Annotated in this window: 46 protein-coding genes and 1 riboswitch (1 of these 47 running past the window's edge); of the genes, 13 read left to right on the top strand and 33 right to left on the bottom strand. The window is 59.3% G+C overall.

Annotation, left to right across the window (positions count from 1 at the left end; genetic code table 11):
- The 10 genes from AAAB35_RS24095 to AAAB35_RS24050 all read right to left on the bottom strand — a co-directional run.
- Positions 1-659, bottom strand: the start of a protein-coding gene (locus AAAB35_RS24095; RefSeq protein WP_340670829.1) for a GMC family oxidoreductase. 865 nt of this gene lie to the left of the window's left edge; only the first 659 of its 1,524 coding nucleotides appear in the window; the start codon lies at positions 657-659; its stop codon lies off the left edge, out of view.
- A gap of 12 nt (positions 660-671) precedes the next feature.
- Positions 672-1,790, bottom strand: coding sequence for a sn-glycerol-3-phosphate ABC transporter ATP-binding protein UgpC (gene ugpC / locus AAAB35_RS24090; RefSeq protein ID WP_340670828.1), 1,119 nt, complete (start codon positions 1,788-1,790; stop codon positions 672-674).
- 4 nt (positions 1,791-1,794) lie between these two features.
- Positions 1,795-2,676, bottom strand: coding sequence for a carbohydrate ABC transporter permease (locus AAAB35_RS24085; protein ID WP_340670827.1), 882 nt, complete (start codon positions 2,674-2,676; stop codon positions 1,795-1,797).
- Positions 2,673-3,551 carry a sugar ABC transporter permease gene (locus AAAB35_RS24080; RefSeq protein WP_340670826.1) on the bottom strand — a complete coding sequence of 293 codons (879 nt, stop codon included), beginning with the start codon at positions 3,549-3,551 and terminating at the stop codon, positions 2,673-2,675. The genes AAAB35_RS24085 and AAAB35_RS24080 overlap by 4 nt, the downstream gene beginning before the upstream one ends.
- Positions 3,552-3,648: 97 nt before the next feature.
- The gene (locus AAAB35_RS24075) at positions 3,649-4,896 is read right to left on the bottom strand and encodes an ABC transporter substrate-binding protein (RefSeq protein ID WP_340670825.1); all 1,248 of its coding nucleotides are present in this window, start codon (positions 4,894-4,896) and stop codon (positions 3,649-3,651) included.
- A 108-nt stretch (positions 4,897-5,004) separates the two neighbouring features.
- The gene (locus AAAB35_RS24070) at positions 5,005-6,510 is read right to left on the bottom strand and encodes an aldehyde dehydrogenase family protein (RefSeq protein WP_340670824.1); all 1,506 of its coding nucleotides are present in this window, start codon (positions 6,508-6,510) and stop codon (positions 5,005-5,007) included.
- Entirely contained in the window at positions 6,510-7,289 is a 780-nt protein-coding gene (locus tag AAAB35_RS24065; protein WP_340670823.1) for an enoyl-CoA hydratase/isomerase family protein, read from the bottom strand. The genes AAAB35_RS24070 and AAAB35_RS24065 overlap by 1 nt, the downstream gene beginning before the upstream one ends.
- Entirely contained in the window at positions 7,282-8,883 is a 1,602-nt protein-coding gene (locus AAAB35_RS24060; protein WP_340670822.1) for an acyl CoA:acetate/3-ketoacid CoA transferase, read from the bottom strand. The genes AAAB35_RS24065 and AAAB35_RS24060 overlap by 8 nt, the downstream gene beginning before the upstream one ends.
- A gap of 16 nt (positions 8,884-8,899) precedes the next feature.
- The gene (locus tag AAAB35_RS24055; RefSeq protein WP_340670821.1) at positions 8,900-9,901 is read right to left on the bottom strand and encodes a Gfo/Idh/MocA family oxidoreductase; all 1,002 of its coding nucleotides are present in this window, start codon (positions 9,899-9,901) and stop codon (positions 8,900-8,902) included.
- Positions 9,898-10,935, bottom strand: coding sequence for a LacI family DNA-binding transcriptional regulator (locus AAAB35_RS24050; RefSeq protein ID WP_340670820.1), 1,038 nt, complete (start codon positions 10,933-10,935; stop codon positions 9,898-9,900). The genes AAAB35_RS24055 and AAAB35_RS24050 overlap by 4 nt, the downstream gene beginning before the upstream one ends.
- A 217-nt stretch (positions 10,936-11,152) precedes the next feature.
- Between AAAB35_RS24050 and AAAB35_RS24045 the strand changes: the two genes are divergently transcribed.
- On the top strand, positions 11,153-12,316 hold the full coding sequence (locus AAAB35_RS24045) for a dihydrodipicolinate synthase family protein (RefSeq protein WP_340670819.1): 1,164 nt from the start codon (positions 11,153-11,155) through the stop codon (positions 12,314-12,316).
- A 51-nt stretch (positions 12,317-12,367) separates the two neighbouring features.
- On the opposite strand, the gene AAAB35_RS24040 is transcribed toward AAAB35_RS24045, so the two are convergent.
- The 9 genes from AAAB35_RS24040 to AAAB35_RS24000 form a co-directional block, all read right to left on the bottom strand.
- Positions 12,368-14,092 carry an ABC transporter substrate-binding protein gene (locus AAAB35_RS24040; protein WP_340670818.1) on the bottom strand — a complete coding sequence of 575 codons (1,725 nt, stop codon included), beginning with the start codon at positions 14,090-14,092 and terminating at the stop codon, positions 12,368-12,370.
- A gap of 61 nt (positions 14,093-14,153) precedes the next feature.
- Entirely contained in the window at positions 14,154-14,561 is a 408-nt protein-coding gene (locus AAAB35_RS24035; RefSeq protein WP_340670817.1) for a DUF2160 domain-containing protein, read from the bottom strand.
- A complete protein-coding gene (locus tag AAAB35_RS24030; RefSeq protein WP_340670848.1) occupies positions 14,561-15,379 on the bottom strand; it encodes a carbohydrate ABC transporter permease in 819 nt (272 codons plus the stop codon). Before AAAB35_RS24030 ends, AAAB35_RS24035 begins: the two co-directional genes overlap by 1 nt.
- 88 nt (positions 15,380-15,467) lie before the next feature.
- A complete protein-coding gene (locus tag AAAB35_RS24025) occupies positions 15,468-16,334 on the bottom strand; it encodes a sugar ABC transporter permease (protein ID WP_340670816.1) in 867 nt (288 codons plus the stop codon).
- A 3-nt stretch (positions 16,335-16,337) separates the two neighbouring features.
- Positions 16,338-17,405 (bottom strand): ABC transporter ATP-binding protein, encoded by a 1,068-nt coding sequence (locus AAAB35_RS24020; RefSeq protein WP_340670815.1) that lies wholly within the window; start codon positions 17,403-17,405, stop codon positions 16,338-16,340.
- Between the two features lie 9 nt (positions 17,406-17,414).
- Positions 17,415-18,497 carry an ABC transporter ATP-binding protein gene (locus AAAB35_RS24015; RefSeq protein ID WP_340670814.1) on the bottom strand — a complete coding sequence of 361 codons (1,083 nt, stop codon included), beginning with the start codon at positions 18,495-18,497 and terminating at the stop codon, positions 17,415-17,417.
- 79 nt (positions 18,498-18,576) lie between these two features.
- Positions 18,577-20,103, bottom strand: a complete 1,527-nt coding sequence (locus AAAB35_RS24010) for a glycerol-3-phosphate dehydrogenase (protein WP_340670813.1) — start codon at positions 20,101-20,103, stop codon at positions 18,577-18,579.
- A 136-nt stretch (positions 20,104-20,239) separates the two neighbouring features.
- Positions 20,240-21,004, bottom strand: a complete 765-nt coding sequence (locus AAAB35_RS24005; RefSeq protein ID WP_340670812.1) for a DeoR/GlpR family DNA-binding transcription regulator — start codon at positions 21,002-21,004, stop codon at positions 20,240-20,242.
- A gap of 94 nt (positions 21,005-21,098) precedes the next feature.
- The gene (locus tag AAAB35_RS24000; protein ID WP_340670811.1) at positions 21,099-22,124 is read right to left on the bottom strand and encodes a LacI family DNA-binding transcriptional regulator; all 1,026 of its coding nucleotides are present in this window, start codon (positions 22,122-22,124) and stop codon (positions 21,099-21,101) included.
- A 151-nt stretch (positions 22,125-22,275) separates the two neighbouring features.
- On the opposite strand from AAAB35_RS24000, the gene denD reads away from it, so the two are divergent.
- The 9 genes from denD (at position 22,276) to AAAB35_RS23955 (ending at position 31,993) form a co-directional block, all read left to right on the top strand.
- Positions 22,276-23,259, top strand: a complete 984-nt coding sequence (gene denD, locus AAAB35_RS23995) for a D-erythronate dehydrogenase (RefSeq protein WP_340670810.1) — start codon at positions 22,276-22,278, stop codon at positions 23,257-23,259.
- 3 nt (positions 23,260-23,262) lie between these two features.
- Positions 23,263-24,039: an SDR family oxidoreductase gene (locus tag AAAB35_RS23990; RefSeq protein WP_340670809.1), complete on the top strand. Its 777-nt coding sequence runs from the start codon at positions 23,263-23,265 to the stop codon at positions 24,037-24,039.
- A gap of 64 nt (positions 24,040-24,103) precedes the next feature.
- Entirely contained in the window at positions 24,104-25,168 is a 1,065-nt protein-coding gene (gene ugpC, locus AAAB35_RS23985; protein WP_340670808.1) for a sn-glycerol-3-phosphate ABC transporter ATP-binding protein UgpC, read from the top strand.
- Positions 25,169-25,282: 114 nt separating this feature from the next.
- Positions 25,283-26,596 (top strand): extracellular solute-binding protein, encoded by a 1,314-nt coding sequence (locus tag AAAB35_RS23980; protein ID WP_340670807.1) that lies wholly within the window; start codon positions 25,283-25,285, stop codon positions 26,594-26,596.
- Between the two features lie 74 nt (positions 26,597-26,670).
- Complete coding sequence (locus AAAB35_RS23975; RefSeq protein ID WP_340670806.1) at positions 26,671-27,603, top strand: sugar ABC transporter permease; 933 nt, start codon at positions 26,671-26,673, stop codon at positions 27,601-27,603.
- 22 nt (positions 27,604-27,625) lie between these two features.
- Positions 27,626-28,525, top strand: coding sequence for a carbohydrate ABC transporter permease (locus tag AAAB35_RS23970; protein ID WP_340670805.1), 900 nt, complete (start codon positions 27,626-27,628; stop codon positions 28,523-28,525).
- A gap of 21 nt (positions 28,526-28,546) precedes the next feature.
- Entirely contained in the window at positions 28,547-30,349 is a 1,803-nt protein-coding gene (locus tag AAAB35_RS23965; RefSeq protein WP_340670804.1) for an IlvD/Edd family dehydratase, read from the top strand.
- Positions 30,350-30,372: 23 nt separating this feature from the next.
- Positions 30,373-31,125, top strand: coding sequence for an SDR family NAD(P)-dependent oxidoreductase (locus AAAB35_RS23960; protein WP_340670803.1), 753 nt, complete (start codon positions 30,373-30,375; stop codon positions 31,123-31,125).
- A gap of 28 nt (positions 31,126-31,153) precedes the next feature.
- Entirely contained in the window at positions 31,154-31,993 is an 840-nt protein-coding gene (locus AAAB35_RS23955) for a fumarylacetoacetate hydrolase family protein (RefSeq protein ID WP_340670802.1), read from the top strand.
- Positions 31,994-32,084: 91 nt separating this feature from the next.
- On the opposite strand, the gene AAAB35_RS23950 is transcribed toward AAAB35_RS23955, so the two are convergent.
- The 3 genes from AAAB35_RS23950 to AAAB35_RS23940 form a co-directional block, all read right to left on the bottom strand.
- Entirely contained in the window at positions 32,085-36,686 is a 4,602-nt protein-coding gene (locus AAAB35_RS23950; RefSeq protein WP_340670801.1) for a translocation/assembly module TamB domain-containing protein, read from the bottom strand.
- Positions 36,683-38,611 carry an autotransporter assembly complex family protein gene (locus AAAB35_RS23945; protein ID WP_340670800.1) on the bottom strand — a complete coding sequence of 643 codons (1,929 nt, stop codon included), beginning with the start codon at positions 38,609-38,611 and terminating at the stop codon, positions 36,683-36,685. Before AAAB35_RS23945 ends, AAAB35_RS23950 begins: the two co-directional genes overlap by 4 nt.
- 281 nt (positions 38,612-38,892) lie before the next feature.
- On the bottom strand, positions 38,893-40,167 hold the full coding sequence (locus tag AAAB35_RS23940; RefSeq protein ID WP_340670799.1) for a D-amino acid dehydrogenase: 1,275 nt from the start codon (positions 40,165-40,167) through the stop codon (positions 38,893-38,895).
- Between the two features lie 208 nt (positions 40,168-40,375).
- Positions 40,376-40,462: riboswitch (glycine riboswitch) on the bottom strand.
- A 104-nt stretch (positions 40,463-40,566) separates the two neighbouring features.
- Between AAAB35_RS23940 and AAAB35_RS23935 the strand changes: the two genes are divergently transcribed.
- Positions 40,567-40,803: an Lrp/AsnC ligand binding domain-containing protein gene (locus tag AAAB35_RS23935; RefSeq protein WP_340670798.1), complete on the top strand. Its 237-nt coding sequence runs from the start codon at positions 40,567-40,569 to the stop codon at positions 40,801-40,803.
- 164 nt (positions 40,804-40,967) lie between these two features.
- On the top strand, positions 40,968-42,821 hold the full coding sequence (gene ilvD / locus AAAB35_RS23930) for a dihydroxy-acid dehydratase (RefSeq protein ID WP_340670797.1): 1,854 nt from the start codon (positions 40,968-40,970) through the stop codon (positions 42,819-42,821).
- A gap of 62 nt (positions 42,822-42,883) precedes the next feature.
- Here ilvD and AAAB35_RS23925 read toward each other — a convergent pair whose 3' ends face one another.
- The 8 genes from AAAB35_RS23925 to AAAB35_RS23890 are packed head-to-tail and all read right to left on the bottom strand — an operon-like array spanning position 42,884 to position 51,277.
- On the bottom strand, positions 42,884-43,870 hold the full coding sequence (locus tag AAAB35_RS23925) for an ABC transporter substrate-binding protein (RefSeq protein ID WP_340670796.1): 987 nt from the start codon (positions 43,868-43,870) through the stop codon (positions 42,884-42,886).
- 22 nt (positions 43,871-43,892) lie between these two features.
- Positions 43,893-44,993: an ABC transporter permease gene (locus AAAB35_RS23920; RefSeq protein ID WP_340670795.1), complete on the bottom strand. Its 1,101-nt coding sequence runs from the start codon at positions 44,991-44,993 to the stop codon at positions 43,893-43,895.
- Complete coding sequence (locus AAAB35_RS23915; protein ID WP_340670793.1) at positions 44,990-45,865, bottom strand: ABC transporter permease; 876 nt, start codon at positions 45,863-45,865, stop codon at positions 44,990-44,992. The genes AAAB35_RS23920 and AAAB35_RS23915 overlap by 4 nt, the downstream gene beginning before the upstream one ends.
- Positions 45,862-46,320, bottom strand: a complete 459-nt coding sequence (locus tag AAAB35_RS23910) for a GNAT family N-acetyltransferase (protein WP_340670792.1) — start codon at positions 46,318-46,320, stop codon at positions 45,862-45,864. Before AAAB35_RS23910 ends, AAAB35_RS23915 begins: the two co-directional genes overlap by 4 nt.
- Before the next feature lie 19 nt (positions 46,321-46,339).
- Positions 46,340-47,179, bottom strand: coding sequence for an ABC transporter ATP-binding protein (locus AAAB35_RS23905; protein ID WP_340670790.1), 840 nt, complete (start codon positions 47,177-47,179; stop codon positions 46,340-46,342).
- Positions 47,179-48,633 carry a dihydropyrimidinase gene (hydA, locus tag AAAB35_RS23900; protein ID WP_340670789.1) on the bottom strand — a complete coding sequence of 485 codons (1,455 nt, stop codon included), beginning with the start codon at positions 48,631-48,633 and terminating at the stop codon, positions 47,179-47,181. The genes AAAB35_RS23905 and hydA overlap by 1 nt, the downstream gene beginning before the upstream one ends.
- A 59-nt stretch (positions 48,634-48,692) precedes the next feature.
- Positions 48,693-49,940, bottom strand: a complete 1,248-nt coding sequence (locus AAAB35_RS23895; protein ID WP_340670787.1) for a Zn-dependent hydrolase — start codon at positions 49,938-49,940, stop codon at positions 48,693-48,695.
- 11 nt (positions 49,941-49,951) lie between these two features.
- Complete coding sequence (locus AAAB35_RS23890; RefSeq protein ID WP_340670786.1) at positions 49,952-51,277, bottom strand: aspartate aminotransferase family protein; 1,326 nt, start codon at positions 51,275-51,277, stop codon at positions 49,952-49,954.
- Between the two features lie 217 nt (positions 51,278-51,494).
- Between AAAB35_RS23890 and rutR the strand changes: the two genes are divergently transcribed.
- On the top strand, positions 51,495-52,148 hold the full coding sequence (gene rutR, locus AAAB35_RS23885; protein ID WP_340670785.1) for an HTH-type transcriptional regulator RutR: 654 nt from the start codon (positions 51,495-51,497) through the stop codon (positions 52,146-52,148).
- Positions 52,149-52,181: 33 nt separating this feature from the next.
- Here rutR and preA read toward each other — a convergent pair whose 3' ends face one another.
- The 3 genes from preA to AAAB35_RS23870 all read right to left on the bottom strand — a co-directional run.
- On the bottom strand, positions 52,182-53,492 hold the full coding sequence (preA, locus tag AAAB35_RS23880; RefSeq protein WP_340670783.1) for an NAD-dependent dihydropyrimidine dehydrogenase subunit PreA: 1,311 nt from the start codon (positions 53,490-53,492) through the stop codon (positions 52,182-52,184).
- Between the two features lie 11 nt (positions 53,493-53,503).
- Positions 53,504-54,958 carry an NAD(P)-dependent oxidoreductase gene (locus AAAB35_RS23875; protein WP_340670782.1) on the bottom strand — a complete coding sequence of 485 codons (1,455 nt, stop codon included), beginning with the start codon at positions 54,956-54,958 and terminating at the stop codon, positions 53,504-53,506.
- A 208-nt stretch (positions 54,959-55,166) separates the two neighbouring features.
- Positions 55,167-57,671, bottom strand: a 2,505-nt coding sequence (locus tag AAAB35_RS23870; protein WP_340670780.1) for an efflux RND transporter permease subunit, incomplete at its 5' end; no start/stop codon positions are given.

Here is a 57,671-nt window from a genome sequence, read left to right as displayed (position 1 = left end):
GCAACAGTGAGGGCCGTCGTCTCTGCGTCCATCTTTCCGTTGAAACTGTTGGGGTGCGCATCCCAAGGTGTCTTCCCGTGCCGTAACCAGGTATCGATATCGACACCCAGCGGCAGGGAAGCCGGATGCACGCCGACCTTTTTCAGACGCGCCCGAAGAGCGGCTATGGGCGCCTCATCAGGAACCGGTGGGAAGCTGTAGGGCGTAGAATGATAGGGCTCGGTAGGATCTTCGCCGAGCGTTCCCCTGACCTGGAACAGTCCCTCCGCCTTGCTATACCAGGGCTCGAGCTCGTCATAGGGAAAGGGCCAGGCTGGCGATATACCTTCGAGGTGCTGCATTTCCTCGAAATCCTCGGCGCGGTAGCGCGTCAGTACGGCCCCATAGAACTTCGAATTGCCCCCGACATTGTAATAATTGCCAGGATTGAACGGTCTTCCGGTCTCATCATACCAGTTTTCGTTCGGCCGAAAGAACCCTTTCTGAAATATCGCGCGCGGATCGCGGTTCTCGGGGCGGTCGGCCAGGTGGTCGCCCGCTTCGAGAATGACGATCCTCGCTCCCGAACCGGCAAGGCCGGCGGCGACCGTAGCGCCGCCGATGCCAGAGCCGATGATAACGATATCCGGCTCCCCATTCGGTTTTGGACTACTGGTCATGGCGTCGATCGATCAGGCTCCGATGCGCAACTGCGATTGCGGATCGAAGAAGACCGCCTTGTCGAGATTGAAGGCGAGCGCCGTTTTCTTTCCCGCGGAGATAGGCGCATCGGCGCGAAGACGCGCGACGACTTCCTTGCCGCCGAGCTTGGTGACCGCAAAAGTGTCGGAGCCTGCAGGTTCGACGACCTCGATGAGGCACTCGCCTTCGACAAGTGACCCGGCATTGCGGTCTGCGCCATCGGGATCGGTCAGGGCTTCCGGGCGGATGCCGAAAATCACATCCTTGCCGGCAAAAGCCACCAGTCCGCTGTTGGTCTTCTTGATAGGCAGGCGCAGCGGCTCCATATCGGGCCGTTCAAGCACGACGTGCAGGTCATTCGCACTACCATCGATCTTGGCCTTGAGCAGGTTCATGGCAGGCGAGCCCATAAAGTCGGCCACGAAGATGTTGGTCGGGTTGTTGTAGATCTCCGCTGGTGTGCCGAACTGTTGAAGCACGCCGTCTTTCAGAACGGCGATCTTTGTCGCGAGCGTCATCGCCTCGATCTGATCGTGCGTGACGTAGACGATCGTCGTCTTCATGCGCTGATGCAGGCGCTTGATCTCGGTACGCATGTCGACGCGCAGCTTGGCATCGAGATTGGAGAGCGGCTCGTCGAACAGGAACACCTGCGGATTGCGCACAAGCGCGCGGCCCATGGCAACGCGTTGACGCTGACCGCCGGAAAGCTGGCTCGGTTTGCGCTCGAGCAGGTGGCCAATCTGCAGCATATCGGCCACCTGCTTGATGGCCTTCTCGCGATCGGCTTTGGGAATGCCACGGATCTCCATGCCGAAGGCGATATTCCCGGCAACGGTCATGTTCGGATAAAGCGCATAGGACTGGAACACCATGGCGATATCACGCTTCGATGGATGAAGCCCGCTGATCGACTTGCCCTTAATCGATATGTCGCCGGAGGAGATCGGCTCAAGCCCGGCAATGGTATTGAGCAGGGTCGACTTGCCGCAACCGGACGGTCCGACGAGGACGAGGAAGCCTCCCTCGTCGATCTCGATGTTTATATCCTTGAGGATCGGCACGTTGCCGTAGGACTTATGCAGGTCTTGGATCTTGAGAAATGACATTGATTTATCCCTTCACGGCGCCGGACATGAGTCCGCGGACGAAATACCGCCCGGAAACGATGTAGACGATGAGAGTTGGCAGGGCGGCGAGAATCGCACCGGCGAAATGTACGTTGTATTCCTTCACGCCCGTCGACGAATTGACGAGGTTGTTAAGCGCAACCGTCATCGGCGTGCTGCTGAAGCCGGAAAAGGACGCACCGAAAAGGAAGTCATTCCAAATATTGGTGAACTGCCAGATCACCGAAACGACGATGATCGGCCCGGACGAAGGCAGGAGAATGCGCCTGAATATCTGGAAGAAGCTCGCGCCATCGATCTGGGCCGCACGGACCAGTTCCGTCGGGAACGCTTCGTAGTAATTGCGAAAGTAAAGCGTCGTGAAGCCAAGGCCATAGACGATATGAACGAGGATCAGGCCCTGGATCGTTCCCGCCATGCCAAGCACGCCGAGCACGCGTGCCATCGGAATGAGCACGATCTGGAACGGGATGAAACAGCCGAGCAACAGCATGCCGAACATGACATTCGAGCCGCGAAAGCGCCATTTGGTCAGGACATAACCATTGAGTGCGCCGACGACGGTGGATATGGCGACGGCCGGAATCACCATCAGGATCGAATTGATGAAATAGGGCCGCAAACCCGTGGGCTGCACGCCGATCTGCGCGGTGGACCACGCCGAGAGCCAGGGTTCGATCGTCCACTCGCGCGGCGGCGAAAGCATGCCGCCCTGGCGGATCTCATCGAGCGTCTTCAGCGAGTTTACCAACATAACGTAGAGTGGCAGCAGGTAGTAGAAAGCGAAAACCAACAGCGCAATGTAGATGAGGATGCGGGTAAACTTGCCGCTTGTGATTACATTATCTGGGCTTGGAGCGCTCATTTGCTGCCTCCCCTGATTTCGGAATAGAGGTAGGGGATGATGATCGCGAAAATCATGATCAGCATGATGATGGCCGACGAGGCGCCGATGCCCATGGAGTTGCGGGTAAACGTGTACGAGTACATGAACGTCGCAGGGAGTTCCGTTGCCTGGCCGGGCCCGCCGCCCGTCAAGGCGATCACAAGGTCGTAGGCCTTGATTGCAAGATGGGCGAGGACGACGAAAGCGGAGAGAAAGACGGGCCGCATGAGCGGAATAATGATGCGGCGATATATCATGCCGGTCGATGCACCGTCGATCTGCGCCGCCTTGATGATCTCATTGTCGACGCCGCGCAGGCCAGCAAGGAACATGGCCATGACGAAACCGGAGGATTGCCAGACCGCGGCGATCACGACCGTGTAGATCGCCATCTTGGAGTCCTTGATCCAGTTGAACTGGAAGCTTTCCCAACCCCACTGATGCATGGTGTTTTCAAGGCCAATGCCGGGATCGAGGAACCATTTCCACGCAACGCCGGTCACAATGAAGGAAAGCGCCATGGGATAAAGATAGATGGGGCGCAGAAAGCCCTCGATGCGAATTTTCTGGTCGAGAAGGATCGCGAGGCCAAGCCCGATCACCGTACAGAAAATGATATAGAGCGAAGCAAAAATTCCAAGGTTGGTGATGGCACGCCACCAATGTGGCAAGGCCCACAGCTTGCGGTAATTTTCAAAGCCCACAAATCCATAGGACGGCAGCATCTTGCTGTCGGTGAACGACAGAATGCCGGTATAGAAGATAAAGCCATAGACGAAGACCAGGACAATCAGGAAGCTCGGTCCGAGTACCAGCTTGGGTATAAGGTCCTGTATGCGGCTGCGGGTATCCATAGCCTCACCTCTTAAATCAATATCGAATTATATCGTTGCCGCGACCGTCGCGGGGAAATCTATCCGGGACAGATCTGCCCCGGATAGAAGGCTAAGCTTATTTCGCAGCGTCGACGGCGGAAACGAGTTCCTTTACTGCGTCTTCGGAGCTCAGATCACCGTTGAATTCACGCGTGACGACGTCATAGATCGCGTTCTTCACGGCAGCCGGAACCGCATAGCCATGGGCCATGGAGCCATAGAGTGTTCCGCCCTTGCTGGCTTCGGCAAGGTCCTTGATGGCCTTCTTGCCGCAAGCGTCGAAGGCTGTGTCCGGAACGTCAGTGCGAGCCGGAGCCGAACCCTTGACGACGTTGAACGCCGACTGGAAGGTCGGGCTTTCGATAGCCGATGCCATGACGAGCTGGTTCTTGTGGTCGGCATCGCTCTTCTTGAAGAAGAGGAACTGGTCGGAGTTGAAGGTTACCGAACCCTGGGTGCCCGGGAAGCGCATGCAGACGAAGTCCACACCGGGCTCCTTCTTGGCCTTCACGAATTCACCCTTGGCCCAGTCGCCCATGAACTGCAAACCGGCCTTGCCTTCGATGACCATCGTGGATGCAAGGTTCCAGTCGCGACCGGAGAAATTGTCGTCCACGTAGCTGCGCAGCTTGGTCATGCGGTCGAAAGCTTCCTTCATCTTGTCGCCGCCCAGAGCCTTGGGATCTAGATCGATGAATGCCGCCTTGTAGAAGTCATTGCCGAGGGAAAGTACAACGGCATCAAAGATCGTCGCATCCTGCCAAGGCTGGCCGCCATGAGCGATCGGCGTAATGCCCTGTTCCTTGAACTTGTCGAGGAGGGCGATCAGCTCGTCCCAGTTGGCAGGTTCTTTACCGCCGGCCTTGTCGAGAGCCGCCTTGTTGATCCAGATCCAGTTGGTCGAGTGAACGTTGACCGGAGCAGCGATCCAATGGCCGTCATATTTGGAGAACTTCTGCAGTGCCTCCGGAATGACGTCGCCCCACTTTTCCTTGTCTGCAACTTCATCGACATTGGAAAGCGCGCCCTGCTTGGCCCAGTCAGTGATGTCGAAACCGAGCGACTGTACCGACGTCGGTGGGTTGCCGGCCGTTACGCGGGCGCGAAGCACCGTCATCGCTTCCGAACCGCCACCACCAGCAACCGGCATGTCGGACCAGGTGATACCCTTGGTCTCGAGATCCTTCTTCAGAACTTCGAGCGCCGTTGCTTCACCGCCGGACGTCCACCAATGCAGGACCTCGACGTTTTCAGCGGCGCGGGCCACCGTTGCAGTGCCGAGCAGCATGGCTGCGGCGGCAACCGTATTCATCCACTTTTTCATTTCAGGCCTCCCGTTTGAAAAAAGAAAATGTCCAAAAAATCCGACTGAGGTTTCCTCAAGTCCGGAGCATTCTTACAATAGGCGGAAGGGGCTTTACAATCGATTTAATCAGCTTGCCCATACGACTTTCCTCCTACCCAAATGCATGTTGAGAGTCTTCGTTTCGGTGTAGTCCTCCACCGCGTGTCTGCCCAATTCGCGGCCGAGACCGGACTGCTTGTAGCCGCCGAATGGCAATTCCGAAGCGCCGTCCATGAAGGTGTTCATCCAGATCGTTCCGGCGCGCACCCTGCGCCCGATCGTGAGGCAGGTATCGAAATCCCGGCTCCAGACACCGGCAGACAAACCATAGTCGATGGAATTTGCGATACGGACCGCATCATCGAGAGTCTCGAAGGTGAGAACCGATAGAACCGGCCCGAATACTTCTTCGCGGGCAACGGCCATTTCCGGCTGCACTGCCGAAAGGATCGTCGGCGCCATGAACTGTCCCATGCCCAGTTCGAGCGGTTGACCGCCATGGCTGATATTTGCGCCGCCGGTCGCTGCATTGCGCACATAGCCGTCGATTTTTGCCAGGTGTTCCGGCGTGATGATCGCGCCGACCTTGGTCTGCGGATCGAGCGGATCGCCAACCTTCACCTTGGCAGATTGAGCCGCAATGCGTGTAACAACCTCATCGGCGATATCGCGGTGCACGATCAGGCGCGAACCGGCATTGCAGCACTCTCCTGCATTGAAATAGGCGCCGAATACCGCCGCATCTATGAAATCGTCGAGTTCGGCATCGGGAAACACGATCTGCGGATTCTTGCCGCCGAGTTCGAGCGATACCTTCTTCAAGGTCTGCGCGGCATTGGCCATGGTTAGCTTGCCGATGAGCGTCGAGCCCGTGAACGAAACCATGTCCACATCGGGATGCGTGGTCATGGGCGCCCCCACCTCGGCGCCTGTGCCAGCCAGGATGTTCACGACGCCCGCAGGTACGCCGGCTTCCATCAGGATTTCGCCGAGGGCGAGGGTCGAGCCAGAGGTAAGTTCCGAAGGTTTGACGACAGCCGTGCAACCCGCAGCCAATGCGAAGGGCAACTTCTGACTGACGATGAGGAAAGGGAAGTTCCAGGGGGTGATGATGGAAACGACGCCGATTGCCTCGCGCAGGACCACGCCAAGCGTGCCCTCGCCAAGGGTATTATAGCTTTCGCCGTGCAGGTCCCGGCCAAGTGCCGCCGCATAGCGCCAGATGTCGACGGCACCACCGATCTCGGCCTTGGCCTGGCTGATCGGCTTGCCGGATTCGATGCAATCGAGATAGGCGAGTTCGTCGGAGCGCGCAGCAATAAGGTCGGCGGCCTTGAGCAGAATGTTCGAACGCTCAGCGCCGGTCATGCGCGCCCAGTGGCCTACGTCAAAAGCGCGGCGTGCCGCGGCAATGGCGCGTTCTGCATCGGCTTTCGTTCCCGCCTGATAACGGGAGACGACGACGCCGTGGCCGGGGCTGCTGCGTTCGATAACGCTGCCATCGGAGCCGTTGACCCACCGGCCATCGATCAGCATCTGAAATTCGCGCGCCTTGAAGTCATCGAGCGCCCGCGGACGCACCAGAATCGTCATTACCATTCTCCCTTGAATGCGGGCTCGCGCTTTTCGGCGAACGCCGAAACACCTTCCTTCAGGTCCGCTGTCTTTGCGACGAGGATCGAGCCAAGCGCTTCCACCGCCGTCCCATTGTCTTCGCCATTGGCCGAAGCGATCATCAGTTTTGCCACCTCCACGGCAGCCGGCCCACGCTTGGCGATGCGTTCCGCATAGGCCGTTGCGGTCGAAACCGCGGTACCCGTTTCCACGACGTGGTCGACGAGGCCTAGTCCGAGACCCTCACCGGCGCTGAAGTTTTCACCGCCGAGCGCCATACGCCGCACGACCTGCGCGCCAAAGCGCCGGACAAGGCGCTGCGTGCCCGACCAGCCAGGCACCATGCCAAGTCCCGTCTCCGGCAGGCCAAGCTTGATCTGGGTTTCAGCGATGCGGATATCGGCAGCCGCGGCAAGCTCCAGCCCGCCACCCAGCGCATGGCCGTTGAGGGCAGCGATGAGCGGCACGCGCAACGTGGCAAGACGCTCGAACACGCGGTGGCCGAAGCGTACCCAGGCATGGCCGAACTCGTTCGGCGTCATGGCCGCCCAAGCCTTGATATCCCCGCCAGCCGAGAACGCCTTGCCGGCGCCGGTCAGGATGGCAACGCGCACTACCGTATTGGCTTCGACCGCATCGCAGGCGGTACCGAGCTCTTTCAACATGTCGAGATCGAATGCATTCAGCTTTTCCGGCCGCGATACAGTGATCGTGGCAACGTGCCCGTCGAAGGTGACGATGATACGAGAGTCAGCCATGGAGCGTCCTCTGCGGTTTGCGTGGCAGTTCCAGGCCGAGCGGCTGCGGCTGGAAGAGGCGTGCATCCATCTGCTTCAAATCGCGCGCAACCACCAACGGAAATTCCGATTGGTCGAGAATATGAGCCTGCAGATCGACGCCCGGCGCAATCTCGGTCAGGACGACACCTTCTGGGCGCAGCGCCATGACGCAACGCTCAGTGACGTAAGTGATGTCCTGTCCCTGCTCGATGGCCCGGCGGCCGGAGAAGGTGACATGCTCGACCTCGTTGACCAGCTTCTTAAGCTTGCCTTCCTTTTCAATGACCAGCCGGCCGCCTTCGACATGCACTTTCGCGCCCGCATTGAACATGCCCGAGAAAACGATCTTGCGGGCACGCGCCGTGATATCGACGAAGCCTCCAGCGCCTGCCGTCACATGCGGACGGAAGCTCAGCTTCGACACGTTAACCGAACCGCTTTTGTCGATTTCGAGGAATGAGAGCAGGGACGCATCGAAGCCGGCGCCCTGGAAGTAGGTGAACTGATGCGGCGATGGTACGAAAGCCTCGGCATTCGAGGCGCAGCCAAACGCAAAGTCGAGGAGTGGAATCCCGCCGACGGGGCCCTGTTCGATGACCCAGGTCACAGCGCCATGCAGGCCTTCCTCAAGCAAGATGCGCGGCACGTTCGCAGAAATGCCGAAGCCGAGATTGACGGCGCTGCCAGCCTCGAGTTCAGCGGCGACGCGGCGGGCGATGACCTTCTGGATGTTGAAATCCGGAAGCTCAAAGTCCTCGAGCGGATGGAATATCTCGCCGGAAATGGCCGGGTCATACAGGGTCTGAGTTGTCTGTTTCTGTTCGGGATCGACCACCACATAGTCGACGAGGATCCCCGGCACGCGCACGTCATGCGGCTTCATCGAGCCGCTCTTCGTAATCCGCTTGACCTGCGCAATGACGATGCCGCCATTGTTGCGCACCGCGAGCGCCTGGTCGAAACCGCCAAGATAAGCCCCCTCGTGTTCATAGGTCAGATTGCCGCGCTCGTCGGCGGTCGTTGCGCGAATGATGGCAACCTGCGGCACGATAGGCTTGAAGAACAACCACTCTTCGCCATCGAATTCGATCTTGCGAACCACCGGTTCCTTGGCCGCCGACGCGTTCATGGCGCAGCCCTGGCGGTCCGGGTCGACGAACGTATCGAGCCCGACCTTGGTCAGGACGCCCGGTCGCTTGGCTGCCGCCTCGCGGTGCATGTCGAAGAGAATGCCGGAAGGGATATTATAGGCGGCAACCTCGTTATTGCCGATCATCTGCCAGATCAATGGCGGTTCAGCGCTGGATGGGCCGGACGGGTAGGACCCGCCGATGATCTTCTTCAGAAGACCCTTCCTGGCAATGTAGTCGACGCCTTTAATGCCGCTCATGTCGCCGGCAGCGATGGGGTGGAGGGTCGTAAGGTTGCGCGGATGACCGGTCGCTTCGAAACGCGCACCGATCGCCTTCAGCATGAGGTCGGGACAGCCGAGACCGCTCGATGACGACACCGAGACGATGGCCTCGTCGGGAATGAGGTTCGCGGCCTCTTCGGGGGTGATGTGCTTGTTCATGCTCTTATTCTAGCTTTCAAAGGCCTGGATTGATGGTCTGGGCGGTTCCGGTGCGCGCGGCTTCGGTTACGGCGATGCCCGCCGCAAGCGACCAGACACCGTCCTCGCCGCTGGCCGCAGGGTTGCCCTTGCCGACGATTGCTGCGTGGAACGTTGCAATGCCTGTCTCGTACAGATTCTTGTGATCGAGCTTGAGTTCGCTCTCGCCGTCGGCATTGCGCAGTATGACCGTGCCGATTGGCTTCTGTGTCATGACGTTGCGCCCAACGAGCGAGCCTTCCGTGCCGTGCACTTCGAAGCCCGTTTCGGAGTATTTCGTGGTGAAGCCGTCATGGAACAGCGCGATCAGCCCTGACTTGAAACGCATGACCCCCATCACACCATCTTCGAGGCCCTCTTTGGCGAGGCCGCTCTTCTGGCCGAAAGCGACCGCCTCAACGGGATCATCGCCAAGCACGTAACGTAGCGTATCGGTGTCGTGGACCGTGATGTCGAGAATGACGCCGCCACCGGCCTCCGGGCGGTCAAGGCGCCAGCCCTGCAGGTGCGGCGGCAGATAGACGGCATGGAAGACCTTGGCGGCGAGCGGCCTGCCGATCTTGCCTGCAGCAATGGCATCGCGCATTGCCGTATGCGATGCGGCGTTGCGCAGGTGATGGTTGGTGGCAAAGATGACATTCGCGGCGCGGCAGGCCTCGACCATGGCCCGCGCATCCTCGAGGCTGGTCGCAAGCGGCTTCTCGCACAGCACGTGCTTGCCGGCCTTGGCGGCGGCAAGAACCTGATCCTTGTGCAATTCGTTGGTCGTCGAAATATAGACCGCATCGATCGGCTGCTCGCTGAACAGTGCGTCGAGACTCGTGACCGAATGAGGAATGCCGTGATCGTCGGCATATTTGCGGCCGCGCTCGGCATTGGTGCTCATGACCGAGACGATCTCGCCGCCACTGGCGCGGATCGCATCGATTACCCACTCGTGCGCAATGGTGCTCGCACCAATCAACCCCCAGCGTATCATGCCAACTCCTCCGGTTGTTTGACAGGCGCGCCGCAACTCTGCCGCACGACAAGACGCACCGACGTTACCAGGGTTTCCTGATCGACCTGTCCAGCATTGATCTGTTTCATCAAGAGTTGCGCCGCCCGCTGGCCCATGCCCTGAGGATCGACCGAGACGGTCGTCAGTGCAGGAACAGCTGTCTTCGCCTCGATGACATCGTCAAAGCCGATGACGGCAAAGCCCTTGCCCGGCTCGATATTGTTGGCGCGAAGGCCATCGCAAACGCCGAAGGCGACGGCATCGTTGAAGCAAAGCGCCGCGGTCGGGCGTTCGGTGAAGGCCGTCATTCGCTCGACAGCGGTGACGCCGCCGGCGCGCGAAGGCGCCGAATGAATGATGAAGTTTTGGTTCAACGGAATACCGGCTTCTGTCAGCGCATCGCGATAGCCCCGAACCCGGTCCGAGGAAACGGCCGTGTCGGCGAAGCCACCCATGAAAGCGATGCGGCGGTGGCCGAGTTTGACGAGATGCCTCACCGCCGATTTCGCGCCGGCATAATTGTCAGAAAGCAGCGTCGAGACTTTGGCGCCCGGCAGATTGCGAACGACGACGACGACAGGAATGCCGCTGTCCGCCAACGGCTTGACGTCGCTTGCTTCCGTTCCGCGCGCCGGTGAAAGGATGAGGCCGGCAATGCCGTTTTCACGCATCGAGGCAATCACCTGGCGCTGCCTGTCGACGCTCTCACCGCTATGGGCAAGGAACTGGACGTAGCCAGCGGACTGGACCACCATGTCCACGCCAACGGCAAGTTCGGCAAAGAAGCTGTTGGTGAGGTCATTGACGACGATGCCGACGATTTTCGATTTCGACTGGCGCAGATTTGCCGCTCCGCGATTATAGACATAGCCGAGATCGTTAATCAGGGCGCTGACCTTCTCGCGGGTCTTTTCGTTAACGAGGGGACTGCCCTGGAGAACAAGTGACACGGTGGATTTCGACACGCCGGCGGCGCGCGCAATGTCCACAATGCTTGTTCGTATCTTGCTCAAGTTACTCTCTCCCAGTCGCCGCACAGTTAATTGGAACGTTCCAAATATGTCAAGCGATTTCTTTTTTGACGACACCCAGGGGTAATTTTGGTCGTATTTCACTTGGAACCGCTGATATTTGGATGATTTCGCTCCGTTTTGTATAATATTTCGGCCTTGCTCTTGCTTTTTGGAACGTTCCAAATTAGAAAGTCAACGTCCGTATGGGAGCGAACGCATGACACTTAGCCTCAATCTGCCGGCCTCAGATGGTTCAAGCGCCGACTATCGCTTGCGTGGCGAACCGCTGGCGAGACCGTCGTCGCCACCTTCGTTCAACCGCATCGCCTATGCCGCCGCGCACGTCGTCTCCGACCCTATGCGCGATGCCAATCCCTGGAATTCGCCAGCGATTGACTGGGATACAACAATGGCGTTTCGCCATCATCTCTGGTCGCTCGGCTTCAAGATTGCCGAGGCCATGGATACGGCCCAGCGCGGCATGGGCGTCGACTGGGCCGTCGCACGCGAACTGATCCGCCGCTCACTTGCCGACGCGCGTACTGTCCAGGGCGCCGACCTCGCCTGCGGTGCGGGAACTGACCAGTTGTCGCCGGATGAAGCGCGGACCCTGCAGGATGTGATCGACGCTTACGAAACCCAGATCGCCTTCGTCGAAGGCGAAGGCGGGCGCTCGGTGATGATGGCAAGCCGCGCGCTCGCCCGTGTTGCCCGTTCGGCAGATGACTACCAGACCGTCTACAATGCCATACTCTCGCAGACGCGCGAAAAAGTCATTCTGCACTGGCTTGGCGACATGTTCGATCCGCAACTCGCCGGCTATTGGGGTGCGTCAGCCTTTGAACCTGCGCTCGAAACAGTGCTTGCCATCATCAACGACAATAAGACAAAGGTCGAAGGCATCAAGATATCGCTCCTAGACGAGGCGAAGGAGGTTGAACTGCGCAAGCGTCTCCCCGAGGGCGTCCTCTGCTTTACCGGCGATGATTTCAACTATGCCGAACTGATCGAGGGCCATGGCGGGCGTTATAGCCATGCCCTTCTGGGCATTTTCGACGCTGTCGCTCCCTCTGCATCCAAGGCTCTCGCCCATCTTGCTGCAGGCGAGACGCAGGCGTTTCGCGAGACGCTCGAACCGACTGTCCCTCTGTCTCGCAAGATATTCGAGGCTCCTACGCAGTATTACAAGGCCGGCGTTGTCTTCCTCGCCTGGCTCAATGGGCACCAGAACCATTTTACCATGCCTGCCGGCATGCAATCGACGCGCGGCATCGTTCACTATGCCGATATATTCCGCCTGGCGGATCAGGCCAATGTGCTGGACATGCCCGAGCTTGCCGTGGAGCGCATGCAGAGCGCGCTACAGGTCTACGGGTTGTAAAGAAAAAGGGACGGCACCGAAGCGCCGTCCCCCACTCCATCTTAATAAAGCTTATTTGCTCCAGCTCTTGACCAGCTCGTCATAGTTGACGGTCTGCGGCTTTTCCTTTTCGTTCTCGACCTTCAGCTGCGGCGCCAGATTGCCGTTCTTGACCGCATCTGCATTCCAGTAGGCAAGATCATGCTCTTCGGCCAGTTTCGGACCGATATCGCCCTGAACGCCGGATTTCTCGAGGCGTCCAAGTACCTTTTCCTGCTCCTCGCAGAGCGAATCCATGGCTTCCTGGGCGGTTTTGGCGCCCGAGGACGCATCACCGATCGCCTGCCACCAGAGCTGAGCCAACTTCGGATAGTCCGGAACGTTGGTACCGGTCGGCGACCACTGCAGGCGGGCCGGAGAACGGTAGAACTCGATCAGGCCGCCGAGCTTCGGCGCGCGGTCGGTGAAGGACTTGTGATCCAACGTCGACTGGCGGATGAAGGTCAGACCGACATGGCTCTTCTTCACGTCCACCGTCTTGGAGGTGACGAACTGCGCGTAGAGCCAGGCGGCCTTGGCGCGATCGTCCGGGGTCGACTTCATCAGCGTCCAGGAACCTGCATCCTGGTAGCCGAGCTTCATGCCATCCTTCCAGTAAACACCATGCGGCGATGGAGCGAAGCGCCACTTCGGCGTGCCGTCCGCGTTGACCACCGGCAGGCCTTCCTTGACGAAGTCGGCAGTGAAGGCCGTGTACGTGAACATCTGCTGGGCGATTTCGCCCTGCGACGGGACCGGTCCGGATTCAGAGAAGGTCATGCCCTGTGCAGCAGCTGGAGCATACGCCTTCATCCAGTCCAGATATTTCTGGATCGAGTAGACTGCCGCCGGTCCGTTGGTGTCGCCTCCACGTGCAACGCATGAGCCGACCGGACGCGAGTTCGCGTCGACCTTGATACCCCATTCGTCCACCGGCTTGCCGTTCGGAATACCCTTGTCGCCGTTGCCGGCCATGGAAAGCCATGCGTCGGTGAAGCGCCAGCCGAGCGAAGGGTCCTTCTTGCCGTAGTCCATATGGCCGTAGACTTTCTTGCCGTCGACGTCACGGCCGGTGAAGAATTCGGCAATATCCTCATATGCCGACCAATTGACCGGCACGCCAAGGTCGTAGCCGTACTTGGCCTTGAAGTCGGCCTTGTTCTTCTCGTCGTTGAACCAGTCGTAGCGGAACCAGTAGAGGTTGGCGAACTGCTGATCGGGCAGCTGGTAAAGCTTGCCGTCCGGCGCAGTCGTGAAAGACTTGCCGATGAAGTCATCGATGTCGAGACTGGGGTTTGTGACATCCTTGCCCTCGTTGGCCATCCAGTCCGTCAGGCTGCGCGCCTGCTGATAACGCCAATGGGTGCCGATCAGGTCCGAATCGTTGATGTAGGCGTCGTAGATGTTTTCCTTCGACTGCATTTGAGTTTGCAGCTTCTCCACGACGTCACCCTCGCCAATCAGGTCGTGGGTAATCTTGATACCGGTGATGGCGGTAAAGGCAGGCGCTAGCACCTTGGACTCATATTCGTGCGTGGTAATCGTTTCTGAGACGACCTTGATGTCCATACCGGCAAAAGGCTTTGCCGCATCGACGAACCACTGCATCTCCTTTTCCTGAGCCGCGCGATCAAGCGTAGAAAGATCGCCCACCTCCTTGTCGAGGAATGCCTTGGCTTCGTCCATTCCTGCCCAGGCACTGCCTGCACCGAACAATAGGACCAGAGCTGTCGTAGTACTCAATAAGCGCGTTCGCATGATTGTCCTCCCATTTGCGACTGCATTGTCAAGTGTTCGGCGGGTGCCGCACACCGAGTTTCTATACTAGGCGGAATACGCCGATGGCGTAGACCACAGAGATAGCCAGAGCCCACCAAAGATTGGGACCAACGAGGCCCAGCCAGGCGAGGTTGATGAATGCGCTGCCGAGCAGCGAGACGAAAAGCCGGTCGCCGCGCGTGGTTTCAAAGCGCAATATGCCGACCCGTGGATTACCGCCGGGCGAGGCATATTCCCATACGGCCATCAACGAGATCAGAAAGAAAATCGTCAGAAAGAACAAGGCGGTGGGGAAAGTCCAGGCCATCCATCCGCCCTCGATCAGCGGCGCGAACCAGTCGCGCGCGCCATCCTTTAGCGGCACAGCCATCACCAACAATCCCGCGAGAATGGCGAAGACCACCACGAGTGCTCCAAGGACCGCCGGCCAGGGTCGAGTTATTGCCATTATACCCTCCCCAGGGCAAAGCCCTTGGCTATGTAGTTGCGGACGAAATAGATGACGATCGCACCGGGAATGATCGTAAGAACACCAGCAGCGGCCAATACGCCCCAGTCGAGCCCGGACGCGGACACGGTGCGGGTCATGATGGCCGCGATTGGCTTTGCAGCGGTTGTCGTCAGCGTGCGGGCGATCAGCAGTTCCACCCATGAGAACATGAAGCAGAAGAAGGCCGCAACACCGATGCCGCTGGCGATGAGCGGTACGAATATCTTCACGAAGAACCGCGGGAAGGAATAACCGTCAATATATGCGGTCTCGTCAATCTCTTTCGGCACGCCCGACATGAAACCTTCAAGGATCCAGACGGCAAGCGGCACGTTGAACAGGCAATGCGCCAGCGCCACGGCTATGTGCGTATCAATCAGCCCGAACGCCGAATAGAGCTGGAAGAACGGCAGGGCAAAGACGGCTGGTGGCGCCATGCGGTTGGTCAGCAACCAAAAGAACAGGTGCTTGTCGCCAAGGAAGCGGTAACGCGAGAAAGCATAGGCGGCCGGCAGGGCAACGAGTACCGAGATCACCGTATTCATCACCACATAGATGATGGAATTGATATAGCCCTTGTACCAGGAGGGATCGGTGAAGATCACCGCGTAATTCTGCAGGGTCGGATGCTGCGGCCAGAGCGAGAAAGTGCCGAGGATCTCCTGGTTCGTCTTGAAGCTCATGTTGACGAGCCAGTAGATCGGCAGGATCAGGAAGATGATATAAATCGTCGGAATCAGCCACCACAGCTTCGATTCGTCGCCGCGCCTGCGCATCTTGCGTGCCAGCACCTTGTCGATCTGGCGCTGCTCGGCGGCAGGGCGTTCAGTTGTGCGGGCAAGTGTTTCGTTCTGCACCGACATTTCAGCGTTCCGCATCGTAGTTGGTCATGACCGTATAGAACACCCATGACAGAAGAAGAATGATCAGGAAGTAGATGATCGACATCGCAGCCGCCGGACCGAGATCGAACTGACCAACGGCCACCTTGACGAGGTCGATCGACAGGAACGTTGTCGAGTTGCCCGGTCCGCCGCCGGTAACGACGAAAGGTTCAGTGTAGATCATGAAACTATCCATGAACCGCAGAAGGACAGCGATGAGGAGGACACGGTTCATCTTCGGCAATTGAATGTAGCGGAAGACGGCCCAGCGCGATGCACCATCGATCTTGGCAGCCTGATAAAAGGCATCCGGTATGGAAACGAGCCCGGCATAGCACAGGAGCACAACAAGGCTCGTCCAGTGCCAGACGTCCATGATGATGACGGTGAACCAGGCATGCAACGGGTTCTGCACATAATTGTAGTTGATGCCGAGACTTTCCAGCGTGTGGCCAAGAAGACCGATGTCGACGCGGCCGAAGACCTGCCAGATCGTTCCGACGACATTCCACGGAATGAGGAGCGGCAGCGCCATCAACACGAGACAGACGGGAACGCCCCAGCCCCGGCGCGGCATGTTGAGAGCGATGACTATGCCGAGCGGAATTTCAATCGCCAGGATGATGGCTGAGAAGACGAGATTGCGGCCGAGCGCGGCGTGAAAGCGACTGGAATGCAGGATTTCCTCGAACCATTCCGTCCCGGCCCAGAAGAACTGATTGTTGCCGAACGTATCCTGCACCGAGTAGTTGACCACGGTCATCAATGGGATGACGGCCGAAAAGGCAACCAGCAACAGTACCGGCAGGACCATGAACCAGGCCTTGTTGTTCCAGGTTTTATCCATGGCTCAGTTCCCTCCCACCCGCCAGGAATCGGCGTAGATGTTGATGCCCTTCGGATCGAAGGCGATGTGCGGTTCCGCCGGGATTTCCTGTCCCTCGCCGACGATGACCGCGATCTCCTGACTATCGAGACGCGTGCGCACGATCTTGTGCCGGCCGATATCCTCGACCTTGGCGATCTTGACCGGCATGCCAAGGCGCCCGAGCCGCACATATTCCGGCCGGATGCCGAGTTCCATCTTGCCAGCAGCAGCGGCTGTCGACGGGGAAGGTAGCTGGATTTGATGGCCACCGATCCGGGCCATGCCTCCTTCGAGCTCGACCGGCATGACGTTCATTCCGGGCGAACCGATGAAATATCCAACGAATGTGTGTCGTGGGCGCTCGAACAGTTCCTCGGGCGTTCCTATCTGCACGATCTCGCCATCATACATCACGACCACCTTCTGCGCGAAGGTCAGCGCTTCCGTCTGGTCATGCGTAACGTAGACCATCGTGTAGCCGAAGCGCTGATGCAGCTGCTTCAATTGCGAACGCAGCACCCATTTCATATGCGGATCGATGACCGTCAGCGGCTCATCGAAAAGGATCGCATTGACGTCGGAGCGGACAAGTCCGCGACCGAGGGAAATCTTCTGCTTCTGGTCCGCCGTCAGGCCGCGCGCCTTTTTATTCGCCCAACTGGCAAGGTCAATCATCTCCAGTGTTTCACGGACCTTGCGATCGACCTCGGCTGCCGGCACGCCGCGGTTGCGCAGTGGGAAAGCCAGATTGTCGTAGACGGTCATCGTGTCGTAGATGACCGGGAATTGGAACACCTGCGCGATGTTGCGTTCCTGCGTGGAAAGGTTCGTTATGTCCTGGCCATCGAAGAGCAGCTGCCCGTGCGAGGGATGGATGAGCCCCGAAATGATGTTTAGGAGTGTGGTCTTGCCGCAGCCGGATGGGCCGAGCAGGGCGTAGGCGCCGCCATCCTCCCAGCTGTGATGCACTTCCTTCAGCGCATAATCCTTGTCCGACTTGGGGTTGGGAACGTAGGCGTGGCGGATATGATTGAGGTCGATGCGTGCCATGGCCAGCCCCTATGCCGCGCGTTTCTGAACGCGGGTGACGGAATTGCCGTCCGCGTCAAAAATCATGACGTTGCGTGGATCGATAAAGATGTCGATCTGTTCGTCCGGCGCGTAGATGTGAATGCCATGCGTCAACATGGTCCAGCGCGCATCGGCAAAGGAAAGGTGAACGAAGCTTTCAGAACCAGTTATTTCCGTCGCCGTGACAGTAGCTTTCAGCGCAATCTCATCGGGATGAGCGCGCGTTGTCTCGACATGATGCGGCTGGAAGCCGATCGTATAGGTGCCGTCGGCAAAATCGGCGAGATGCGGCGGGACCGGCAATGCGACGCCCCCCTCCAGTTGAAATGCCTTGCCAAACTTTGCCAGCGCTATCGTATTTAGGGGCGGATCAGCGAAAGTCTGCGCCGTGATCAGATCGTCGGGCCGGCGGAAGACTTCGATCGTCGGCCCGAACTGCGTAATGCGGCCTTCCGACAGGGTCGCCGTATTGCCACCGAGGAGCAGCGCCTCGTGCGGCTCTGTCGTCGCGTAGACGAAAATCGTGCCCGACTCGGCGAAAATCTTCGGCAGTTCCTGGCGCAATTCCTCGCGCAGCTTGTAGTCGAGATTGGCAAGTGGTTCGTCAAGCAACACGAGCTTGGCGTTCTTGACAATAGCACGCGCAAGCGCCGTGCGCTGCTGCTGGCCGCCCGAAAGGCTGAGCGGCGTGCGATCGAGATATGGCGTGAGCTTCAAGAGCTCGGCGGCCTTGCGAACCTCGCGATCGATCGTTTTGCTGTCGGCGCCGGCGACACGCATCGGCGAGGCGATATTCTCGTAAACCGTGAAGGCCGGATAGTTGATGAACTGCTGATAGACCATGGCGACGGAACGCTTCTGCACCGGTATGCCTGTCACATCCTTGCCGTCGAACCAGATCGAGCCTGATGTCGGGACATCAAGGCCAGCCATGATGCGCATCAGACTCGTCTTACCCGAAAGCGTGGGCCCGAGCAGGACGTTCAGCGTGGCATGTTCCAAAGTCAGCGAAATCTCGCTGAGATGGGGCTTGCCACCCACCACTTTGGATACATTGCGCAATTCGAGCATTCCTAGTCCTCCCTCGAGCGGCGTATGCCACTCCCTGGCGATGCGGACCCTCCGTCCCATCGCCCGATTTCGTTTCAGCCTATTCGGCCGCAAGCCTGCGCCGGCGATCCACCGCATCCTCCATGAAGCGGTCGAGCGCGGCGGCCTCGTCGGCCGTCAGATGCAGGCCTTTCTTGGTGCGTCGCCACAAGACGTCCTGTGCCGTCACCGCCCATTCATGCGCGATTTGGTAGCGGACCTCGGCCTCATAGAGGTCGGAACCGAAATGCCTGCCGAGATCCTCGATCGACGCTGCCTTGCCGAGCAATGTGCGCGCCTTGGTACCGTAGAGACGGAACAGGCGCCGTGCATGCGCGGCATCGAGAAAGGGATAGTCCGTTTTCAATTTCTGCAGCTCGGCATCGAAGGTGGTAGCGGCAAAATCGCCGCCCGGAAGCTTGGCAGCAGCGGTCCAAGGCTGGCCGCGCTTGCCCAGAAGCGCTTCGATCTTTTCCAGCATATGTTCCGACAGCCGTCGGTAGGTCGTGATCTTGCCGCCGAAGATGTTGAGAAGCGGCGCCCGGCCCTCGGTAGCATCGGCTTTGAGCACATAGTCGCGCGTCGCCTCCTGCGCCTTCGAAGCCCCGTCATCATAGAGCGGGCGCACGCCGGAATAGGTCCAGACGACATCCTCACGCTTGACGGGTTCGACGAAATATTCGCTCGCCGCAGCGCAGAGATAATCGATCTCGGCGTCGCTGATTTTCACCTCGGCTGGATTGCCATGGTAATCCTGATCGGTGGTGCCGATGAGGGTGAAATCCTGCTCGTAGGGAATGGCGAAGATTATGCGTCCATCAGTGTTCTGGAAGAAATAGGCGCGCGGATCGTCGAATTTCTTGCGAACGACGATATGGCTGCCCTGAACCAGACGAACGTTGTGCGCATTGTTGGCACCCACAACACCTGTCAGCACGTCGTCGACCCAGGGGCCCGCTGCATTGACGACGAGGCGTGAGCGCACCTCTTCCGTCTCGCCGGTCAACCCATCCTTCAGTGTCAACGTCCAGGTATCGGCGTCGCGGCGGGCGCTCACGACCCGATTGCGGGTGCGGATAACCGCACCGCGATCCGCGGCGTCGCGAGCATTGAGTGCAACAAAACGCGCATCGTTGACCCAGCAGTCCGAATATTCGAACGCACGCGTATAGAGCGACTTCAGCGGCTTGGCGGCCGGGTCGCGGGTCATGTCGAGCGTGCGGGTCGCTGGCAACTTCTTGCGCCCGCCAATGTGGTCGTAAAGGAAAAGGCCGAGCCGCAGCAGCCAGGCGGGGCGCAGGCCCGCATGATGCGGCAGCACAAAGCGCATCGGCCAGATGATGTGCGGTGCGTTGGACCAGAGCACCTCGCGTTCCATCAGCGATTCGCGCACCAGCCGGAATTCATAATATTCAAGATAGCGCAGCCCGCCATGGATGAGCTTGGTCGATCCGGATGACGTGCCGCTCGCAAGATCATTCATCTCGGCGAGGAACACCGAAAAGCCGCGGCCGACGGCATCACGGGCGATGCCGCATCCGTTGATGCCACCGCCGATCACGAAGATGTCGTAGATCTTTTCAGCCAAACCCGGCAATCCTCACCCCCGATTTCGCAACGCACCATATGTTCGCGATTGCGAAGCATATACAACATCATTACGAAAGCAATACGAAACTGAAATGAACTATACAGCGCAACTCATACGGGCACAAGGGGTCGGCTCAACCCGATGTTTCGATGAGGCGGACATCGGCATCAGCGCAAATGCGTCGGATCGCCTCGCTCTTGCAACGGTCGGTGATGAAGGTATGGACCTGCGAAAGATGGCCGATCCGAACCGGCGCCGTGCGCTCGAATTTGGTCGAATCGGAAACGAGGATGACATGGCGCGCATTGGCCATGATCGCCTGCGCCACCTTCACTTCGCGGAAGTCGAAATCGAGGAGCGCTCCATCACTGTCGATGGCGGAGGTGCCGATCACAGCAAAATCCACCTTGAACTGGCGGATGAAATCGACTGCCGCTTCGCCGACGATACCGCCATCCGAGCCACGGACAACGCCGCCGGCGATGACGACCTCGATGTCGGGGTATACGCGTAACCTATTGGCTACATTGATGTTATTCGTTATGACCATCAGTCCTTTGCGATCAAGCAGCGCCTGCCCTACCGCTTCCGTCGTGGTGCCGATGTTGACGAAGAGCGACGCATTGTCCGGTATGAGATCGGCGGCGGCATGTCCGATCGCCTCCTTCTCAGCAGCAGCGATCAGCCGGCGCGATTCATATTCGAGATTCTGAATGCCCGAGGGAAAGAGAGCACCACCATGGATGCGGTTAAGCAGGCGCTGGTCGCAGAGGTCGTTGAGATCCTTGCGGATCGTCTGGGGCGTCACGTTGAAATGAAGGGCGAGATCATCGACCAGGACCCGCCCATGCTCCTTGGCCATTTCCATGATTTCGGCGTGTCGGGGGGAGAGGAACATGGGTGTCGACTTTCACTTTCGTTTTCTCGGATGTTATACGAAAACGAAAATGATCACATGTCAATCGAGTGAAAAGCGAAAAGACGTCTTTCCGCTAGGCGGTGGCGCCCTCGATAATGTCGAAGCCGGTGTTGATAATCGTCTTTTCCTGCGGCCTCACACGGCTTTCAAGCAGTTTTTCTGCGGCTGTCAGCCCGATGAGAAAACGTCTGGAGAGTATGGTTGAAAGCGGCATCGGCATAGCCTGCCCTATGTCGAGGCCATTGAAGCCGAAGATGCCAAGCTTTTCCCTGACCGCGATACCACTGTGCATGCAGTGGAAGATGCCGCCCATTGCCATGTCGTCGTTGGGAAAGACGACGACATCGAGTGACGGATCGGCGGCTATAAGAATTTCCAGAGAGTCCCGACCAGCTTTCGTCGAACTCGGGCCGGGCTGCCTATGCTCGGCAACGAGGGATAACCCGGCCTCTTGCAGGGAAGTGCAAAGCCCCTCGTAACGAGCGCTGGCCCGATCGTCCGTGGCGACGCTATGTCCGGCATAGCCGAAGCGGCGATAGCCGCGTTGGATGAGATGGCGTCCGGTTTCATACCCAGCCTGCCGATGTGACATACCGACAGCAATATCCACAGGGTCGCCATCTATATCCATGAGTTCAGCAACGCGAAACCTGCCGTGCTCGAGGTGTCGGCGGGCGGTAGGCGTATGATGCAGGCCTGCCAGAATGACCGCCGCGGGCTGCCACGCCAGGAAAGAGACGAGTATCCGCTCCTCGATCAGCGGATCATAATCCGTCACCCCGATAACCGGTTGGAATGCCGTGTGGGTCAACGCCGTATGGATCCCACGCAGGACATCCGGAAAGACGATATTGGAGAGCGAAGGCAGCAACACGCTCATCAGGGTCGAGCCGGCCGAAGCCAGGCTGCCGGCGGCACGGTTGGGGATGTAGCCGAGTTCGGCGATGGCAGCAAGGACCCGCCTGCGGGTCGTCTCGGCAATCGGTCCCTGATCGCGAACCACGCGTGAAGCCGTAATTTCGCTCACGCCGGCAAGGCGTGCGACGTCCGCCAATGTCGGCATGTCAGGGCTACGGTGAGCGTTGCGTTTGCGCGGCATGTGTCAATCCGGCTTGGCTGACAAAATTTATTTATGACAGCGCTACCATAAAACGCTTGATGAATGCTAGTCAGTGTGCATAACTTTATGACAGCGCTGTCATTGTTAGATGTTGTGGGCCCGGGAGGGGCCCTTCGGAGGATTCTTGCCCATGCACGTACTGGTTATCGGTGCAGCCGGAATGGTTGGCCGCAAATTGCTCGACAAGATCGCATCGGAACCCGGTGTACTTGGCAAGGACATCGAAAAACTCATTCTTGTCGACGTTATCAGGCCAGAAGCCCCGGCCTCACTTGCGGACATTTCGACATCGAGGGCCGCCGACCTTTCAGAACCCGGCATTGCCGAATCACTGATCGCGAGCCGCCCCGATCTCATCTTTCATCTTGCAGCGATTGTCTCGGGCGAAGCTGAGGCCGATTTCGAGAAGGGCTATAAAGTCAATCTCGACGGTACGCGCCAATTGTTCGAAGCGATCCGGCTCGAAAGCATCAAGGCTCCTTACAAGCCGCGCGTCGTCTTTGCCTCTTCTATCGCGGTCTTTGGGCAGCCTTTCCCGGAGAAGATTGGCGACGAATTTTTCACGACACCCCTGACGAGCTACGGCACGCAGAAGGCGATCTGCGAACTTCTTCTCTCCGACTATAGCCGCCGCGGCTTCTTCGACGGCATAGGTATTCGTCTGCCGACCATTTGTATCCGTCCAGGCAAACCCAACAAGGCAGCGTCGGGCTTCTTCTCCAACATCCTGCGCGAACCGTTGGTCGGCGAAGAGGCCGTATTGCCGGTCGACGAGAGCGTACGGCACTGGTTCGCGAGCCCACGTTCAGCCGTCGGGTTCTTCGTGCACGCTGCGAATCTCGATCTCGGAATGGTCGGGGAGCGACGCAACCTATCGATGCCTGGCCTCTCCGCACTGGTCGGCGAAGAAATTGCGGCTTTGCAGCGCGTAGCCGGCGAAAAAGCGGTAAGGTTGATCCGACGCGAGCCGGATGCCACTATCCAGAAGATCGTAGCCGGCTGGGCGACGGATTTCGACACGAGACGGGCGACGGCTTTGGGCTTCAAGGCCGAAGCCACCTTCGATGACATCATCAAGGCGCATATCGACGACGAACTCGGCGGGAAGATTTAGAGCATGGCTTACAACCAGGAATCCGGAAAGGGCAAAATCGCGCTCGTAACCGGCGGCGGCACCGGCGTTGGCCGGGCCATTTCCGCGGCGCTGCTCGGCGCGGGCTATACGGTCGTGATATCGGGGCGGCGCAAGGACGTGCTTGACGATGCGGCAAAGCTGCTTACCGCCGAGACCGGTGGCAAGGTCAGGGCGATCGCGGCAGATGTCAGCGATCCGCAGTCTGTTGCGGCGCTGTTCGATGCGATCAAATCGGAATTCGGGCGGCTCGATCTTCTCGTCAACAATGCTGGCGTGAACGTCCCAAACATTCCGATGGAAGAACTCAGCTTCGATCATTGGAACGCCATTGTCGGCGCGAACCTGACCGGCGTATATCTATGCACGCAACAGGCCATTAAACTGATGAAGGCACAGACACCGCGCGGTGGGCGCATTATCAATAATGGCTCGATCTCGGCGCAGACACCGCGGCCCTATTCCGCACCTTATACCGCAACCAAACACGCCGTGACAGGTCTTACCAAATCAACCGCGCTTGATGGCCGCCCGTTCGACATCGCCTGCGGTCAGATCGATATCGGCAATGCCGGTACCGAAATGACGTCGAAAATAGCCACCGGCATACTTCAGGCCAATGGCGAGACGGCGAGCGAGCCGACAATCCCCGCCTATCATATCGGCGACGCCGTGGTTCACATGGCGAGCCTGCCGCTCGAGGCGAATGTGCTGACAATGACCATCATGGCGACAAAGATGCCGCTCGTCGGACGCGGCTAGTAAAAACATCGACGGCAGCGATCGGGAGCATCGCCGCCTCACGGACAATGTGGGAGGAGAACGCATGGCATCGGTTGAATTCGCCAATATACGTAAATCATTCGGGACGCATCCTGTTATCAAGGGCGTCGATATCGAGATTGCCGATGGCGAATTCGTTATTCTGGTCGGCCCCTCCGGCTGCGGCAAGTCCACGCTTCTGCGCATGCTGGCGGGCCTCGAAAACATCTCCGCTGGTGAGATCCGTATCGGCGGCCAGGTCGTGAACGGCCTCGCCCCGAAAGAACGCGACATCGCCATGGTTTTCCAGAACTATGCGCTCTATCCGCATATGACTGTTGCTGACAACATGGCGTTTTCGCTCAAGCTCAAGGGCGCGCCCAAGTCCGAGATCGACAAGCGCGTGAAACCCGCGGCAGAAATCCTCGGCCTCTCGCACCTGCTCGATCGCTTTCCTCGCCAGCTTTCGGGTGGTCAGCGCCAACGTGTCGCCATGGGCCGCGCCATCGTACGCGACCCGCAGGTCTTCCTTTTCGACGAGCCCCTTTCGAACCTCGACGCCAAGCTTCGCGTAGCGATGCGGGCGGAGATCAAGGAACTGCACCAGCGCCTGAAGACCACAACCGTATACGTGACGCACGATCAGATCGAGGCCATGACCATGGCCGACAAGATCGTGGTGATGCATGACGGCCTAGTCGAACAAATTGGCGCACCGCTTGAACTCTATGATCAGCCGGCTAATCTTTTTGTCGCAAGCTTTATCGGTTCCCCTGCGATGAACATGCTCAAAGGCAAGCTCGATCCGCAAGACAATGCGAAATTCATCACCGACAAGGGCATCATCCTGCCAGTTGCCAAGGCGCCTGACAGCGCCAAGGGACGTGCGTTGATCTATGGGCTGCGCCCTGAACACATGACGATTGCCGAGGGAGGGATCCCGGCGGAAGTCGTCGTCATAGAGCCGACGGGCTCGGAGACGCAAATGATCATGCGCGTCGGCGGCGACGACATTACCGGCGTTTTCCATCAGCGTATCAGCGCGCGCCCCGGCGAGTCCGTCGGGCTCTCCATCCATGCGGAAGCCACGTACCTGTTCGACGCGGAGACTGGCAAGCGCCTGGTTTGACAAGCGGCCGCCTGCCGGTCGGGGCAGCAGGCGTCGTGCAGAATGTCCCCGAATGCAGTTTGCCCGGAACGTGGGAGCGTTCCTGGAAAGGACTTAAACCATGGAGGAGAATCAATGACCATCAATAGAAGACATCTTCTCGGCGCGTCTGCAGGGCTCGTCGCGGCGGCCGGGCTGAACCGCTTTGGCCTCACCCCGGCCTTCGCCCAGTCGGCTCCGGCCTACAAGCCTGAGGAAGGCGCAACGCTGCGTCTGCTGCGCTGGGTGCCGTTCGTTCCGGCTGAAGAGGCCGCATGGCTCGAAAACACCAAGAAGTTCACCGAAGCCACGGGCGTCCAGGTGCGGATCGACAAGGAAAGCTGGGAGGACGTCCGTCCGAAAGCTGCCGTTGCCGCCAATGTCGGATCGGGGCCTGACATGGTCATGAGCTGGTTCGATGATCCGCAGCAATATCCTGACAAGCTCGTCGATGTGACGGAACTCGGCGAATATCTCGGCAAGGCGCATGGCGGCTGGTACCCGGGCCTCGAAGGCTATGCCAAGCGCGAAGGAAAGTTCATCGCCCTGCCGCTCTGCGCCATCGGCAACGCTGTCGTCTACCGCGACAGCCACATGAAGGCCGCGGGCTTCAGTGAATTTCCGAAGGATACCGCAGGCTTCCTCGAGCTCTGCAAGGCGATGCATGCCAAGGGCACGCCTGCTGGCTTCCCGCATGGCAAGGCTGTAGGCGACGGCAACAACTACGCTCATTGGCTGCTATGGAGTCATGGCGGCAAGATGGTCGACGAGAGCGGCAAGGTGGTCATCAACAGCCCCGAAACGCTCGCCTCGGTCAAATATGCCCAGGAACTCTACAAAACCTTCATTCCGGGCACGGAAAGCTGGCAGGACGTCAACAACAACCGCGCATTCCTCGCCGGTCAGGTCTCTCTGACCGCCAACGGTGTCTCGGTCTATTATGCTGCGATCAAGGACCCGGCGATGAAGGCGATCGCCGACGACATGCGCTCGGTCAACCTGCCGATCGGTCCGGTCGGTCAATCGGTCGAACTGCACCAGACCTCGACGATCTCGATCTTCAAGCACACCAAGTATCCGGAAGCAGCGAAAGCCTACCTGCAGTTCATGTACCAGGCCGACAATATGAACGCCTGGATTACTGGCGCCAGCGCCTATTGCTGCCAGCCGCTGAAGGAATTCGCCGCAAATCCGGTGTGGACGTCCAACCCGATCCATGCCGCCTATGCCAAGGCATCCGAGACGCTGCGGCCCAACGGCTATGCAGGCCCGCTCGGGACGGCTTCGGCCGGCGTGATGGCCGACTACGTGCTGGTCGACATGTATGCGACGGCGGTTACGGGGCAAATGTCACCGGAAGACGCCATCGCCCAGGCTGAGAAGCGTGCCAACCGCTACTACAATCTCTAGGCAACACAAGCGATCTTCCGCCGCCAGCGCGGCGGAAGATCCTCCAGCGCTGACGAGGAAACCGGAGACATCCGATGACAATGATTCAAACCGCAAAGCAAGAATCCGCCTTCGGCACCTTCGCGCGCAGCAATACCGCGATCGGCGCACTTTTCATGCTGCCTGCTGCGGCCTTTCTTCTGTGCTTCCTCACCTATCCGCTCGGCCTCGGTGTCTGGCTCGGATTCACTGACGCGAAGATCGGACGGGACGGCGTTTTCATCGGGCTCGAAAACTATCAGGCGCTGGCTAGCGACTCGGTTTTCTGGATGGCCGTGAGCAATACCGTATTCTACACGCTGATCGCATCGATCCTGAAATTCATCCTTGGCCTATGGCTCGCGCTCATTCTCAATGAGAACCTGCCCTTCAAGTCGTTTTTCCGCGCGATCATCCTTCTACCATGGGTCGTTCCGACTGTTCTTTCCGCGCTTGCCTTCTGGTGGATCTTCGACGCCCAGTTCTCGATCATATCCTGGTCGCTGATGCAGCTCGGCTGGATCGACAGCCCCATCAACTTCCTTGGCGAGCCCAACAATGCGCGCGCTTCCGTGATCGCCGCCAATGTCTGGCGCGGCATTCCTTTCGTTGCCATCTCCCTTCTTGCCGGTCTGCAGACGATCCCGCAATCGCTGCATGAGGCAGCTTCCCTCGATGGGGCGACGCCCTGGCAGCGTTTCCGCTTCATCACGCTGCCCATGCTGACGCCGATCATCGCGGTGGTGATGACCTTCTCGGTGCTGTTTACCTTCACCGACTTCCAGCTGATCTACGTTCTCACCAAAGGCGGGCCGGTCAACGCCACCCATCTTATGGCGACGCTGTCGTTCCAGCGCGGTATTCCGGGCGGCCAGCTCGGTGAGGGCGCGGCAATCGCCGTCGCCATGATCCCCTTCCTGCTTGCTTCGATCCTGTTCAGCTTCTTCGGCCTCCAGCGCCGCAAGTGGCAGCAGGGCGGACAGGATTGAGCGCGGTGAGGAGGACAGTATCATGAGCATTACCGAACAGAGTAACACCCAGCCACTTACCGATGATGCGCAGGGAATGAGCTATCTCAACCGCCTGCCGCGCCGCATCGTGGTTCTTTATCTGCCCCTCGCGATCTTCGTCTTCGTGCTGCTGTTCCCGTTCTACTGGATGGCGATCACGTCGGTGAAGCCGAATTCGCAGCTTACCGACTACAGCAATTTCAGCCCGTTCTGGGTCGTCGGTCCGACGCTCGACCACATCAAGTATCTGCTTTTCGAGACCTCCTATCCGGGGTGGCTGTGGAACACCGTTGTTGTCTCCGTATGCGCCACTTTCCTTTCCCTCGCGGCGTCGGTCTTTGCCGCCTATGCCATCGAACGCGTGCGGTTTTCCGGATCGCGCTCGGTCGGCCTGATGATCTTCCTCGCCTATCTGGTGCCGCCTTCGATCCTGTTTATTCCCTTGGCCGTGATCGTCTTCAAGTTCGGCATCTACGATACACGCTGGGCACTGATCTTCACTTATCCGACATTTCTCATTCCGTTCTGCACCTGGCTGCTCATGGGCTACTTCCGCTCGATTCCCTTCGAGCTCGAGGAGAGCGCCCTCGTAGACGGCGCGTCGCGCTGGCAGATCCTCGTCAGGGTCATATTGCCGCTGGCGGTGCCGGGGATGATCTCGGCAGGCATTTTCGCCTTCACATTGTCGTGGAATGAGTTCATCTATGCACTCACCTTCATCCAATCCTCGGAAAACAAGACTGTCCCAGTCGGAGTCCTGACGGAGCTGGTTCGAGGCGATGTCTTCGAGTGGGGATCCCTGATGGCGGGCGCACTGTTCGGGTCGCTGCCCGTGGTCATTCTCTACTCGTTCTTCGTTGACTATTACGTTTCCTCCATGACCGGTGCGGTCAAGGAGTAACTCACCAGGAGTTCTTTCAAAATGACGACGTCCAACACCTCGAAAAAGCTCCGTTCGCAGGAATGGTGGGATAATCCCGACAATCCGGGGATGACCGCGCTCTATCTCGAACGCTATCTCAACTATGGCCTCACACGCGAGGAACTGCAGTCCGGCAAGCCGATCATCGGCATCGCCCAGACCGGATCCGATCTTTCTCCGTGCAACCGCCATCACATCGAACTTGCGAAGCGTGTGCGCGACGGCATCATAGCGGCCGGCGGCATTCCCTTCGAATTTCCGGTGCATCCGATCCAGGAGACCGGCAAGCGACCCGGCGCTGCTCTCGACCGCAATCTCGCTTATCTCGGTCTTGTCGAAGTGTTGTTCGGCTATCCGCTCGACGGTGTCGTTTTGACCATCGGCTGCGACAAGACGACTCCTGCCATGCTGATGGGTGCGGCGACGGTCAATATTCCGGCGATCGCTCTTTCCGTCGGCCCGATGCTCAATGGCTGGCATCGCGGCGAACGCACAGGTTCCGGCACCATCGTGTGGAAATCGCGCCAGAAACTCGCCGAAGGCGAGATCGACTACAACGAGTTCATGGATATCGTTGCGTCGTCAGCCCCTTCCGTCGGCTATTGCAACACAATGGGCACGGCAACGACCATGAACTCGCTTGCCGAAGCACTCGGCATGGAGTTGCCGGGTTGCGCTGCGATTCCCGCCCCCTATCGCGAGCGCGGCCAGATCGCCTACGACACTGGGAAACGCATCGTCGACATGGTGCGCGAGGACCTGAAGCCGTCCGATATCATGACGCGGCAGGCCTTCGAAAATGCCATCGTCATCAACTCGGCGATCGGCGGCTCCACCAATGCACCGATCCATCTCAACGCGATTGCCCGCCACCTCGAAGTGCCGCTCGACAATGACGACTGGCAGGCGATCGGCCATGACGTTCCGCTGCTTGTCAACCTGCAGCCGGCCGGCGAGTATCTCGGCGAGGACTACCACAGGGCGGGCGGCGTCCCGGCGGTCGTCGCAGAACTGTTGAAGGCCGGCAAGCTGCCGCATCCCGGCGCTCTGACCGTCAACGGCAAGAGTATCGGCGACAACTGCGAAAATGCCGAGAACCTGAATACCGACGTGATCAAGCCCTTCGAAGCACCGCTCAAGAAGAAGGCCGGGTTCATCAATCTCAAGGGTAATCTCTTCGACAGCGCCATCATGAAGACCAGCGTGATCTCGGAAGAGTTCCGCGAGCGCTATCTATCCAATCCCGACGATCCGGAAGCATTCGAGGGCATCGCCGAAGTGTTCGACGGTCCCGAGGACTACCACCATCGCATCGACGATCCGAAGTTTGCGCTCAATGAGCACAGCATCCTGATCATGCGCGGAACCGGGCCGATCGGCTATCCGGGTGCCGCCGAGGTCGTGAACATGCAGCCGCCGGCCTATCTCTTGAAGAAGGGCATCCATTCCCTCCCCTGCCTTGGTGACGGTCGCCAGTCGGGAACATCGGGCTCGCCTTCGATTCTCAATGCGTCGCCGGAAGCGGCGGTCAATGGTGGGCTGGCGCTGGTGCGATCCGGCGATCACCTGCGCATCGATCTTTTAAAGGGCACCGCTGACATCCTCATCGACGACGAGGAATTGCAGAAGCGCAAGGACGATCTCAAGGCAGCTGGCGGGTATAAATATCCGGCGAGCCAGACGCCCTGGCAGGAAATCCAGCGCGGCATGGTCGGCCAACTCGATGAAGGCATGGTTCTCAAGCCAGCGGTGAACTACCAGCGCATTGCCCAGACAAAGGGATTGCCGCGCGACAACCACTAAGCATTCAGGAGGAAACGGACACCATGGCGAATGTTATCAGGCGCTATGAGGGGCGGCACGCGGTCATCACCGGCGGCGCTTCGGGCATTGGCTTCACCACGGCGACGCGCATCGTCTCAGAGGGCGGTACGGTCAGCCTTTGGGATGTCGATGCGGGGAAGATCGAAGCGGCTCGAGCGGCGCTTGGCGACGCAGCGCATGGTATCAGACTCGACGTCTCCGTTTCGGAGGAGGTGGAGCAGGCAGCAAAGGCAACCGCCGAGGCATTCGGCAAGATCGATGTCCTGGTGTGCTCCGCCGGAATTACCGGTCCCAATGCCAAGGTTGCCGACTATCCGATCGACGCGTGGAAACGCGTCTTCGACATCAATGTGAACGGGTTGTTCTACTGCAACCGCTTCGTCGTCCCGGTCATGCAGAAGAACGGCTATGGCCGCATCGTCAATGTCGCTTCGATTGCAGGCAAGGAAGGCAATCCCAACGCTTCGGCCTATAGTGCTTCAAAGGCTGCGGTGATCGGTCTTACCAAATCGCTCGGCAAGGAACTGGTCCAGGACGGCATCACGGTCAATGCGATCACGCCGGCAACGGTCGACACGCCGATACTGAAGCAGCTGCAGCCAAGTTTTATCGATTACATGCTCTCGAAGATTCCGATGCAGCGCTTCGGCCAAGTCGAGGAACTCGCCTCGCTGATCACCTGGATCGCGAGTGAGGAGTGCTCGTTCACGACTGGCGCCGTATTCGATATTTCGGGTGGCCGCGCCACCTATTGACGCCTCCAGCAAGGAAAAGGTTAAGCTTATGAAACTGTTGCGCTATGGCCCTGTGGGCCGTGAAAAGCCGGGGCTTGTCGACAAGGACGGCAAGGTTCGCGATCTGTCTGCTCACGTCGAGGACATCGCCGGCGATGCGATCTCGCCGGAAGGGCTCAGGAAGATTGCCGCCATCGATGCTTCGTCGTTGCCGCTCGTCGAAGTCGACCGCTATGGACCGTGCATTGCCGGCACGGGGAAATTCATCTGCATTGGCCTCAACTATTCCGATCACGCGGCGGAGACCGGAGCCAAGGTGCCACCGGAGCCGATCATCTTCATGAAAGCCACCTCCGCGATCGTTGGACCCAACGATGATGTCGAAGTCCCGCGCGGCTCCGAAAAGACCGACTGGGAGGTCGAACTCGGCGTCGTGATCGGCAAGCATGCAAAATATGTAAGCGAGGACGAAGCACTCGATCATGTCGCTGGCTACTGCCTGATCAACGACGTCTCCGAGCGTGCCTTCCAGGCGGAACGGCAGGGCCAATGGACCAAGGGCAAGAGCTGCGACACGTTTGGCCCGACCGGTCCGTGGCTGGTGACCAAGGATGAGATCGAAGATCCGCAGAACCTCAAGATGTGGCTGGATGTGAACGGGCACCGCTACCAGGATGGCTCCTCGGCGACAATGGTCTACGGCGTCAAATATCTGGTGTCGTACCTGTCGCAATTCATGAGCCTGCATCCAGGCGATATCATTTCGACCGGAACGCCCCCCGGCGTCGGCCTTGGCCAGAAGCCGAATGTGTTCCTAAAGGCTGGCGACGTCATCGCACTCGGCATCGAAGGGCTCGGCGAACAGCGTCAAAAGGTCGTTCAGGGTTAGACCCGGCTAATATACGCCGTTCTTGGATCCTCGGGTCAAGCCCTGGGATCCAAACGCACGCCCCAAGGGCTTTCACGGGCAACGTGGCCGCTCAGTAATCCTTTTCGTAGAACAGACCTGCCCCGGAATCGCCATCGGCGCCCACCGACCCCCTCGCCTTGAGGTTTGGGGTGATGTCAAGATTGACGGTGCCTTTGCTGGAGCCGCCCGAACCGGCCTCAATGCCAAGATAGACATTGTCGCGGATATATCGCCCGGCGCGTACGCCGGTATTTCCCTTGGCGTCAGTGACGACATCGAGATCGTCGAGGCCCGTATTCTTCCGCAGGTTGTCGAGCAGCGACGAGCGCTGTCCGCCGGCAAGTTCTGCTGCAGCCGCCGCCAGACGCGCGACCTGTAGCGGCGACAATTCGCCGATCGACCGCTTGAAGATAAGCCGGGCGAGGACCTCGTCCTGAGGCAGTTCCGGCTGCGAGGAGAAGGTGATCTGGAGGTCAGACACTCTGCCCCTCACCATTACGTTGACGGTGATATCGGAGCCCTGTGTCGTCGCGACAAAATTCAGTTCTGGATCAAGGTCGCCGACGAGTGTCACCTGGCCTTCAGTAAAGGTGATACGCTGGCCAAGAATCCCGAGGCGGCCCCGAATGAGGTCGAAGCCACCGACAGGCTGGATATTGGTAGCCGGCCCGGTGAGGCGCACCGACCCACCGATTTCGGCATCGAGACCCCGACCGCGGATAAATATCCTGTTCGGAGCAGTCACATTTATATCGAGGCGAACGACGCTCGGGCGTGCGGCCGACGCCGCCTGCTTCGGTCCATCGACCCCGGCGCGGCGCAGCGTCTGCACCACCGCCTTCGATGGGTCCTTGTGGCGGACGTCGATCATCGCAGCCGAGCCGCCAAAATTTTCCGGGACGGTGATTTCCGCACGATCGACATTGATGTTGCCCGCGATCACCGGATCGCGGGTGAGCGGTCCCCGGACAGTAAGGGCGCCAGTTACGGTCGCCACGAGAAGGTCGTCGTTGACGAAGCGGGCCCTATCGAGCCTGATATCGATATTCGCAGGGAAATTGGCCGCAGCGTCGGTGGATATCGTTCCGCTTGCGTTAATGGATCCGCCCGTCGAAAGCGCGGCGTTGAAAGTGCGGATGGTAACGGTCGTCCCCTCCATGCCGCCAAGGAGCGTAATTCGCTGCAACCTTAGATTTGTTTGCGGGTCGAACACCTCGGCGCCATTGGCGGAGAAGTTACCGCGGATCTGCGGTTGCCTGAAACTGCCCGAAACTGCGGCCGTCACGTCGATCGTGCCCCTGGCCTGCGTGCCGCGCTCGGCGAACGAACGATTGATCAGGGAGAGCGGGATATTTCCCGTGACATTGATGCCGAGACCCGAGCCCGACAATGGTACATTGCCATTGGCCGAGACGGTGAACCCCTGGGGTCCGTCCACCTTGGCGGAGGAAAGGTTGAGCACATTGTTGGCAAAATGGCCTGCGGCGGCGAGTTGCAGTGGTGCAAGTCCCGTCTCCTGCAGGGGCCTTGCAGTAAGCCCCGCGCCCCTGAGATCAAACTCCACACTGGGCCGGGTCAACGTGCCGGTGACCCGGCCGCTTCCTGAAATATCGCCCCCTAGGTTCTGAGCCCTGACGACGCCATTGAGCGCCCGCAGCGGCAGGCTGCGCAGGTTGAAATCGACGCCTAGCTGCCCGCCGGCAAGCGGTACAGTGCCTTTTGCGGCCGCATCGATACCACCTGCGCCCGTGACATGTGCATCGATGTTCAGCTGGTCGGTGGTCGACGTGCCCTTGGCGTCGATATTGGCCGCATCGACGCCAGCCTGCTTCAGCACCGCTGCGGTAATGCCCCGTGCCTGTACATCGAAGTTCACGTCAGGTCTCTGGCGCGTCCCACCGATCCTGGCCTGGCCATTTATTTCGCCGCCAAGGCCGAGGTCAGGCTTGACAAGGTTGGCGATGCTGAGCGGCAGTTTCTGAGTGGCGACAGTGAGATTGAGCGTTTCGGCAATGTCACCGCTGATTGTGACCTTGCCTCCAGCTATGTCGAGGAGGATATCGCCAAAGGAAACATTGCTGCCCGCAACGTTAATTGCAGCTGGCTTGGTAAGCCGTGCCGCGACATCGCCGCGTGTCAGTTCGGCCTTGGCGAGCGACAACAGAAATCCGTTGTCAGTTGGTTCGAGCGCGCCGGTGGTCGCTATGTGCGCGCTGTTTGCCAGACTGGCGCCGATGACGAAATTGGTCGTACGCCCCGATTGCATGGCGCGGGCCTCGGCAACGGTTATGTCAATACCAGCAACCGACACATCAGATGCTGTCACGGACCCGTTTGCCGACGGGACCCTGAAGATATCCTGTGCCGTCATCGCGATCGCGGCCTTGCCGACACGGACATCATTCGCCTTCAGACCGTTGACCTGCCCCTTGACCTCGACATTCTGCTTTTCGTCATCGTGTGTCAGGGCAATCGTTGCATCCGCCTTGCCAGTCGCCTCAATCAGGAAGAGCGCCGCTGCCGTCGAGAGATCCGTCGATGCAAGCGTCAGGTTCCCCTGTAGCAGTCCCTTCTTGTCCTGGGTGATATCGCCGCGCAGGCGCGTGCCGCCGGCGATGAACTGGATGTCGCTGAAGCGCCTTTCGTCGGGACGGATGGCAATGTTTGTGCTGAGATCCGCCCGCTTGTCATCAAGGAAGGCGAGACCAGACACCTTGCCATCGACGATGCCCCTGAAGAGCGTGCCGTTGAAAGTCAGAGCACCTTCCGTCAATTTGCGACCCGAGAGCGCGCCTTCGGGCACGCCGGCGTTGAATGCGAGGGCAATGATATTGTCCTGGCCGCGCGCGCTGCCCTTCACTTTCAGGGCGCCTTTCGCCTTGTCTGAAAGCAGCGCAAGATCGCTTAGATCAAGGCCGAAATCGAAATTCGCAGCGCCCGTTGCGAAGGTTCCGTTGGCGGTAACAACCGTCTGCGGGTTCTCGATGCGAAAATTCCTCGCGCTGAACCCAGCTTCGCCCCGGGCAAAACCACCTGTCAGGCGAGTCTCGCCAGCAAGCACCTTGTCGGCAGCATCGATGCCGAGCTGCATGCCGGTGGCACGGCCATCGAGCATCAAATCGAAGCTACCCTTCAACATTTCGACCAGCCCATTGGCCTTGAGATCGAGCGACCCCGCAAGATCGCGTCCCGCGAGGGACGAGAAGGGAGCAAGGCTCGACGCCTTGACGAGTATGTCGCCGCGATAGGCGAAATCCTGGATCGTGCCTTCGAGGCCGGCGCTGAACCCGTTTGCGGCAATGAGGGCCTGCTTGAGGTTGACGGGCGTTCCTGCCTTCCAGTCGCCATTGATCTTGAGCTGGATCTTGTCGCCGAGCGCTTCCGCCACATCGGCACGCGTCGCGGTAAGGCCGGAAATGTCCCCGGTCACGTCATAAGTGAGGGAGCGCGCAGGGGGGTTGTCGAGATTCTCGGCAATCCCCTTGCCAATGAGATTGACCGAACGTGCCGCGAAGCTCTCCGTCGTAAGGTTGGTGATCTCGACGCTGCTGGTCCAATCGTTGGTGGCGCTTGCACCGAACGACACGGCAAGCACGGCCTTGTCCACGGTGGTCTGCCCGCCCTTGACCGGCAGGATAACCTTCTTGCCAGTGGGATCGGCAATCGTTCCATCGATTTTGAGACGCCGAGGGAAGAGATCGTCGGTCGTATCACCGGTTGCGTTGAGCGTGAGGGAGTTGCTCCTGATGCTCAGTTGATCGAGCGCCACGCCGCCGCCGTCGCGGGCGAGTCCGTTGACGACAAGCGCGGTTTCGTTGCCGAAAAAGTCGCGGAATATGGGTGGTACCAATGTGGCGATTTCACCATTCATCGTCGCCTTGAAGGCCAGCCCTTGCGGTTGACGGTCGAACTTGGTCTCCCCGGTCAGAACGCGCTTGCCTGCGGCGTCGAGTGTAAGCTGCAGCGCAAGGTCGCTCACCGGCCCCGAGCCCTTTAGCGCCAGTGCGACCGGAGGCCGTCCCTCGATGTTGAGAAGATTGGCGACGATGCCATTCTCGGGTTCATTCAAGGTCAGGTCGAGATCGAGTTGCTGGCTTTGATTGGCATAGGCGGCCTTGATGTTGAACTCGCCGCCGGGTCCATCCAGGCGCTTGATTGCCAGCGTCGAATCGAGCGACCCGCCTTCGAGCCTCAGATTGCCAGCGAGGGATATTTCCGATCGTAGGCCGAATACCCCGTCACCAAAGGCGATCCGCGCGACCTGCAAATCCTGAAGGATGACCGCAAGAGGCAGTTCCGGCAGACTGAATCCCTTGGCCTCCGGGGAAGGCAGGCTTTCGTCGGGAAGCGGCTTTCGCAGAATGTCGATGCGTTCGGCGGCAAGCGTATTGATGTCGAGCCGGCCCCTGAGCAGCGCCAGTCGGCTCCAGACGATGCGCGCATTCGTGACCTTGAGCCAGACCCCTTCTCGGTCGGCGACCGTTATGCTGCCGATACTGGCCTCCGAAGACAGCACGCCCTGAATGTCGGAGATTACGATCTGGCGGTTGGGCGTGGAAAGCTGGTTCTCGACGAAACTCAGGAAGTAAGATTTCTCCGCGTCGGCGCTGTCCTGCGCCAGGGCTGGCGCTGCAAAAAGCAGCAGGAAGAGACTTACGAGGAGCCGGGTCAAAACGCTTGTCCTATGCCAACATAGAGAGCAAAATCTGGATCGTCATGGGTAGGGTCGAGCGGCACGGCGAAGTCGAGCCGGATCGGACCAAGGCCGGTATTATAGCGCAAACCGGCGCCGACCCCGACGCGAAGGTCCTCGGAGAAGTCCGGATAGGAATGTTCGCCGACATAACCTGCATCGACAAACCCGACCACACCGATCGTATCCGTCATGCGAACCCGCGCTTCCACCGAGCTTTCAACCAGCGACCGTCCGCCGATGACAAAGTCCTCGCCATCGCGCGTAACGTTCACGCCGACATTGCGATAGGCATAGCCGCGAATGGAGCCACCGCCGCCCGCAAAAAACAGCTGGTCCGGTGGCAATTCGGCGATGTCGGCCCCGACGATGCTGCCGAGCTTCAGACGGCCGGCCAGGACGAAGCGTTTGTCGGCGTCGAAACTATAGTAGGTCCGCCCCTCGGCCGTGAACTTGCTGGCGAAGTTGCCATATTCGAACTCGTAGAAGGGGGTAATGAGGCCTTCCAGATAATGACCCTTCGATGCATCCACCTTGCTGTCGCGGCTGTCATAGGTCAGGCCGCCGATAAAGCCGGCCGTCAAGAAATCGCGCTTGCCAAAGAAGTCGTCGTCGAAGCGGGACTTGGAGACGTTCGCCATGATCTTGCCGGTGAGTTCGTCCGAGAAAATATGTGTGAAGCCACCCTGCGCTGTGATCGACGTCTGCGTATAGGCATCGAGAACCTGGCGCTCACCGATGAGCGACGTGATGAAATCCGTATCGGGCGTGAAGACCCCAGGTTTCGTGAATGTCACGCCAAGCAGGTAATTGTAGTCCTGCGGATCGAAGGACTGGGCGCCGATACCACCGATCTTGGCGTCAAAGCGCAGCCGTTCCGCATGACCGAAGAGACTGCGGTGCAACCAGTAGAAATCGAAACCAGCGCCGTCGAGGGTCGAATAGCTGCCGCCAAGGCCGAACCGCCGCAACTTCTGTTCCTGAACCGCAACGGTAATCGGCAACAGGCCGTTATTGGTGATCGCGTCGGCCTCCTCAATGCGGGCCGAACGGAATACCTCAAGACGTGACAACCGCTTCTTGGCACGCTCGATTTCGTCCGGATCGTACTCGACCCCGGGCTGCAATCCGGTGATGAAGGCGACGAACTCCGGATCCATCCGTTCGGTGCCTCTTACCGTCACGGGGCCAAAGGCGGCACGGCGATCAGGATTGACATCGATCGTCGCGTCAATCCTCTTGTTGTCATGATTGGCGACCACCTCGCGCGAAATGATCCGGGCCTTGGGGCGGCCCTGCTCCCGCCAGGCGTCGATGGCGAGGCGTTCCGCTCTCAAAATCGCCGTAGAGGTCGCAACGTCTCCCGGTGCGAACCCCTGATCCTCCGGCCGATCGACCACATCCTTCGGATCGATAGGCGGCGGCGCCATGTTTTTTACGCGCGCGGACGCAAACAGGAACTGCGGCCCCGGATCGACGGAAATTACAACCGTCGACGGATTGGGCAGATCGGCATCAGGTGGAATGTCCGCGGCCTCGCGGCCATCAATCTTGATACTGATCGTGCCGCCATAGCGGCCATCGGCATAGAGAGCACCGAGAATACGGCGGTAATCGCCCCGCGCCTTGGCGATCAGGCCCGCCGCGCCGGATGCGGGCTTGTCCTCATCCTCGACCAGGCTCGAGGCGCCCTCGACGAGCTTCGTTGTCGCCTTGTCTTCGCCCTGAGCATTCTGGACGGTATAGCGATGCGGGTCGGCAATGACGGCATCGGCATCATCGGTCTTCCGCTCCCCCCAAAGATGGATGCCAAAGAGATCGAATGCCTGTGCCGGCGAGACAAGCGCAGTGAAGGCCAGCAAAGCGGCGCCAAAAAGCTTGGCCTGTGGGCGCCTCAAGTCCATCAACCACCAAAATCCCTACTCAAAAAAGTCACACATTACGCCGCAGGAATGGAGACACATCCCCACAGATCGATGAAAATCCGCTCCCGAGCTTAAGAAATTGATAACATGCTGCTTAGGGTGGGCCAACCCGCAATGGCCCACCGACGGTCGGCTATGACTTTTCTTGTGGCCATATCGCCACAGAACCCGCGTTGATGCGGATCACTTTTTGTTAGAACGGTGCAACATGCGGGCGCGAAAACAGAGAAGCGCCTGGCAGGCAGCCGGTTCTTGTACCGTTATTCTGCGGCCGCCAGCCACTCCGACTGCTCGGGCTTTTCGGCCGGTATCGCCGCGCTGATGTGGCCAGCAATAATCTCCGCCGTTGCGGCAGACAGCGTCCAGCCAAGGTGGCCGTGTCCCGTATTGTAGAAGACGCCCGAACGCTTGCCGCTGCCAACGCGGGGGAGCATGTCCGGCATCATCGGACGCAGGCCGGCCCATGGCACGACATTTGACGTGTCCATGCCCGGGAAGAGGTCGCGGCTCCAGTCGACCAGCGGCTTGACGCGATCATGACGGATGTCCCGGTTTTCGCCATTATACTCGGCGGTACCGGCGACGCGCAGACGGCCTTCGCCAAGTCGGCTGGTTACGATCTTCGCGTCGTCGTCAAGCAAGCTCACCCACGGCGCCGATGCGCGGCTCGCCGCGTCGCCAAGATTAATAGTGATGGAATAACCCTTGACCGGATAGATGTTCACCCGATCGCCCAGGTGGGCGGCAAACTTGCGGCTCGCGATGCCGGCACAGATGACGATTGCATCGAAGCGGTCGGTCTCGACCTGCGAAAGCGTCTCCGAGGCCGTGTTCCATGAGACAACAACGCCATCGTTTCCATGCTTCAGGGTCTGCACATTGGCATCGCCGACAAAACGAACGCCGCGTCGGACGGAAGCATCGGCAAGACCGCGGGTGAACTTGTGGATATCACCGGTCGAATCGGACGGCGTGAAGAACCCGCCATGGAACGTGCCGTCTAGCGCCGGTTCTATATTGTGAATTTCCTCATTGGTTACAGAGCGGCGATCGAGACCACCGGCTTCGAGGAGCCGATTGACCTTGACGGCATGGTCGTAGCCCTGCTTCGAACGGTAAATATGCAGGATGCCACGCTTCTCGAGGTCGAAATCGATCTTCTCCTCAGCGGCAATTTCGAACATGCGCTTGCGCGCTTCGATGGCGAGCCTCGTCGTCGCAATCGTGTTCTTCTCATAATGTGGAATGTTCATGACAAACTCCGCCATCCACGAATATTTGTGCCAGGACGGCTTCGGGTTCATGAGCAGCGGCGCGTCCTTGCGCAGCATCCACTTCATGCCCTTGAGAATTGTGCCCCAGCTGTTCCAGACTTCGGCATTTGATGCGGAAAGCTGGCCGCCATTGGCAAAGGAGGTCTCCATCGCGGCGTAGCGGTTACGATCGAAAACGGTGACGGCATAACCCTGGCGGGCAAGCGCATAGGCGGTGGTAACGCCGGTAATACCGGCGCCAATAACGGCGATAGAGGTCATGACCAGACAGTCCTTCAGCAACACATGGTTCAGTTTCGCCGCAAGCGGCACGAAACCCCATCTGTCACGGGACCTGAGAGCTTGGCCCCCACGCGCCTGTCGGATGTTTCCCATCCGTGTCTCGGCAGCGCTACCGGTGCAGACCGGTCAGGGCTTTCTCCTTCGGTGGGTGAGGCCTTCGAACGGCATCACCACTCTCCAGATGTCCGACGCTAGTCTGGTCCTTTTGCCTGAGAGTTTCCGGGGCGGTTGCTCCATCGGCGCCGGTCTTACCGGTCTCTCCCAGATAGCCTGTGCGAACGGGCTGCTTATATCGCAGTTGCGAGAAGAGAACAACTGGCTAAGCAAGCGCGGACCCATTATGTTGATCTCACCATTTCAGACCACCGGAGCAGATAAATGAAACCCGTCTTCCTGCAGCTGCAGTGCTTTCCCGGCAAGACCTACGAGGTCGCGGCTGCCCTATACGAACGCGAGATTGTGTCGGAGCTATACTCGACAAGCGGCGATTATGACTTGCTGGCCAAGATCTACATCGCCGAGGACAAGGATGTCGGCAAATTCATCAACGACAACGTACTGGACATCCCGGGAATCGCTCGTTCCCTGACGACGATGACCTTCACAGCGTTTTGATCGGGATGCCCGAGACATCACGTCCCGTTTCGGGCAGAGATGAACTTCACTATGAAATAAATGCAACAATTTGCACTCTTCCAGGAAACAAATGCCATTTTGCCATTGGCGCTGTTTCTCTATAGAAATGCTTTCCTCGTCTATCACCATCAGGATTATCGCAAATGCCTCCCTATCGTTCACGTACAACCACACATGGCCGCAACATGGCTGGTGCCCGCGGGCTCTGGCGCGCGACCGGAATGAAGGATGAGGATTTCGGCAAGCCGATTATTGCAGTGGTCAACTCCTTTACGCAGTTCGTGCCCGGCCACGTGCATCTGAAGGATCTCGGCCAGCTTGTTGCGTGTGAAATCGAAAGCGCGGGCGGCGTCGCCAAGGAATTCAACACGATCGCCGTAGACGACGGCATCGCCATGGGCCATGACGGCATGCTCTATTCGCTGCCTTCACGCGAGATCATTGCCGACAGCGTCGAATACATGGTCAATGCGCACTGCGCCGATGCGATGGTGTGCATCTCCAATTGCGACAAGATCACGCCAGGCATGTTGATGGCGGCGTTGCGCCTGAATATCCCGGTGGTTTTCGTCTCCGGCGGCCCGATGGAAGCAGGTAAGGTCGTCTGGGAAGACAAGGAAAAGAAACTCGATCTCGTCGATGCGATGGTCGCGGCGGCCGATGACCGCATTTCTGACGAGGAAGTGCAGGTTATCGAACGCTCGGCCTGCCCGACCTGTGGCTCTTGCTCCGGCATGTTCACCGCCAATTCGATGAACTGCCTGACTGAAGCACTTGGACTGTCGCTTCCCGGTAACGGTTCGACATTGGCGACCCACGCGGACCGCCGCCGCCTCTTCGTCGAGGCGGGGCACCTCGTCGTCGATCTCGCGCGCCGCTACTACGAGCAGGACGACGAGACCGCGCTGCCGCGCGCGATTGCCTCGTTCGCCGCCTTCGAAAATGCAATGACTCTCGACATCGCCATGGGCGGTTCGACCAACACGGTCCTGCACCTGCTTGCCGCCGCGCATGAAGCCGAAGTGGATTTCACCATGAGTGACATCGACCGGCTCTCCCGCCGTGTGCCAGTGCTGTGCAAGGTCGCCCCCGCCGTTGCCAACGTTCACATGGAAGACGTGCACCATGCCGGTGGCATCATGGGCATTCTAGGCGAACTAGATCGAGCGGGCCTCATCGATACGTCCGTCTATTCAGTTCATTCGGCGAATCTCGGCGCGGCGCTCGACCGTTGGGATATATCACGCACCTCGAACAAGTCGGTGCATGACTTCTTCAGAGCAGCCCCTGGCGGTGTTCCGACGCAGGTCGCATTCAGCCAAGAACGCCGCTTCGATTCAGTCGATCTCGATCGTGAGAAGGGTGTGATCCGGAGCGCTGAACACGCCTATTCAAAGGACGGCGGACTCGCCGTGCTTTACGGCAATCTTGCCGAAGACGGTTGCATCGTGAAGACGGCTGGCGTCGATGATTCGATCCTGAAATTCTCCGGCCCGGCACGCATTTTCGAGAGCCAGGATAGTGCCGTGCTCGGCATTCTGAATGGCGGTGTGAAGCCTGGAGACATCGTGCTGATCCGCTATGAAGGACCGCGCGGCGGTCCCGGCATGCAGGAAATGCTTTATCCGACGAGCTATCTCAAATCAAAGGGTCTAGGCAAGGCTTGCGCGCTGATCACCGACGGGCGTTTCTCCGGCGGCTCTTCCGGTCTTTCGATCGGCCACGTGTCGCCGGAAGCAGCCGAGGGTGGATTGATCGGCCTCGTTGAGGAGGGCGATATAATCGATATCGATATTCCGAATCGCAAAATCCATCTGGCGATAGACGATGCGGTCCTTGCGGATCGTCGCGCTCATATGGAAGCCAAGGGCGCCGCTGCCTGGAAGCCGGCCGAAAAGCGCAAACGCAAGGTGACGACGGCGCTGCGCGCCTACGGGGCCATGGCGACAAGCGCGGCACGCGGTGCGGTGCGGCAAATTCCCGACGAATGGAATTAGTCAGCTGACGAATAAAAAAGGCGGGGCAAACACCCCGCCTTTTTGTTTTCTGAAGGGAACTACTACTTCGCGGCGTCCGTGATCTTTGTGGTCCACGCCCCCTCGGGCTTCTTGGTGATCACAGGATCGGAACCGCCACCGAGCAGCGTTTCGACGGTGCGATCAGCCGCGGCCACATCAAGGACGCCCGTAGAACCCTCCGTCAGTTTGTTGATTTCTGCGACCATGCGCTTCTGATGCTTTTCGGTCTGAGCGCCGCTCGCATCATTGTCGAGCACGATCGTTGCCGCTTCGTCAGGATTGGCGCGGGTATATTCCCAGCCTTTCATAGAGGCCTTGACGAAACGGGCGAGCTTGTCGACCATCTTCGGATCGTCGAGGCTCTTCTGAAGGACGTACAGGCCGTCTTCAAGCGTTGCGACGCCCTCATCCTCATACTTGAATGTGACGAGCTGATCCGCCGGAATGCCGGCGTCGATAACCTGCCAATATTCGTTATAGGTCATGGTCGAGATGCAGTCAGCCTGCTTCTGGATCAGCGGATCGACATTGAAGCCCTGCTTGAGAACCGTCACGCCATTGGGGCCACCATCGGTCTTGAGGCCGAGATGGTTCATCCAGGAAAGGAAAGGATACTCATTACCGCCGAACCAGACGCCGAGCGTCTTGCCCTTGAAATCCTCGGGTTTGGTAATGCCGGTCTCCTTGCGGCAGGTCAGCATCATGCCCGAGCGCTTGAACGGCTGGGCAATATTGACGAGTGGCAGGCCCTTCTCGCGCGTTGCAAGCGCCGAAGGCATCCAGTCGATAACCACGTCAGCGCCACCGCCGGCAATGACCTGGGGAGGAGCGACGTCCGGTCCGCCCGGCTTGATTTCGACGTCCAGACCGGCTTCCTCGTAAAACCCCTTGTCCTTTGCGACATAATAGCCGGCAAACTGACCTTGCGTTACCCATTTGAGCTGCAGAACAAGCTTGTCCGCGGCAAGCGCCGAGCTTGCCGTCAAGGCCATGGCGAGGCCGAGGGAAAGTGCTATCGTTTTCTTCATGCTTCAGTTCTCCTCTTGTTTGTTATGATCGGTAGGACGGGTGCCAGAAGGTGACGGCCCGTTCAATGAGCGTAATCAGGCCGTAGGATAGAGATCCGGCAAGTGCCGCAACGAAGATTTCGGCCCACACCATATCGACGTTCATGCGGCCAACCTCGGCCGATATGCGAAAGCCCATGCCGACGATCGGCGATCCAAAGAATTCGGCGACGATAGCGCCGATGAGCGCGAGCGTCGAATTGATCTTCAGCGCATTGAAGATGAACGGCATCGCCGCAGGAAGACGCAGCTTCACAAGGGTCTGCCAGTAATTCGAGCCATAGGTGCGCATCAGGTCGCGTTCCATTGTGCCGGAGGCGGCAAGCCCGGCAACGGTATTTACCAGCATGGGAAAGAAGGTCATGATAACGACAACTGCGGCTTTCGATTCCCAATAAGAGCCGAACCACATGACCATGATCGGAGCAATGCCAACCACTGGCAATGCCGCAACGAGATTACCGATCGGGAGCAGGCCCTTGCGCAGGAATGGCACGCGGTCGACGATGATGGCAGCAATGAAGCCGGAACCGCAGCCGATGGAATAACCGGCAATTGCGGCTTTCAAGAACGTCTGCTGAAAATCCGCCCACAGAGTCGGTACCGAGCCCGCAATGCGAGCAGCGATCATTGAAGGCGGAGGCAAGAGGATCGTCGGAACGCCGAAGCCGCGCACGACGATCTCCCATAGGATAAGCAGCCAACCGCCGAACAACACGGGCAGGGCGAGGTTGACGAAACGCTGTGCCTCGGGCGATCTCAGACGCAACCCCGCAAGACGCTGCACGGCAAGCCAGGCGAGCAACCAGGCGGATACGACCATGCACCAATAGCCGATCGCCGGACCACTTACCGTGAACCGGCCGAGAAGGGAGATCAGGCAGGCTGCGGCGACATGAACGAGGACCAGTAGCGTAATCAGCGAGGTGGTCGATGCCGCGACGAAGAGGGCAACCGCCGCGGCTGCGAACAAGATGGCCGGCGTTGCAAAGAACAGAATGCCGGGACCATCAGCGCCCGTCGGCAGCACCAGCGATGCGGCCGCAAGACTGAAGGCGATGATGGCGAGCGGTGACCGCTTCATGCCCGCACTCCCATTCTTCGGTTGACCAGGTTGGCGATCAAACCGATGAGGCTGACGAGGATGGCCGCCATCAGCGCCGCCGCGATCAACGCCGCCCAGATTTGCACGGTCTGCCCGTAATAGGAGCCAGCAAGTAGTCGGGCCCCGATGCCGGCTACTGCACCTGTCGGCAATTCACCAACGATGGCGCCGACAAGACTGATGGCGACAGCGATCTTCATGGATGTGAAGAGGTAGGGCATGGACGCCGGCCAGCGCAACTTCCAGAAAACCTGCATCTTTGATGCGTTATAGGTCCGCATCAAATCGAGATGCATGATTTCCGGCGAGCGCAGACCCTTCACCATGCCAACAGCGACTGGAAAGAATGAGAGGTAGGTAGAGATCATTGCCTTTGGCAAAAGGCCGGTGATGTTCACAGCGTTCAGAACCACGATGATCATCGGCGCAATCGCCAGGATCGGCACGGTCTGCGAGGTGATGATCCATGGCATCAGGCTCTTGTCGAGAGTCCGCGAGTGGACAATAGCGATCGCCAGCAAGATGCCGAGGAGGGTCCCAAGCGCAAATCCGAGCAGCGTCGAGGAGAGCGTCACCCATCCGTGATAGACAAGGCTGCGCTTCGATGTCGGGCTGATGTCGAACACCGTCTTGCGGATCTCTGCCGCTACCTGATGCGGCGCAGGCAGGACTGGACGTTCCTGTGCCATGGTATTGGCAATGAGTTGCCGTGTCGAAAGGGTCGTATTCGCGCGCGCAGCCTGATCGCGCTCGAATGGCGCGTTGAGAATGACGGCGAAACCGTACCAAAGCACCAGAATGGCCAGAAGAACAGTTGAGACGGGAATGACGCTATTGCGGATGAAGTTCATGCGATCGAGCCCGCCTCGTCTTGCCGCCAGACATAGAGAATATCCGGCAGATGCTCCTCGTTATCGCCTTCGGTACGCCTGACTTCCGTAAATCCCTCATGCTTGTAGAACGCCTGGGCTGCCCGGTTAGCGACGAAAGTCCAGAGTTGCACAGGACCCGTTGCCTCATGCTTGGCACGGTCGAGCAGCGCCTTGCCGACGCCCTGCCCGCGCGCCTCCGCATGCACGTAGAGGGCGCTTACGACGTTGTCCGGTGCCAAAGCGACCATGCCGGCGATCTGGTCGTCGCGATCCGCTACGAACACCTCGAAGCGCTCAAACACCGTATCGCGATAAAACTCCGCCACTTCCTCGGGCGCATGCACGCGGGGCATCCAGTCAGTTGCGTCGATCCATGTGTTGACGATGTCCGCGCAGGCCGCCATGTCGCGCAGCTTGGCCGCTCGGATGATCATCAATCGCTCCCATCCGGCGTCATAGATGCGCCTCGTCATAGGAATGGCCATGACGCAGGCCCTCACGCACCCGGTGGGCAATCTCAAGGAATTTCGATGTTTCGCGGATATCGAGTGTGCGTTCGCTGCCCAGATCGCAGTCGATGATTTCGTGTATCCGGCCGGGCCTCGGGCTCATCACGACGATTTTCGTCGAGAGAAAAACCGCCTCTGGGATGGAATGGGTGACGAAGATCACGGTCTTCTTTGTCTTCGCCCAAAGTTTGAGAAGCTCCTCATTGAGATGATCCCGAACGATCTCATCGAGCGCACCGAACGGCTCATCCATCAGGAGCAGGTGCGGATCGAAGGAAAGCGCACGCGCGATGGAGGCGCGCTGCTGCATACCGCCCGATAGTTGCCATGGGAACTTCTTCTCGAAGCCGGACAGGTTTACGAGTTCGAGATTCTTCGCAATGCGCTCCTTGCGTTCATCGCGTGGTACGCCCATGACCTCGAGCGGCAGCGATACATTGCCGCCGATCGTGCGCCAGGGATAAAGCGCCGCTGCCTGAAATACATAGCCGTAAGCGCGCTTCTGGCGGGCCTCGGAAGGCGACATGCCATTAACGGTAATCGATCCCGATGTCGGCTGTTCCAGATCGGCGATCACGCGCAGAAGTGTGGTCTTGCCACAACCCGACGGACCGATGAAGGACACGAACTCGCCGGCATGGACAGCGAGGTTGATACTGGAAAGAGCGTTGACCGGTCCATCATTGGTCTGGAAGACCAAGGACAGGTCCTTGACGTCAATGACATTCGTAGGTGCCGCTTCGGACATCGTCTTCGCCTTGGGCATTAGGGCGACGACTGTCATCAGACGCCTGCCGGAATGTTCTTCGGATCGCGTTGCACCTTACGCGGTGCCGTCAATTCCTTCCAAGTGGAAAGTGCGCGATTGGCCGGCGCGTTGGCTTCACGCTCGACGAAGCGGCCACTGCCTGTCGGAGCGATCACTTCGCCGTCCTTGTAGGCGATGCTCCCCCGCGAAAGGGTCATGCGCGGCAGGCCTGTTACCTCGAAACCCTCGAATACATTGTAGTCAATGGCGGATTTCTGCGTTTTCGCCGATATGACCTTGGTTGCCTCGGGGTCCCAGATGACAATATCCGCGTCGGAGCCCGGCAGGATCGCGCCCTTCTTCGGATAGATGTTGAGGATCTGCGCTATGTTGGTCGAGGTGACGGCAACGAATTCGTTCGGCGTCAACCGGCCGGTGCGAACGCCGCGGGTCCAGAGCACTGGCATGCGGTCTTCAAGCCCGCCAGTACCATTCGGAATCTTGGTGAAATCACCAACACCAAACCGCTTCTGCTCGGTGGTGAAGGCGCAGTGATCGGTTGCGACCACCTGCAGGCTGCCCGATGCAAGGCCCGCCCAAAGTCCGTTCTGGTTGATCTTGTCGCGGAAGGGAGGAGACATGACGCGGCGCGCCGCATAGTCCCAGTCCTCGTTCTTGTACTCGCTTTCATCGAGTACCAGGTGCTGGATGAGCGGCTCGCCAAAAACACGTATTCCCTTCTGGCGGGCGCGGCGGATTGCCTCGTGCGCCTGCTCACAGGAGACGTGGACGATATAGAGCGGAACGCCAGCCTGGTCCGCGATCATGATGGCGCGATTGGCGGCCTCGCCTTCGACTTCCGGCGGGCGGGAGTAAGCGTGGGCCTCGGGCCCATTATTGCCTTCCGCCAGGAGCTTCTGCTGGAGTTGGGCCACGACATCGCCATTCTCGGCATGGACGAGCGGCATGGCCCCGATCTCGGCGCAGCGCATGAACGACGCGAACATCTCGTCGTCGTCCACCATCAGCGCGCCCTTATAGGCCATGAAATGCTTGAAAGTATTGATCCCGCGCTCGACCACCTTCGGCATCTCGTCGAAGATTTGCTTGTTCCAGCTCGTAATCGCCATGTGGAAGGAGTAGTCGGTTCGTGCCTTGCCGGCCTTCTGGAACCAGTCCTGCAGCGCTGCGAGCAGTCCATCCGCGCCCGGCAGGACGAAGTCGACCACCATCGTCGTGCCGCCGGCGAGCGCCGCCGCGGTGCCCGTGTCGAAATCATCCGAAGAATGGGTGCCCATGAAGGGCATTTCAAGGTGGGTGTGCGGGTCGATGCCGCCAGGCATCAGATAGCATCCAGTAGCGTCGATGATCTCATCGCCGGAAAGGTCCGGACCGATCGCCGCGACCGTGTCGCCATCGATCAGCACATCCGCCTTGTAGGTGCGATCCGCGGCGATGATGGTGCCGCCCTTGATCACTTTCGTAGCCATGTGTCCGTTCCCCTTTTTGGTCTTTTGCCGAACATGTTGCTGAATCTTGGGTTAGCCGTTCAGGATTGTAACTCCGCAGTCTCCAGCACCGCATGCAGCAGCACGTCGGCGCCGGCTGTCGCCCATTCCTTTGAGATGTCCTCGTCCTCATTGTGGCTGAGACCATCGACGCAAGGGCACATGACCATTGCCGTCGGCGCGACACGGTTGATCCAGCACGCATCGTGCCCCGCTCCCGAGACTATATTGCGATGACTATAGCCAAGCCGCTCGGCGGCGTTGCGTACCGCCGTCACGCAGCCCTCGTTGAAGGTGACCGGGTCGAAATGGCCAGCCTCCCCGATCAGGATTTCCAGGCCGAGTTCCTTTGCGATGGTGGCAGCCTTGGCCTCGATTTCTGCCTTCATGGCATTCAGCGTGGCGATATCCGGCGAGCGGATATCGACCGTGAATACGACCCTCCCAGGAATAACGTTGCGCGAGTTCGGATAAACATCGACATGTCCGATAGCGCCGACCGCGCTCGGCTGGTGCGCCATCGCGACCGTGTGAACTAGCTCGGTGATGCGCGCCATGCCGAGTCCTGCGTTCTTGCGCATGGGCATGGGCGTCGAGCCGGTGTGGCTTTCCTTCCCGGTCAGCGTGATCTGCAGCCACCAAAGGCCCTGCCCGTGGGTGACGACGCCGATATCCTTGCCCTCTACCTCGAGAATAGGGCCTTGCTCGATGTGCAGTTCGAAGAGCGCATGGATCTTGCGGGCGCCGACTGTCTCGTCACCCTTCCAGCCGATGCGCTCCAGTTCATCGCCAAACTTCTTGCCCTTCGCATCCTCGCGCTGATAGGCCCATTCCTGTTCGTGAATGCCGGCAAAGACGCCCGAAGCGAGCATGGCAGGTGCAAAGCGCGTGCCTTCCTCGTTCGTCCAGTTGACGACGACGATGGGATGCCGCGTCTTGAGGTTGAGGTCATTCAATGTCCGCACGAGTTCGAGCCCCCCGAGGACGCCGAGCACCCCATCGAACTTCCCGCCGGTCGGCTGGGTATCGAGATGGCTGCCCACATAGACGGGCAGTGCATCCGGATCCGTGCCGGGGCGCGTGAAGAACATGTTGCCCATCGTATCGAGGCCCATCGTCAGGCGGGCCTTCTCGCACCAGGACTGGAACAGGCGGCGGCCCTCGCCGTCCTCATCGGTCAGGGTCTGGCGATTATTGCCGCCGCGCAACCCCGGCCCGATCTTGGCCATTTCCATCAGACTGTCCCAGAGACGGTCGCCATTGATCCTGAGATTTCCTGTGAGCGTCATTGGAGGGCCTCTTATGCCAGATTTTTCAGAACGTCGGCTAGCGTATCGAAAAGATGTTCGATCTGACCCTTGCTGATGATCAGCGGCGGCGACAGGGCGATGATATCGCCGGTCGTACGGACCAGCAGGCCTTTTTCATAGGCGTCGAGGAACGCCTGGAAACCGCGCTTGGTCGGCGCTCCGTCCATCGGCTCGAGCTCGACCGCGCCGATCAGTCCGAGATTGCGGATGTCGACCACATGCGGCAAGCCCTTGAGCGCATGCAGGGCGTCGGCCCAATAATCCGCGAGATCGGCCGCACGGGTCATCAGGCCCTCGTCCTCGTAGGTATCGAGCGTCGCCAGAGCGGCGGCGCAGGCCACCGGATGTCCCGAATAGGTGTATCCGTGGAAGAGCTCGATCATGTTTTCCGGGCCGGTCATGAAGGCCTCGTAGATTTGTCGCGTGGCAAAGACCGCGCCCATCGGGATGACACCGCTGGTGAGGCCTTTAGCAGCGGTAACGAGATCGGGCACGACGCCGTAATAGTCGACGGCAAACGGGGTGCCGAGCCGGCCGAAACCGGTAATGACCTCATCGAAGATCAGGAGAATGTCATGCTTGCTGCAGATTTCGCGCAGGCGTTTCAGGTAGCCCTTCGGCGGAATCAGCACACCCGCTGAACCCGCTACCGGCTCGACGATGACGGCGGCAATGTTGGAAGCATCGTGCAAAGCGATGACTCTTTCGAGATCATCGGCAAATTCGACGCCAAACTCCGGCTCGCCGCGCGTGAATGCGTTGCGCGCGGGATCGTGCGTATGGCGGATGTGATCGACGCCGCCCAGCGCGTTGCCGAACATCTTGCGATTGCCCGAAATGCCGCCAACCGAAATGCCGCCGAACCCGACGCCATGATAGCCGCGCTCACGGCCGATGAGCTTCACCTTGGTGCCATTGCCCTTGGCGCGGTGATAGGCGATCGCAATCTTGAGCGCCGTATCGACCGATTCCGAACCTGAATTCGTAAAGAATACATGATCGATCGGCGCGGGCAGCATGGCGGCGAGGCGGGCGGCGAGTTCGAATACCTTGGGGTGCCCCATCTGGAAGGCCGGAGCGTAGTCGAGTTCAGCAATTTGCTTCTGCACGGCCTCGATGATTTTCGGGCGGGCATGGCCGGCGTTGCAACACCAGAGACCCGCAGTGCCATCGAGGATTTCACGCCCGTCATGCGATTTGAAGTGCATGTCCTTGGCGCTCACAAGCAGGCGGGGGTTTTGCTTGAACTGCCGGTTTGCCGTGAATGGCATCCAGTACGCGTCGAGATTATTAGTCCCCATTGCCGCCTTGGACATGTGACTGGCCTCCTGATTGCAGGTGGCCCATTTTTTGGGCCGATCGTTTTTTTGTTCCCGTTTGACTGCGCCTCTGGCACAATCAAAAACTTGACTACTTGGTCAAAATGCAGGCTAGAAGAGCACAGGAAAGCGGTCAAGCGCTTTGTCGGGTTTTCCGGTCGTGGCAAGCGGCGGCGGACCTGTCATCTTGTCGCGGTGAAAGGGAGAGCGGTGCATGGCGAGAGCTGCAAAGACGAGCGCAAGTGACGTTCCCGAAAAGACGACGCGGATTCAGGAAATCAACCGCCGCCTGATACTCGACGCGGCGCTCGATGCGTTTTCGACATATGGCTTTCGCGGCACGACGATCGATCAGATCGCCGAAAAGGCCGGCATGTCGAAGCCCAACCTCCTTTACTACTTTCCGCGCAAACAGAACATCTACGTAACCCTTCTCGAAGAGACATTGGCGGAATGGCTCGCGCCGCTTGCCGATATCGACCCAGACGGGGACCCGATCGAACAACTGCGCAAATACATCACCCTCAAGATCAATATGTCAGAGAGCCACCCAGAGGCGTCGCGGCTGTTTGCCAACGAAGTATTGCACGGTGCCCCGGCAATCAGCGACTTCCTCAGTGCACACTTGAAACCTCTTGTTGACGAAAAGGCGGCCGTCATTCGCCGCTGGGTGGGGGAAGGCAAGCTCGCACCCGTGGACCCCTACCACCTAATTTTCATGATCTGGGCCACGACCCAGCACTATGCGGATTTCGACGTCCAGGTCCGGGCAATCATGGGCGGCCAGGTCGGCCGGCCGGGTTTTCGCGAACAAACGGCGCAGGCTGTCCTCAGCATCATCCTCAACGGCATCAAGCCGCGCGGCTAGCTTCCAAACCAGCCCGTACTAGATAAATACGACTTACTCTGCGGCGACCCTTGCCATGGGATTGTTCGGATGGGTCGTCCAGTTGGCGTAGTCCGGCTTGATCGGCAGCTTCGTGCGTGGATCGACGCCCGAAGTCATCGGCACCATGCTGATGCAATTGTCGACCGGGCAGACATTAACACAGAGGTTGCAACCGACGCATTCCTCGTCGATCACTTCGAAGTGCCGGGCCCCATCGACCATCGACGTGATGGCCTGGTGCGAAGTGTCCTCGCAAGCGATATAGCAACGACCGCACTTGATGCAGAGTTCCTGGTCGATCTGCGCCTTTGTTATGTAATTGAGGTTGAGATACTGCCAATCCGAGACGTTCGGCACGGCAAGGCCGCGAAAATCCTCAATCGTACGGAAGCCGCGCGAATCCATCCAGTCGGAGAGGCCCGAGATCATTTCCTGCACGATCTTGAAACCATACGTCATGGCCGCGGTGCAGACCTGCACATTGCCGCAGCCAAGCGCAATATATTCTGCGGCGTCGCGCCAGTTGGTGATACCGCCAATGCCAGAGATCGGCAGGCCCCGCGTCTCGCCGTCGCGAGCGATCTCCGCCACCATGTTGAGCGCAATCGGCTTTACCGCCGGACCGCAATAGCCGCCGTGTGACCCACGCCCGTCGATGGACGGAATCGGTGCGAAATTATCGAGATCAACAGACACAATGGAGTTGATCGTATTGATGAGCGAAACGGCGTCGGTTCCACCCGCCTTCGCAGCGCGCGCCGGCTTGCGGATATCGGCGATATTCGGTGTCAGCTTGGTGATCACCGGCATCCGCGTGTACTGCTTGCACCAGCGCACGACCATTTCGATATATTCCGGCACCTGGCCGACGGCAGACCCCATGCCCCGCTCGGACATGCCGTGCGGGCAGCCGAAGTTCAACTCGATGCCATCGGCGCCAGTCGCCTCGACAAGCGGCAGGATCGCCTTCCACGACGCCTCTTCACAAGGCACCATGATCGATGCGATGAGCGCGCGATCGGGCCACTTCTTCTTCATCTCCGTCATTTCCCGAAGGTTCACCTCAAGCGGACGGTCGGTGATGAGTTCGATATTGTTAAACCCGAGCAGACGGCGGTCCGGCCCGTGGATCGCGCCATAGCGCGGACCATTGACATTGACGACCGGCGGCCCCTCCTCACCGAGGGTCTTCCAAACGACGCCGCCCCAACCGGCCCTGAATGCGCGCTCGACATTGTAGGCCTTATCCGTCGGGGGCGCCGATGCCAGCCAGAACGGATTTGGCGATTTGATACCAAGGAAATTCGTCGATAGATCAGCCATGTCGATCTCCTTCAGCCGGCAACGTGACGCGGGTGACTGGGTTTGTGCGCCTTGTCCGGAGACTTGGCATTGTCGGCCATCACCGCCTCGACGAAACCGGCTACCTTCTCCGGCTTCTGCATCAATGCACGGTGAATTGATTCTGCAGCAATCTTGCCGTCCTGAACCGCCGCAACGGTCAGATCCTCACCATCCGCAACACAATCCCCGCCTGCCCAAATTCCCGGGATCGAGGTTCTCCCTTCCTCATCGACACTGATGCGCCCACGCGAAAGAGCTATTCCTGCTTCTACAAGAATGGTTTCGGCCGGTGCCTGACCGATCGCCTTGAAAATCTGATCGCTGGCGAGCGAGATACTTTCGCCGGTCACGCCGAGCCGGCCGTCATTAATGGCCGTATAGTCGAGCGTAATGCCGCAGACTTCGCCATGCTCGTTACGGGTCAATGCCCGCGGCTGCAGCCAGTGGCGGATGATGACGCCGTTTTTAAGCGCGAGTTCCTGCTCGTAGGCGCTGGCATTCATGTTATCCGGACCACGGCGGTAGGCAATGATGACATTTTCGGCGCCGAGAAGCTTGGTCTGCACGGCCACGTCGATGGCGGTCATGCCGCCGCCGATGACAACCACATCGCGACCCACGGCGATCTCCGACAGATCGTCGCTCTGGCGCAGGACCGAAATATAGTCGACCGCATCGATACAGCCCGCCGCGTCCTCGCCTTCAAGGCCGAGTTCATTGACATCCGGCAGGCCGATGCCGAGAAAAACGGCATCGAACCCGGCCCGGAGCGCATCGAGACTAATGTCGCGGCCCAGCGCCTTGTCGTTCTGAACGGTGATACCGCCGATCTCGAGAATGAAATCCAGTTCTTTCTGCGCAAAGTCGTCAAGCGTCTTATAAGCGGCGATACCATATTCGTTGAGACCGCCCGCCTTTGGCCGCGCTTCGAAGATCGTCACGTCGTGGCCATGCATCGACAGCCGATGCGCAGCGGCGAGGCCGGCCGGCCCAGCTCCGACAACGGCAACGGATTTGCCAGTTGGTTCGACGCGCGTGAAGGGATGTTTGCCGTTCGCCATCAAATGGTCGGTGGCGTAGCGCTGCAACAGCCCGATCTTGACTGGTTTGCCTTCAGCGACTTCCCGCACGCAAGCCTGTTCGCAGAGGGTTTCAGTTGGACAGACACGGGCGCACATGCCGCCGAGAATATTCTCAGAAAGAATCGTCTTGGCCGACCCTGTGGGGTTGTCAGCGGTAATTTCGCGGATGAAGAGCGGTATATCGATGCCGGTGGGGCACGCATTCATGCAAGGCGCGTCGTAGCAAAAATAGCACCGATCCGCTTCGACGAAGGCTTCATGACGGGACAGCGGTGGATGGAGGTCAGAAAAAACGTCCGTATAGGCCTCGGAAGCAAGGCGCCCGGCCCTTACGTCACGGATTCCAGAATCGATCGATCCCATGAAATCGCATCTCCTCTTCTTGGCCGCGTCCGGTTCCCGTGGATCGCTGCCATTGTGTTGGGCCGGTTCGTCCGACTCCTCAACGAAAGAATGCCATATTTTGACAGAAGGTCAAATTTTTTATCAAACGGTCAATATTTTCTCGAACATCCTCCTCGACGCTTGTTCTCGCCGAGAACGGGCGTCGGTGTACCCCCGGCGGCGCTATCTATTCGGCGGCGAGACGCGGTCGTGAATCGACTTCGAGCAGTTCGCGATGAAGCCGCGCCTCTTCTTCCACCTTCGGTTTGGAGAAGCGTGCGAGCAACAAATAGGCGACAGGTGTCAGGAACAGCGTCGACGCCGTGGCGAGACCAAGCCCGCCGACGATCACCCATCCGAGCGCTATACGTGCTTCCGCTCCCGCACCGCTGGCAAGGACAAGCGGTACGCCGCCGAGGATGGCGCAAAGCATCGTCATGACCACGGGACGCAAGCGAATGTTCGAAGCCTCTTCGATGGCTTCGCGCACGCCCTTCCCCTGGTCGCGCAGGTGGTTGGCGAACTCCACGATCAGAATGCCGTTTTTGGCCATGATGCCAACGAGCAGCACCAAGCCGATCTGGCTATAGACGTTCATGCTTGTCCCGGTCATCACCATCGCAAAAACCGCGCAGGCAAGGCCGAGCGGCACGGTCGCCATGACGATGATCGCGCTGATGAACCCCTCGAACTGCGCAGCAAGGACGAGCAGGATGATCAAGAGGGCAAAGCCGAACGTCACCGTCATGCTCGCCGAATTTTCACCGAGCGTCGCCGCCTCCGCCAGGGGAATAAGGCGGTAACCGGGCGGAAGGAGTGGCGCCGCCACCTGCTGGGCGACCTTATAGGCATCGCCAAGCGCAAAATCCGAGCGAAGGCCAGCGGTAATTGCCACCGAGCGCATCTGCTGTTCACGAGTGAGCGCTGGCGGAACCGCAACCTCCTTGAGCGTCGCGATGGTCGACATCGGCACGAAACGCCCGTCGCCGGTGCGCAGGAAAACGTTCTCCAGGTCCGTCGGATCGTTGATCGGGTTGATGGTCGCAACGAGTTTGACGTCGAAGCTGCGGTCCTCGATATAGACCGACCCGACCTTGTAGCCGTCGAGCACTGACTGGAGCGCCTCGGCAAGTCCGCTGATATCGATACGGAGATCGGAGGCGCGCTCGCGGTCGATCGAAACGGCAAGCTGCGGCTGGGTCGGCTCGTTGGTCAGGCGAGGTCGATCGAAACGAGGGTCCTTCTCGAGTTCCGATACGATTTTGGCCGCCGTGGTTCCAAGCTCGGCGTAGCTGCTGCCGACGACCGCAAATTGCAGGCCGTTGCCGGCACCGCGAATGCCCAGCGAATTCGGTTGCGCGGCAAAGACCTGGATGCCCGGGATATTGCGCACAAGGCGCGATACGTCGGCGACGATTTCCTGCTGGCTCCTTTGCCGCTCCTTCCACTTGGCGAGACTGAGCACCATGAAACCGCGATTGGTATTGCCATTCTGACCGGCGATCGAGAAGGTGTTCTCGATCTCACCTGCATCGCGCAGCGGTTGAATAAGCGCTTCGATCTTGCGCATTTCGTCGCTGAGATATTCGAGGCTGACCCCCTGTGGCGCCGTTATGCGCAGGAAAGCCGCCGCCCTGTCCTCGGTTGGCGTCAATTCTTGCTTCAGCAAGGAAAATGCGCCGAATGCAGCGCCTGCGAACAGGATGGAAACGATGACGACGATCCACGGCGCCGCGAGGCAGGCATGAAGGATGCGCGCATACAGGCCGCCAAACCAGTTGCCGACGCGCCCGACGACGCCTGGCGCGTGAGCCACTTCTTCATGACGTGCTTCACTCGCGCTCAATAGCCGCGACGCGAGCATGGGACAGAGCGTCAAGGCGACGACTGCCGAAAGAAGTACGCAGATGGCGAGAACGAAGCCGAACTCGCGGAAAAGTCCGCCGGTTTGACCGGGAAGGAAGGAGAGCGGCACGAACACCGCCGCCAACGTTACCGTGGTTGCGATGACGGCAAAGAACACTTCCTGCGTGCCGAGCACCGCGGCGGCCCGCGGCCCCATGCCCTGGTTACGGCGGCGTACAATGTTCTCAAGGACGACGATGGCATCGTCCACGACGAGGCCAGTGGCAAGAACGAGGGCAAGCAGCGTCAGGATGTTGATCGAGAACCCGGCAAGATAGATGGCCGAGATCGTGCCGATCAGCGCAACCGGCATGCTGACAGCTGGGATCAGCGTCGCGCGGAAGTCCCATAGGAACAGATAGATGATCAGAATGATGATCAGGACCGAGGCGCCGAGCGCAATCTCGACCTCGTGCACGGCGCCATTGATGAAATCGGCATCGTCGCTGGTCACCCGTATGTCGACACCCTTCGGCAGGGTCTTCTGCAGCTCGGCCACCGCGGCGCGGACGCCCTTGGAGATATCGAGCGTGTTCGATTGCGCCTGGCGGATAATGCCAAGACCGATGCCGGTCTTGCCGTTGGCGCGCAGCGAGGAGGTGCCGATATCCGGGCCGAGAGTGACTGTCGCCACGTCGCGGATGCGCGTCTGACCCTTGATGATGATGTTCTCAAAATCTTCGGGAGTCGTCACCGGCGCCTGGGCACGCACAACAATGCTTTGATCATTGCTGTTGAGCTGGCCTGCCGGCGTGTCGAAGGCCATCGTGTTGAGCGCATTGCGGAT

The organism is Phyllobacterium sp. (genome assembly GCF_037994425.1).
In the GTDB taxonomy this organism is placed as follows: Bacteria; Pseudomonadota; Alphaproteobacteria; order Rhizobiales; family Rhizobiaceae; genus Phyllobacterium.
Note: the sequence above shows the minus strand (reverse complement) of the source record. Positions and strands in the feature narration are given on the sequence as shown.

Excerpts from the sequence above, each read along its gene's own strand:
- ugpC (WP_340670828.1), bottom strand. The coding sequence starts at position 1,790 with ATGTCATTTCTCAAGATCCAAGACCTGCATAAGTCCTACGGCAACGTG.
- AAAB35_RS24085 (WP_340670827.1), bottom strand. The coding sequence starts at position 2,676 with ATGAGCGCTCCAAGCCCAGATAATGTAATCACAAGCGGCAAGTTTACC.
- AAAB35_RS24080 (WP_340670826.1), bottom strand. The coding sequence starts at position 3,551 with ATGGATACCCGCAGCCGCATACAGGACCTTATACCCAAGCTGGTACTC.
- AAAB35_RS24075 (WP_340670825.1), bottom strand. The coding sequence starts at position 4,896 with ATGAAAAAGTGGATGAATACGGTTGCCGCCGCAGCCATGCTGCTCGGC.
- AAAB35_RS24070 (WP_340670824.1), bottom strand. The coding sequence starts at position 6,510 with ATGACGATTCTGGTGCGTCCGCGGGCGCTCGATGACTTCAAGGCGCGC.
- AAAB35_RS24065 (WP_340670823.1), bottom strand. The coding sequence starts at position 7,289 with ATGGCTGACTCTCGTATCATCGTCACCTTCGACGGGCACGTTGCCACG.
- AAAB35_RS24060 (WP_340670822.1), bottom strand. The coding sequence starts at position 8,883 with ATGAACAAGCACATCACCCCCGAAGAGGCCGCGAACCTCATTCCCGAC.
- AAAB35_RS24055 (WP_340670821.1), bottom strand. The coding sequence starts at position 9,901 with ATGATACGCTGGGGGTTGATTGGTGCGAGCACCATTGCGCACGAGTGG.
- AAAB35_RS24045 (WP_340670819.1), top strand. The coding sequence starts at position 11,153 with ATGACACTTAGCCTCAATCTGCCGGCCTCAGATGGTTCAAGCGCCGAC.
- AAAB35_RS24040 (WP_340670818.1), bottom strand. The coding sequence starts at position 14,092 with ATGCGAACGCGCTTATTGAGTACTACGACAGCTCTGGTCCTATTGTTC.
- AAAB35_RS24035 (WP_340670817.1), bottom strand. The coding sequence starts at position 14,561 with ATGGCAATAACTCGACCCTGGCCGGCGGTCCTTGGAGCACTCGTGGTG.
- AAAB35_RS24030 (WP_340670848.1), bottom strand. The coding sequence starts at position 15,379 with ATGCGCAGGCGCGGCGACGAATCGAAGCTGTGGTGGCTGATTCCGACG.
- AAAB35_RS24025 (WP_340670816.1), bottom strand. The coding sequence starts at position 16,334 with ATGGATAAAACCTGGAACAACAAGGCCTGGTTCATGGTCCTGCCGGTA.
- AAAB35_RS24020 (WP_340670815.1), bottom strand. The coding sequence starts at position 17,405 with ATGGCACGCATCGACCTCAATCATATCCGCCACGCCTACGTTCCCAAC.
- AAAB35_RS24015 (WP_340670814.1), bottom strand. The coding sequence starts at position 18,497 with ATGCTCGAATTGCGCAATGTATCCAAAGTGGTGGGTGGCAAGCCCCAT.
- AAAB35_RS24005 (WP_340670812.1), bottom strand. The coding sequence starts at position 21,004 with ATGTTCCTCTCCCCCCGACACGCCGAAATCATGGAAATGGCCAAGGAG.
- AAAB35_RS24000 (WP_340670811.1), bottom strand. The coding sequence starts at position 22,124 with ATGCCGCGCAAACGCAACGCTCACCGTAGCCCTGACATGCCGACATTG.
- denD (WP_340670810.1), top strand. The coding sequence starts at position 22,276 with ATGCACGTACTGGTTATCGGTGCAGCCGGAATGGTTGGCCGCAAATTG.
- AAAB35_RS23990 (WP_340670809.1), top strand. The coding sequence starts at position 23,263 with ATGGCTTACAACCAGGAATCCGGAAAGGGCAAAATCGCGCTCGTAACC.
- ugpC (WP_340670808.1), top strand. The coding sequence starts at position 24,104 with ATGGCATCGGTTGAATTCGCCAATATACGTAAATCATTCGGGACGCAT.
- AAAB35_RS23980 (WP_340670807.1), top strand. The coding sequence starts at position 25,283 with ATGACCATCAATAGAAGACATCTTCTCGGCGCGTCTGCAGGGCTCGTC.
- AAAB35_RS23975 (WP_340670806.1), top strand. The coding sequence starts at position 26,671 with ATGACAATGATTCAAACCGCAAAGCAAGAATCCGCCTTCGGCACCTTC.
- AAAB35_RS23970 (WP_340670805.1), top strand. The coding sequence starts at position 27,626 with ATGAGCATTACCGAACAGAGTAACACCCAGCCACTTACCGATGATGCG.
- AAAB35_RS23965 (WP_340670804.1), top strand. The coding sequence starts at position 28,547 with ATGACGACGTCCAACACCTCGAAAAAGCTCCGTTCGCAGGAATGGTGG.
- AAAB35_RS23960 (WP_340670803.1), top strand. The coding sequence starts at position 30,373 with ATGGCGAATGTTATCAGGCGCTATGAGGGGCGGCACGCGGTCATCACC.
- AAAB35_RS23955 (WP_340670802.1), top strand. The coding sequence starts at position 31,154 with ATGAAACTGTTGCGCTATGGCCCTGTGGGCCGTGAAAAGCCGGGGCTT.
- AAAB35_RS23945 (WP_340670800.1), bottom strand. The coding sequence starts at position 38,611 with ATGGACTTGAGGCGCCCACAGGCCAAGCTTTTTGGCGCCGCTTTGCTG.
- AAAB35_RS23940 (WP_340670799.1), bottom strand. The coding sequence starts at position 40,167 with ATGACCTCTATCGCCGTTATTGGCGCCGGTATTACCGGCGTTACCACC.
- AAAB35_RS23935 (WP_340670798.1), top strand. The coding sequence starts at position 40,567 with ATGAAACCCGTCTTCCTGCAGCTGCAGTGCTTTCCCGGCAAGACCTAC.
- ilvD (WP_340670797.1), top strand. The coding sequence starts at position 40,968 with ATGCCTCCCTATCGTTCACGTACAACCACACATGGCCGCAACATGGCT.
- AAAB35_RS23925 (WP_340670796.1), bottom strand. The coding sequence starts at position 43,870 with ATGAAGAAAACGATAGCACTTTCCCTCGGCCTCGCCATGGCCTTGACG.
- AAAB35_RS23920 (WP_340670795.1), bottom strand. The coding sequence starts at position 44,993 with ATGAAGCGGTCACCGCTCGCCATCATCGCCTTCAGTCTTGCGGCCGCA.
- AAAB35_RS23915 (WP_340670793.1), bottom strand. The coding sequence starts at position 45,865 with ATGAACTTCATCCGCAATAGCGTCATTCCCGTCTCAACTGTTCTTCTG.
- AAAB35_RS23910 (WP_340670792.1), bottom strand. The coding sequence starts at position 46,320 with ATGATCATCCGAGCGGCCAAGCTGCGCGACATGGCGGCCTGCGCGGAC.
- AAAB35_RS23905 (WP_340670790.1), bottom strand. The coding sequence starts at position 47,179 with ATGACAGTCGTCGCCCTAATGCCCAAGGCGAAGACGATGTCCGAAGCG.
- hydA (WP_340670789.1), bottom strand. The coding sequence starts at position 48,633 with ATGGCTACGAAAGTGATCAAGGGCGGCACCATCATCGCCGCGGATCGC.
- AAAB35_RS23895 (WP_340670787.1), bottom strand. The coding sequence starts at position 49,940 with ATGACGCTCACAGGAAATCTCAGGATCAATGGCGACCGTCTCTGGGAC.
- AAAB35_RS23890 (WP_340670786.1), bottom strand. The coding sequence starts at position 51,277 with ATGTCCAAGGCGGCAATGGGGACTAATAATCTCGACGCGTACTGGATG.
- rutR (WP_340670785.1), top strand. The coding sequence starts at position 51,495 with ATGGCGAGAGCTGCAAAGACGAGCGCAAGTGACGTTCCCGAAAAGACG.
- preA (WP_340670783.1), bottom strand. The coding sequence starts at position 53,492 with ATGGCTGATCTATCGACGAATTTCCTTGGTATCAAATCGCCAAATCCG.
- AAAB35_RS23875 (WP_340670782.1), bottom strand. The coding sequence starts at position 54,958 with ATGGGATCGATCGATTCTGGAATCCGTGACGTAAGGGCCGGGCGCCTT.